General features: G+C 71.1%; 57 protein-coding genes (2 of these 57 cut by a window edge). 28 read left to right on the forward strand and 29 right to left on the reverse strand.

All coding sequences use genetic code 11. The annotated features are described in order from the left end of the window. Positions 1–249, reverse strand: partial view of a hypothetical protein gene (locus tag JIG36_RS23195; RefSeq protein ID WP_203378469.1) — the 5' portion only. It extends 159 nt beyond the left edge of the window; the window shows 249 of its 408 coding nt (coding positions 1–249); its start codon is at positions 247–249; its stop codon lies off the left edge, out of view. A 26-nt stretch (positions 250–275) separates the two neighbouring features. After that, positions 276–1700, reverse strand: a complete 1425-nt coding sequence (locus tag JIG36_RS23200) for an MFS transporter (RefSeq protein ID WP_203378470.1) — start codon at positions 1698–1700, stop codon at positions 276–278. A gap of 92 nt (positions 1701–1792) precedes the next feature. Here JIG36_RS23200 and JIG36_RS53340 point away from each other — a divergent pair, with 92 nt between their 5' ends. After that, positions 1793–2722, forward strand: a complete 930-nt coding sequence (locus JIG36_RS53340; RefSeq protein WP_203378471.1) for a M56 family metallopeptidase — start codon at positions 1793–1795, stop codon at positions 2720–2722. Positions 2723–2735: 13 nt separating this feature from the next. Here JIG36_RS53340 and JIG36_RS23210 read toward each other — a convergent pair whose 3' ends face one another. Then, entirely contained in the window at positions 2736–3851 is a 1116-nt protein-coding gene (locus JIG36_RS23210; protein ID WP_203378472.1) for an endonuclease/exonuclease/phosphatase family protein, read from the reverse strand. A 71-nt stretch (positions 3852–3922) separates the two neighbouring features. After that, complete coding sequence (locus JIG36_RS54155) at positions 3923–5188, reverse strand: SGNH/GDSL hydrolase family protein (RefSeq protein ID WP_203378473.1); 1266 nt, start codon at positions 5186–5188, stop codon at positions 3923–3925. Positions 5189–5363: 175 nt separating this feature from the next. Here JIG36_RS54155 and JIG36_RS52140 point away from each other — a divergent pair, with 175 nt between their 5' ends. Next, positions 5364–5936, forward strand: a complete 573-nt coding sequence (locus tag JIG36_RS52140) for a carboxymuconolactone decarboxylase family protein (RefSeq protein WP_203378474.1) — start codon at positions 5364–5366, stop codon at positions 5934–5936. A 121-nt stretch (positions 5937–6057) separates the two neighbouring features. Here the strand turns inward: JIG36_RS52140 and JIG36_RS23225 are convergent, their stop codons facing one another. The 3 genes from JIG36_RS23225 to JIG36_RS23235 form a co-directional block, all read right to left on the reverse strand. Next, on the reverse strand, positions 6058–7074 hold the full coding sequence (locus tag JIG36_RS23225; protein WP_203378475.1) for a methyltransferase: 1017 nt from the start codon (positions 7072–7074) through the stop codon (positions 6058–6060). A gap of 266 nt (positions 7075–7340) precedes the next feature. After that, positions 7341–9647 (reverse strand): serine/threonine protein kinase, encoded by a 2307-nt coding sequence (locus JIG36_RS23230; RefSeq protein ID WP_203378476.1) that lies wholly within the window; start codon positions 9645–9647, stop codon positions 7341–7343. Between the two features lie 144 nt (positions 9648–9791). Beyond that, positions 9792–10157 (reverse strand): winged helix-turn-helix transcriptional regulator, encoded by a 366-nt coding sequence (locus tag JIG36_RS23235; RefSeq protein ID WP_203378477.1) that lies wholly within the window; start codon positions 10155–10157, stop codon positions 9792–9794. Positions 10158–10231: 74 nt separating this feature from the next. On the opposite strand from JIG36_RS23235, the gene JIG36_RS23240 reads away from it, so the two are divergent. Further along, the gene (locus JIG36_RS23240; protein ID WP_236048098.1) at positions 10232–11227 is read left to right on the forward strand and encodes a zinc-binding alcohol dehydrogenase family protein; all 996 of its coding nucleotides are present in this window, start codon (positions 10232–10234) and stop codon (positions 11225–11227) included. A 337-nt stretch (positions 11228–11564) separates the two neighbouring features. Here the strand turns inward: JIG36_RS23240 and JIG36_RS23245 are convergent, their stop codons facing one another. After that, the gene (locus JIG36_RS23245; protein ID WP_307872874.1) at positions 11565–12527 is read right to left on the reverse strand and encodes a GlxA family transcriptional regulator; all 963 of its coding nucleotides are present in this window, start codon (positions 12525–12527) and stop codon (positions 11565–11567) included. A gap of 78 nt (positions 12528–12605) precedes the next feature. Here JIG36_RS23245 and JIG36_RS23250 point away from each other — a divergent pair, with 78 nt between their 5' ends. The 7 genes from JIG36_RS23250 (at position 12606) to JIG36_RS23280 (ending at position 20462) form a co-directional block, all read left to right on the forward strand. Further along, positions 12606–12956 (forward strand): cupin domain-containing protein, encoded by a 351-nt coding sequence (locus tag JIG36_RS23250; protein ID WP_203378479.1) that lies wholly within the window; start codon positions 12606–12608, stop codon positions 12954–12956. A 211-nt stretch (positions 12957–13167) separates the two neighbouring features. After that, a complete protein-coding gene (locus tag JIG36_RS23255) occupies positions 13168–13557 on the forward strand; it encodes a hypothetical protein (RefSeq protein WP_203378480.1) in 390 nt (129 codons plus the stop codon). After that, the gene (locus JIG36_RS23260) at positions 13551–13778 is read left to right on the forward strand and encodes a helix-turn-helix transcriptional regulator (RefSeq protein WP_203378481.1); all 228 of its coding nucleotides are present in this window, start codon (positions 13551–13553) and stop codon (positions 13776–13778) included. Before JIG36_RS23255 ends, JIG36_RS23260 begins: the two co-directional genes overlap by 7 nt. Further along, positions 13775–14710 (forward strand): NAD(P)-dependent alcohol dehydrogenase, encoded by a 936-nt coding sequence (locus JIG36_RS23265; protein WP_203378482.1) that lies wholly within the window; start codon positions 13775–13777, stop codon positions 14708–14710. The genes JIG36_RS23260 and JIG36_RS23265 overlap by 4 nt, the downstream gene beginning before the upstream one ends. A gap of 189 nt (positions 14711–14899) precedes the next feature. After that, on the forward strand, positions 14900–16087 hold the full coding sequence (locus JIG36_RS23270; RefSeq protein ID WP_203378483.1) for a lanthionine synthetase LanC family protein: 1188 nt from the start codon (positions 14900–14902) through the stop codon (positions 16085–16087). A 111-nt stretch (positions 16088–16198) separates the two neighbouring features. Further along, entirely contained in the window at positions 16199–19177 is a 2979-nt protein-coding gene (locus JIG36_RS53345; protein WP_203378484.1) for a discoidin domain-containing protein, read from the forward strand. 190 nt (positions 19178–19367) lie between these two features. After that, positions 19368–20462 carry an erythromycin esterase family protein gene (locus JIG36_RS23280; RefSeq protein ID WP_203378485.1) on the forward strand — a complete coding sequence of 365 codons (1095 nt, stop codon included), beginning with the start codon at positions 19368–19370 and terminating at the stop codon, positions 20460–20462. A 46-nt stretch (positions 20463–20508) separates the two neighbouring features. Here JIG36_RS23280 and JIG36_RS23285 read toward each other — a convergent pair whose 3' ends face one another. The 9 genes from JIG36_RS23285 to JIG36_RS23325 form a co-directional block, all read right to left on the reverse strand. Then, positions 20509–21606, reverse strand: coding sequence for an alpha/beta fold hydrolase (locus JIG36_RS23285; RefSeq protein WP_307872875.1), 1098 nt, complete (start codon positions 21604–21606; stop codon positions 20509–20511). Between the two features lie 165 nt (positions 21607–21771). After that, the gene (locus tag JIG36_RS23290; RefSeq protein ID WP_203378487.1) at positions 21772–22953 is read right to left on the reverse strand and encodes a serine hydrolase domain-containing protein; all 1182 of its coding nucleotides are present in this window, start codon (positions 22951–22953) and stop codon (positions 21772–21774) included. Beyond that, on the reverse strand, positions 22950–23834 hold the full coding sequence (locus JIG36_RS23295) for a hypothetical protein (RefSeq protein WP_203378488.1): 885 nt from the start codon (positions 23832–23834) through the stop codon (positions 22950–22952). Before JIG36_RS23295 ends, JIG36_RS23290 begins: the two co-directional genes overlap by 4 nt. A 132-nt stretch (positions 23835–23966) precedes the next feature. Then, positions 23967–24839: a class I SAM-dependent methyltransferase gene (locus tag JIG36_RS23300; protein ID WP_203378489.1), complete on the reverse strand. Its 873-nt coding sequence runs from the start codon at positions 24837–24839 to the stop codon at positions 23967–23969. A gap of 70 nt (positions 24840–24909) precedes the next feature. Continuing rightward, a complete protein-coding gene (locus tag JIG36_RS23305) occupies positions 24910–25155 on the reverse strand; it encodes a hypothetical protein (RefSeq protein ID WP_203378490.1) in 246 nt (81 codons plus the stop codon). A gap of 101 nt (positions 25156–25256) precedes the next feature. Next, on the reverse strand, positions 25257–25610 hold the full coding sequence (locus JIG36_RS23310; protein ID WP_203378491.1) for a helix-turn-helix domain-containing protein: 354 nt from the start codon (positions 25608–25610) through the stop codon (positions 25257–25259). A gap of 46 nt (positions 25611–25656) precedes the next feature. Beyond that, complete coding sequence (locus tag JIG36_RS23315) at positions 25657–26175, reverse strand: GNAT family N-acetyltransferase (RefSeq protein WP_203378492.1); 519 nt, start codon at positions 26173–26175, stop codon at positions 25657–25659. 52 nt (positions 26176–26227) lie between these two features. Next, positions 26228–26491 carry a hypothetical protein gene (locus tag JIG36_RS23320; protein WP_203378493.1) on the reverse strand — a complete coding sequence of 88 codons (264 nt, stop codon included), beginning with the start codon at positions 26489–26491 and terminating at the stop codon, positions 26228–26230. Between the two features lie 83 nt (positions 26492–26574). Then, positions 26575–27798 (reverse strand): MFS transporter, encoded by a 1224-nt coding sequence (locus JIG36_RS23325; RefSeq protein WP_236048156.1) that lies wholly within the window; start codon positions 27796–27798, stop codon positions 26575–26577. Positions 27799–28019: 221 nt separating this feature from the next. On the opposite strand from JIG36_RS23325, the gene JIG36_RS23330 reads away from it, so the two are divergent. Further along, on the forward strand, positions 28020–29219 hold the full coding sequence (locus JIG36_RS23330; protein ID WP_203378495.1) for a serine hydrolase domain-containing protein: 1200 nt from the start codon (positions 28020–28022) through the stop codon (positions 29217–29219). On the opposite strand, the gene JIG36_RS23335 is transcribed toward JIG36_RS23330, so the two are convergent. Further along, positions 29182–29778, reverse strand: coding sequence for a TetR/AcrR family transcriptional regulator (locus JIG36_RS23335; RefSeq protein ID WP_307872876.1), 597 nt, complete (start codon positions 29776–29778; stop codon positions 29182–29184). The two genes, JIG36_RS23330 and JIG36_RS23335, sit on opposite strands and share 38 nt — an antisense overlap. Before the next feature lie 134 nt (positions 29779–29912). On the opposite strand from JIG36_RS23335, the gene JIG36_RS23340 reads away from it, so the two are divergent. Both JIG36_RS23340 and JIG36_RS23345 read left to right on the forward strand, forming a co-directional pair. After that, positions 29913–30821 (forward strand): alpha/beta hydrolase family protein, encoded by a 909-nt coding sequence (locus JIG36_RS23340; RefSeq protein ID WP_203378497.1) that lies wholly within the window; start codon positions 29913–29915, stop codon positions 30819–30821. Positions 30822–30880: 59 nt separating this feature from the next. Then, positions 30881–31876, forward strand: a complete 996-nt coding sequence (locus tag JIG36_RS23345) for an SDR family NAD(P)-dependent oxidoreductase (protein ID WP_203378498.1) — start codon at positions 30881–30883, stop codon at positions 31874–31876. Here JIG36_RS23345 and JIG36_RS23350 read toward each other — a convergent pair. Further along, positions 31861–32580 (reverse strand): hypothetical protein, encoded by a 720-nt coding sequence (locus JIG36_RS23350; protein ID WP_203378499.1) that lies wholly within the window; start codon positions 32578–32580, stop codon positions 31861–31863. The genes JIG36_RS23345 and JIG36_RS23350 overlap by 16 nt on opposite strands. Before the next feature lie 55 nt (positions 32581–32635). Between JIG36_RS23350 and JIG36_RS23355 the strand changes: the two genes are divergently transcribed. After that, on the forward strand, positions 32636–32959 hold the full coding sequence (locus tag JIG36_RS23355; RefSeq protein ID WP_203378500.1) for a barstar family protein: 324 nt from the start codon (positions 32636–32638) through the stop codon (positions 32957–32959). Between the two features lie 12 nt (positions 32960–32971). On the opposite strand, the gene JIG36_RS23360 is transcribed toward JIG36_RS23355, so the two are convergent. Then, positions 32972–34075 carry a DNA alkylation repair protein gene (locus tag JIG36_RS23360; protein WP_203378501.1) on the reverse strand — a complete coding sequence of 368 codons (1104 nt, stop codon included), beginning with the start codon at positions 34073–34075 and terminating at the stop codon, positions 32972–32974. Positions 34076–34090: 15 nt separating this feature from the next. Then, entirely contained in the window at positions 34091–34822 is a 732-nt protein-coding gene (locus tag JIG36_RS23365; protein WP_236048099.1) for a 3-keto-5-aminohexanoate cleavage protein, read from the reverse strand. Between JIG36_RS23365 and JIG36_RS23370 the strand changes: the two genes are divergently transcribed. Further along, positions 34823–35323: a GNAT family N-acetyltransferase gene (locus tag JIG36_RS23370; protein ID WP_203378502.1), complete on the forward strand. Its 501-nt coding sequence runs from the start codon at positions 34823–34825 to the stop codon at positions 35321–35323. It abuts the gene before it with no gap. On the opposite strand, the gene JIG36_RS23375 is transcribed toward JIG36_RS23370, so the two are convergent. Together JIG36_RS23375 and JIG36_RS23380 are read right to left on the reverse strand one after the other, a co-directional pair. Further along, complete coding sequence (locus JIG36_RS23375) at positions 35307–35930, reverse strand: maleylpyruvate isomerase N-terminal domain-containing protein (RefSeq protein ID WP_203378503.1); 624 nt, start codon at positions 35928–35930, stop codon at positions 35307–35309. The two genes, JIG36_RS23370 and JIG36_RS23375, sit on opposite strands and share 17 nt — an antisense overlap. Then, positions 35927–36829, reverse strand: a complete 903-nt coding sequence (locus tag JIG36_RS23380) for an isocitrate lyase/phosphoenolpyruvate mutase family protein (protein ID WP_203378504.1) — start codon at positions 36827–36829, stop codon at positions 35927–35929. Before JIG36_RS23380 ends, JIG36_RS23375 begins: the two co-directional genes overlap by 4 nt. 67 nt (positions 36830–36896) lie before the next feature. Between JIG36_RS23380 and JIG36_RS23385 the strand changes: the two genes are divergently transcribed. Next, positions 36897–37673, forward strand: coding sequence for an IclR family transcriptional regulator (locus JIG36_RS23385; RefSeq protein WP_203378505.1), 777 nt, complete (start codon positions 36897–36899; stop codon positions 37671–37673). Positions 37674–37710: 37 nt separating this feature from the next. Here JIG36_RS23385 and JIG36_RS23390 read toward each other — a convergent pair whose 3' ends face one another. Then, entirely contained in the window at positions 37711–38151 is a 441-nt protein-coding gene (locus tag JIG36_RS23390) for a DoxX family protein (RefSeq protein WP_307872877.1), read from the reverse strand. A 175-nt stretch (positions 38152–38326) separates the two neighbouring features. Between JIG36_RS23390 and JIG36_RS23395 the strand changes: the two genes are divergently transcribed. The 6 genes from JIG36_RS23395 to JIG36_RS23420 all read left to right on the forward strand — a co-directional run bounded on the left by JIG36_RS23395 (position 38327) and on the right by JIG36_RS23420 (position 44444). Continuing rightward, complete coding sequence (locus JIG36_RS23395) at positions 38327–40012, forward strand: hypothetical protein (protein ID WP_203378507.1); 1686 nt, start codon at positions 38327–38329, stop codon at positions 40010–40012. Beyond that, positions 40009–40728: a nucleotidyltransferase domain-containing protein gene (locus JIG36_RS23400; protein ID WP_203378508.1), complete on the forward strand. Its 720-nt coding sequence runs from the start codon at positions 40009–40011 to the stop codon at positions 40726–40728. Before JIG36_RS23395 ends, JIG36_RS23400 begins: the two co-directional genes overlap by 4 nt. Positions 40729–40831: 103 nt before the next feature. Continuing rightward, positions 40832–41185: a hypothetical protein gene (locus JIG36_RS23405; protein WP_203378509.1), complete on the forward strand. Its 354-nt coding sequence runs from the start codon at positions 40832–40834 to the stop codon at positions 41183–41185. Between the two features lie 79 nt (positions 41186–41264). Beyond that, complete coding sequence (locus JIG36_RS23410; RefSeq protein WP_203378510.1) at positions 41265–41951, forward strand: hypothetical protein; 687 nt, start codon at positions 41265–41267, stop codon at positions 41949–41951. A gap of 72 nt (positions 41952–42023) precedes the next feature. After that, entirely contained in the window at positions 42024–43508 is a 1485-nt protein-coding gene (locus tag JIG36_RS23415) for a GGDEF domain-containing protein (protein WP_203378511.1), read from the forward strand. Between the two features lie 135 nt (positions 43509–43643). Beyond that, positions 43644–44444, forward strand: coding sequence for a hypothetical protein (locus JIG36_RS23420; protein ID WP_203378512.1), 801 nt, complete (start codon positions 43644–43646; stop codon positions 44442–44444). Here JIG36_RS23420 and JIG36_RS23425 read toward each other — a convergent pair. Then, positions 44441–45874: a nitroreductase family protein gene (locus JIG36_RS23425; RefSeq protein WP_307872878.1), complete on the reverse strand. Its 1434-nt coding sequence runs from the start codon at positions 45872–45874 to the stop codon at positions 44441–44443. The two genes, JIG36_RS23420 and JIG36_RS23425, sit on opposite strands and share 4 nt — an antisense overlap. 46 nt (positions 45875–45920) lie before the next feature. Here JIG36_RS23425 and JIG36_RS23430 point away from each other — a divergent pair, with 46 nt between their 5' ends. Beyond that, positions 45921–46319: an HIT family protein gene (locus JIG36_RS23430; RefSeq protein ID WP_203378513.1), complete on the forward strand. Its 399-nt coding sequence runs from the start codon at positions 45921–45923 to the stop codon at positions 46317–46319. Between the two features lie 7 nt (positions 46320–46326). Here JIG36_RS23430 and JIG36_RS23435 read toward each other — a convergent pair whose 3' ends face one another. After that, positions 46327–47085, reverse strand: coding sequence for a G5 domain-containing protein (locus tag JIG36_RS23435; protein ID WP_307872879.1), 759 nt, complete (start codon positions 47083–47085; stop codon positions 46327–46329). A gap of 275 nt (positions 47086–47360) precedes the next feature. On the opposite strand from JIG36_RS23435, the gene JIG36_RS23440 reads away from it, so the two are divergent. Both JIG36_RS23440 and JIG36_RS23445 read left to right on the forward strand, forming a co-directional pair. Then, positions 47361–49031 (forward strand): serine/threonine-protein kinase, encoded by a 1671-nt coding sequence (locus JIG36_RS23440; RefSeq protein WP_203378514.1) that lies wholly within the window; start codon positions 47361–47363, stop codon positions 49029–49031. Between the two features lie 9 nt (positions 49032–49040). Next, positions 49041–49856 carry a hypothetical protein gene (locus JIG36_RS23445; protein WP_307872880.1) on the forward strand — a complete coding sequence of 272 codons (816 nt, stop codon included), beginning with the start codon at positions 49041–49043 and terminating at the stop codon, positions 49854–49856. On the opposite strand, the gene JIG36_RS23450 is transcribed toward JIG36_RS23445, so the two are convergent. After that, complete coding sequence (locus tag JIG36_RS23450; RefSeq protein WP_203378515.1) at positions 49838–50068, reverse strand: hypothetical protein; 231 nt, start codon at positions 50066–50068, stop codon at positions 49838–49840. The genes JIG36_RS23445 and JIG36_RS23450 overlap by 19 nt on opposite strands. 38 nt (positions 50069–50106) lie before the next feature. Between JIG36_RS23450 and JIG36_RS23455 the strand changes: the two genes are divergently transcribed. Continuing rightward, positions 50107–50631, forward strand: coding sequence for an NADAR family protein (locus JIG36_RS23455; protein ID WP_203378516.1), 525 nt, complete (start codon positions 50107–50109; stop codon positions 50629–50631). 354 nt (positions 50632–50985) lie between these two features. On the opposite strand, the gene JIG36_RS23460 is transcribed toward JIG36_RS23455, so the two are convergent. Beyond that, the gene (locus tag JIG36_RS23460; RefSeq protein WP_307872881.1) at positions 50986–54639 is read right to left on the reverse strand and encodes an AAA family ATPase; all 3654 of its coding nucleotides are present in this window, start codon (positions 54637–54639) and stop codon (positions 50986–50988) included. 78 nt (positions 54640–54717) lie between these two features. On the opposite strand from JIG36_RS23460, the gene JIG36_RS23470 reads away from it, so the two are divergent. Further along, positions 54718–55170: a DUF3592 domain-containing protein gene (locus tag JIG36_RS23470; RefSeq protein WP_236048100.1), complete on the forward strand. Its 453-nt coding sequence runs from the start codon at positions 54718–54720 to the stop codon at positions 55168–55170. A gap of 16 nt (positions 55171–55186) precedes the next feature. Then, positions 55187–55681 carry a DUF3253 domain-containing protein gene (locus tag JIG36_RS23475; protein ID WP_307872882.1) on the forward strand — a complete coding sequence of 165 codons (495 nt, stop codon included), beginning with the start codon at positions 55187–55189 and terminating at the stop codon, positions 55679–55681. Positions 55682–55697: 16 nt separating this feature from the next. Here the strand turns inward: JIG36_RS23475 and JIG36_RS23480 are convergent, their stop codons facing one another. Beyond that, a protein-coding gene (locus JIG36_RS23480) for an AfsR/SARP family transcriptional regulator (RefSeq protein WP_236048101.1) crosses the window boundary here: on the reverse strand, positions 55698–55789 show its 3' end. It continues 607 nt past the right edge of the window; 92 of the gene's 699 nt are visible here — the last part of the coding sequence; the start codon falls outside the window, past its right edge; its stop codon occupies positions 55698–55700.

The raw sequence follows: 55789 nt of genomic DNA on the forward strand, positions 1-55789 counted from the left end.
CGCGCCGGTGAAGTCGCCGGTGGGCGAGACGATCGAGTAGCGCGGCCCGGCCGGCGGCGTGATGTCGAGGCCGCCGTCGGTGCGGATCGTGGTGGTGACGACCAAGTTCTCCTCGGCGTCGCGGATCGGGGCGGGCTGCCCGGCCCGGTACGGCCTGCGGCCGCTGCCCTGCACGTCCTGACCGTTGTAGAACGTGCGGCCCTGCTTGTCGACCCAGAAGTGCGGCACGGTCGCCTTGGCCGCGCCCATCGTGGGGCGTCGACCATCTGAGCTCCCTACGAGGTCGCGGGGGCAGCGGTTTCCGCGGCAGTGTATCGCTTGCTCAGTCGCTTGTAAGGGCGGCTGCGCAGGGCGATCGCGGTGGCGATCAGGCCGATCACGCCGGTGATCATGAACACCAGGGCCAGGCCGCGGGCGGCGCCGGTGCCGAACCACGACCCGATCAGGCGGGCGCCGGCGCCGTCGGTCATGAACGGGATGAACACGAACTGTGCGATCGGCGAGATGAGGAACGCGGTGAGCGGCGACGCGGCCTGCTCGACGGACTGCGCGAAACCGAACACGCGGCCCTGACGTTCGTACGGGACGACTTTCTGCAGGATCGTCTGCTCGGCCGCCTCCGCGTAGGGCACCACGAGCATGTACAGATAGAGGCCGACGGTCAGCCAGACGATCGATTCGCGCAACGGGAACAGCAGCGTGACGGTCCAGCACACGATGTTGACCATCAGCAGGAGCCAGACCGGGTTCTTTCCCAGCCCCGTACGGGAAATGAGCAGTCCCCCGACGATGAAACCGGTGCTCAGGGCGCCCCAGAGCAGACCCCAGCCCTGCACGGACATCATCGAGAGCCCGTACGCGTCCAGGAGCGCCATGAACACTCCGCCCAGCAGATTGTTGAACGCCGAGAAGATGATCAGGGCGGTCAGGCCGGGGACCTGCTTGATGACGCTGATCGTGCCGCGCAGATCGACCTTGCCGACCGGAGCCGTCTCCGGCCCACCCGCCGCCAACTCGCTCGCCGTCGGTCCGTCGCCGGCCGCCGCCTCCACCTTGGCCGGCATGGCGGGCGCGGCCGCCGCTTCCGAGGCGCGCCCGGCGGGCACCCGCACCAGGCCGAGGTGCACGATCGACAGCGCCAGCACGACGACCCCCGCCACCAGCACCCAGAGCATGCCGCCGAGCGCGACCAGCAGACCGCTGATCACCGAGGTGACCAGGAACGACACGCCCGACGCGGTGCCCACCAGGCCGTTGGCGCGGTCGCGTGTGTCCTCCTCGATCAGCACGGTGACCATGGTCTGCAGCGCGATCATCCGGATGTTGCCGGCGATCACCCCGGCCATGAGCAGCACGATCAGGACCCAGAGGCGCACGCTCGCCGGATCACGGAACTCCTCGCGCGGCGTGAGCTGATAGAGCACGAGAGCGATGACGTACGTGGTCAGGGACACGCCCGCCGAGACCTGCATCATCGTCTTCTTGGGGTGATGGTCGACCAGGCTGCCGAACCAGATGCCGGTCAGCGCCGTCATCACCAGGAAGATGCCCGAGATGACGCCGGTCGCGAACACCGACCGCGTCTCCAGGTAGGTGTAGAACGTGATCGCGAACCAGACCGTGAAGTTGGTGACCGACACGAGCAGCGCGTTCGCCAGCAGCTGGTAGAAGACGCGGACGTGTCCTTGGATGGCGACCATGGTCCCCACGGTATGACCTGAAGCACCCTTCAGGTCCAGGACCTGGGCGGTGTAAGACTGTGGTGCCCGGCTGGCAGGCTTGAGGAGGCCACATGTTCGACCACTTCGTGGTCTCCGTCGTGGTTTGTCCGGTGCTGGTTGCCCTGGCGGTGCGCTGGCTGTCCGACCGGCTGCGCCCCGAGCAGGCCGTGACCGTCCTGGTCATCTCGATCGTCACCGCCGCCGCGGCCGGCCTGGTCAGCCTGGGTGCGTTCGCGGTGAAGGCGGTCGCCGAGCTGCACCCGGTCGCCGTCCGGCTCGGGTTCTCCGACGCGGTCGTGCGCGCCGACACCGAACGCGAGCCGTGGGTGTCGGCGCTCTCGGCCGTCCTGCTGGTGGCCGCGCTGGCCGGCATGGCCCGGGTCTGGTGGCAGCACCGACGCGAGCTGGTGGTCGCCGCCGAGTTCCGCGGCCTTCCGGTCGACGCCGACCGGGTCACCATGATCGACGACGTACGGGCGGAGGCGTTCGCGGTCCCCGGCGCGCCCGGCCGCGTGGTGGTGACCACCGGCATGCGCTCGGCCCTGACCGACCAGCAGTACGGCGCGTTGCTGGCCCACGAACGCGCCCACCTCGACTCGCGTCACCACCACCTGGTGCTGTTCGCCCGCTTGGCCGCGGCCGCCAACCCGGTCTTCCGGTGGCTGACCCGCCGCATCGAATACCTGGTGGAACGGGCCGCCGACGAGCGGGCGGCCGAGCAGGTGGGTGACCGCCGGGTGGTGGCCCGCGCGATCGGCGCCGCCGCCCTGCGCGCATCCGACACCCGGCTCGGCCTGTCGATGGCCCCCGCCGGCTGGGACCTGCGCAGCGCCGGCGTGGTGCCGCGCCGCGTGGCGTCGCTGCTGGCCCCGCCCTATGCGGCCCGGTTGCTGGCTCTGATCGTCCTGCCGCTCGCGGTGGCCGCCGGTTCGGTCGTCTGGACCGGCGAGTGCGTCGCCGACCTGGGCGAACTCCTGTACGCCGCGGGCCTGCTGCACTGACAGCGCGCTTCGCTCAGTCGAGGGCGATGTCGGCGTAGATGGCCGCGTGGTCGGACCCGGCGTGCACGGCCGCGGTCATCGTGTCGTAGATCGGCCACAGCCGGCCGCGCCGACCGCCCCACACCCCGCGCCGATGGATGCCGCCCCCGGTCGCGCGTTCGAACAGCCCCGGGGACAGCAGCACGTAGTCGAGCTTGTTGCGAGCAGTGCAGTACCCGTACGTGCCGGGCCGGCCGTTGTCGTCGAACGCCGGATGCTCCGAGATGTCGCGCAGGTCGGTGCCGGACAGCAGCGGCGCCAGGGGAGCGCTGTCGGGCGTGTCGTTCAGGTCGCCCACCACGGCCACCAGGGCGGTTCCGGCCACGACGAGGTCACGGTAGATCGTGGCGACCCGGGCCGCTTGACGCTCCCGGATGGCGTCGGAGGCGACCTTCCCGCCGTACCCCTTGGACTTGAAGTGGTTGACCAGCACCGCGACACGCGCGCCGGCGGGGGAGCGGAAGTGGTATTCGGCGCAGTCCCGGCTGAACACGCGGCCGCGAGCGTCGGTGTCGTCGACGTGGCTGACCTGTCCGACCAGCGGATAGGCGGCCGTGGACAGCACGCCCACGTCGATGCCGCGCTCGTCGTTGCCGTCGACCACCATCACGTGCGGATAGCGCGGGCGGCCGTCCGCACCGACCAGTCCCGCGTCCGAGAACCGCTTGAGCGCGAACCGGTTCTCGGCCTCGACCACCCCGACGATGTCCGCGCGAACATCGTCGAGCACCCGGGCCGTGTTCACGAGCGCCAGCTCCTGCACGCGATCGGTGGTCAGCTCGACCCAGCCGATCCAGTCCGCTCGTCCCTGCGCGACAACGTGCACTTTCCCGTCCCGCGAGCGGCGCAACAACCGTCCGCGGTTCTGACGCAAACGCGCAAAACGCGCAGTGTCACCGTTGCGCAGACCCAGACGGCCAAGTTCGCGCAGGATGTCGTGCTTGATGCTGTCCGTATAGACGGGTTCTTCGAGCAGCGTCGACGCCGCCTGAAACGCTTCGAGCACCGGACGCCCGGCCGACCATGTCCGCTGGTCGAGCGCCCGCGCACGGTTGAAGAGGTTCTCGACGTTGTACGACGCGACCCGCATGTACCGCACCCACCTGCGCGCGTTCGACCCCGCAGGGTCCATGAGCGGCCCGAACACGTTTCGGGCGCGCGTTACTGGAACAGGTCAAGGTCCACAGCGTTCGCGATCGCCTCCATGCCGGCGTCGTTCGGGTGCAGGTTGTCGCCCGTGTTGTAGCGGCTGTTGTACCGCTGCGGGTCGCTCTGGTCGTGGGTCGCGGTGTCGAGGTCGATCACCGCGTCGCAGCCGCTGCCGTCGGCCTTGATGAAGTCGTTGACCGCGTCCCGACCGGCCTCGCCCTGCTCACTCCAGTAATCGGTTCCCTTGTACGGCGTGAGCGTGGCACAGAACACCTTGATGCCCGCGTCGTGGCCGCGCTGGATGAGCTGCTGGAGCCCCTGGACCAGCTGGTCGCCGCTGGGCGGGTTGCTGTCGCCGAGGTCGTTGATCGCCGCGTCCGAGATCACCACCCACTTCACGCCGGTCTGCGCGAGCACGTCGCGGTCGAACCGGTTGACCTGGCTCTGGCCGGCGCCGTCCTTGAGCAGCATGTTGCCGCTGATCCCCGCGTTGAGCACACCGACGTTGCGGTTCGCGGCCAGCAGCCGCCGCGCGAGCTGGTCGGGCCAGCGCCGGTTCTCGGCGAACGTGGAGTCGAACCCGTCGGTGATCGACGCGCCCAGCATGACGACCGCGCCTTCCGAGGCGGGGTTCTGCACGTCGACGCCGGCCAGGAACGCGTAGTTGTCGAACGTCTGCGCGCCGGTGAGCGTGGCCTTGGTGGCCTGGTTGCCCGCGGCGACGTAGTTGTGCCGGTTGGCGAACGCGTGCTGCGTCACCGAGCCGATGCGCTCGGGCACGTACGCGGTGACCGCGACGTCGCCGCCCGCGGGCATGCTGAACTGGACCGGATCGCTCACCATGGTCTGGCCGGCCTCGATGGTCACCGAGTCGTTGCCGCTGAACGTCACGTGCGCGTTGGTCGACGCGTCGACCGTGTTCGCCTGCAGATGGTGGGCGAGGTAGACGGCGCTGACAGTCAGCGGGTCGCTCCCGAACTCGTTCGACAGCTTCACGCGTACGGTCTCGCCGCCGATGCTCGTCCGGATGATCTGCCGGACCGTCTGCTGCTCGAACGCGCGCCCGCCGTTCTGCACGGCCACCGCCCAGCTGCCTGTCCAGGGGTTCTCGGCGGGGCTCGGCTCGGTGCTCGGGGTCGCGCTGTTCGGGTTGGTCGGGCTCGCCTCGCCGCCGTTCTCGTTGCCGGACGAGTCTCTGCGCACGAACACGACCACCGCCACGACAAGGACCACGAGGGCTGCTGCGACCGAAATCGTCGTCTTCCGGGTCCAGTTCACCGCGACCACGGTACTGGGTCCGGGCACCCCATCCGCCTTGGCATGAGCTGGGAGGTTCCTGACAGTGAGCGGTGTAACGCGCCCGTCACATCACAAGATCCAAAACGGCCCGTCACAAGCGTGAGGTGAGCGGTGACTTGATGCCGTACGCAAGCGCATGGACGGAGGAGGAACAGTGAGCAGCAACACCCGGATCCCGAAGACCAAGCCGACCGGCATCCTTGGCGCGACAGTGACGTTGGCCTCACGGCGGATGGTCGGCGACGTGCCGGAACCGCTCGAAGTCGTGTGGCACAACCGGAAAGTCACGATGTTCAGCCTGCGCATGGCACGGTCGCTGCAGAAGTGGGACACCTGTGACGAAAGCCTGAAATCGTACGCGCACATGGCCGTGGCCAGCCTCGTCGGGTGCGGCTTCTGCCTGGACCTGGGCTACTTCAAGGCCCACAACGACGGCCTCGATCTGCACAAGGCGCGCGAGGTGCCCTCATGGCGTACGTCGCAAGCGTTTGATCCTCTGGAACGCGACGTCCTCGAATACGCCGAGGCGATGACGGTCACCCCACCCACCGTCACCGACGAGTTGTCGGCGCGGTTGGTGAAGGCGCTGGGGCCGTCGGCGATGGTCGAGTTGACCATGTTCATCGCCCTGGTCAACACGATGACCCGCTCGAACGCGGCCATGGGCATCGGCTCGCAGGGGTACGCCGACGCGTGCGGCCTGGCCCCCATGCCCGCCCGGGCCTGACCGCACGCGCGCCGGCGCTGTCCCGTGGTGCCGATCGCAACGTGTTAGTGCCGCGCTACCGCCTGGTGCCGATCAGGACGTCTTCGGCGCCCGCGCATCACGATGGTGTCGGCGCCCGGCGCTACGGCTTGGTGCCGATCACCACGCCGTTGGCGCCCGGCGCGTCGAAACGAACAGTGCGGACATCAGTGAAGCCGGCGCCGCTCATCCACTGTTCGTATTCGGCGTCGGAATAGTTCCGGCCGCCCTCGGTCTCGACGAGCATGTTCATGCCCATCAGGGCCGCGGGCGCCGGACCGGTGCGCTCGGCGTTCAGCAGCAGCTCGGAGACGACCACCCGGCCGCCGGGCTCGAGCGCCTCGTACGCCTTGGCCAGCAGGGCGCGGTTCGTCGCCTCGTCCCAGTCGTGCAGGATCATGCTGAACAACACGACGTCATGCCCGCCCGGCAACGTCGTGTCGGTGAGGAAGTTGCCGGCCCGCGTCGTGATCCGATCGCTCAACTGCGCGCGCTCGATGTTCGTTTGCGCGATCGTGCACACGTGCGGCAGATCGAACACGGTCGCGCGCAACGACGGCAGAGCGCGGCACAACTCGATCGGATAGGCGCCTGATCCGCCGCCGACATCGAGCAGTTTCCCGTACGGGCTCAGGTCGATCGCGCCGGCCAGAGCACGCGCGGTGAAGATGGACGTCGAATACATGGCGCCCCAGAAGCTTTCGAGCATCTGCGGGTCGGCCGTGTCGAACATCGACTCCTGTGTGGAGGGATCCCACGTGAGGGGTTTGTCGCTGCGCAACGCCTCGCCGATGCGGTGCCACGGCAGATAGGTGCGCTGATCGCAGTAGGCGACCTGGCCACCGAAGTAGTAGGGCTTGCCCCGCACCAGAAACTCCTCGGCCAAGGCGCTGTTGCGATAGTCGTCGCCGTCCTTCTCCAGCAGGCCCAGTGAGGCGCAGGCCGCGAGCAGCAGGTCGGCCGGCCGTTCGGGCAGGCCCAGTTCGCTCCCGGCCTGCGCGACGGTGAGCGTCCGGCCGTCCCGCAGCCTGGTGAAGAGGTCAAGTTCGACGGCGGCCGCGAACGTCTTGAAACTCCAGAACCCGGTTACCAGCCCCATCAGGGGCGTCGGCGTCAGCATGCATCGATCATCTCAAATCGGTGGGCCGCCCCGCCCGATTCCGTTGCTCTGGCCGACTTCCGGTACACATGGGTCACTTTCCGGAAGCCGTGACACGCCGGTTCGTCGGCACCCCCGAGCAGCAGAAAGCGGGCCTCATGGGCGAGCCGCCGGGCGGGACGACTACGGGATGGCCAAATGCGACGTGATCGATCAGACCTACGCGCGCATCTTTCTCGGCGGCGACCACGTAGCGCGTACGAATTGATCCGCGCCGCCGACCGCTTTCAGGGCGTATAGACGTCGGCCATCGCGGTCACGGTGCCGTTCGAGGTGGTCACCTCGACCAGGCCGCCCTCGCCGAGCCGCTCGGCCAGCTTGGCCGGGGTGATGGTGCAGGTCCCGACGGTGACCGGGTCGCCGGCGCAGCGCTCCGGGTCGTCGAACGTGCTGAACAGCTTCGGCGTGGCCGAGGTCGGCAGGGTCACCCGCATGCGGCTGTCCTCGGTCAGCCAGGCCTGCTCGCACGGAGTGTCCGATGAGGACTTCAGGTGGAACGCCTGGCAGTACTCGTCCCCGGTCATGAAAAGCACCGGCTCCACCACGACCGACCGTGTCTTCGGAAAGTAGCCGTGGACCTTGACGATCGACTTGGTGCTGCCACGGCGGACATCGGTGAAAGAAAGGGCCGAGGCCGCGGCCTCCCCAAAGGGCCTGATCTCGGCCTGGGTGACGACCGCGCCGGCCAGCACATCCTGATCCTTCGCCTGATCGGCCGGGCCGACGCCGAAGGCCACCTTGCCGGCCAGCAGGCTCGGATCGGTCAGCCTGGTCTCCAGCACCGCCTCGCCGTCGACTGTCACCGTCGCCGCCTCGTCGCGCAGGCTCAGCACGACGTCGCGGCGCTGCCCGGGGACGAACGGGGCCTGGTCCGTCTCACCGAGCTTGGCGTTCTGGACGGCACCCTCGTGCCGGATCCGGACCGTCCGCGGGCAGAGGTCGAGCCAGTACGAGGCTTCACCGGCCGTACGGAACTGGATCTCCGCGCAGGACTGGGCGTTGGCCACGGTGACGCCGGCCGAGATCGACTGGTTGCCGGCGAAGGTTTCGGCGGTGCCCGGGCACACCATGGCGAAACTGGGCGTCGTCATGGTCAGGCCGCCGCCCTGGAACGAGCAGCGGCCGCCGTACGCGTCGGTGGTGGCCTTCCACTGGCCGGGCCGGTCGAGGGCGTCGACCACCCACGGGCCGCGCACCGCGCCCGGCACCGGCATCGCGGCCGCCGCGACCGTGGGAGTCGGGTGGGTTTCCTCGTCAGCCGTGCGACTGACCAGGCCGACGGCCGCCATGAGCACCGTCGCGGCGGCGGTGGCGGCGAGAACCGTCCATACACGCCGGCGCCGTCCCTGTGCGCCCGCGACCGGTGCGTGGATGCCCGGCGCGTCGGCGATGGGTGCGTTGACGTTTCGCGCGTCGGCGATGGGTGCCTCGGCCATTGCCGCACCGCTGATTTGTGCGCCGCTGATTCGTGCGCCGTCGATTGGTGCTCCGGCGATTGGTGCGCCGGGGCGTTTGTCGCCGCCGAAGAGGCCGGGCCGCCTTCCGCCGCCGAGCAGCGCCGGTCGCTTTCCGCCGCCGAGCAGCCCGGGCCGCTTTCCGCCGCCCGAGACGTGCCGGCCGGAGAGCTGCGCCGCCTCCGCCGCCTCCCGTAGCCGCGGGTCGAGGGACGACGTACGGCTGAACGCCCGTGGGTCGGTGTTCTGAGCGAGCAACAGGTTGAGTAGTTCGTGCGCGGCCGGCCGGTCCTCCGGGTCCTTGGAGAGCGCCAGCGCCACCAGGTCGGCCAGCGGCCCGGTCAGGCCGGTCAGGTCGGGCGGCTGGGTCAGGATCCGGGCGGCGGTGGCCACCGGCGAGTCGGCCCGGAACGGGGTGCGGCCGGTTCCCGCGTACGCGATGACCGCGCCCCACGCGAACACATCGGCGGCCGGAGTGATGTCCCGGTGGTTGCCGTCGAACCGTTCCGGCGCCATGTACGCGACCGTGCCCACCATCTGATCGGGATGGGTGTGCTGGCTGGTCACCTCGAGCGCGCGGGCGATCCCGAAGTCGATGACTTTCGGCGAGCCCAGCGCGAACAACACGTTCTGCGGCTTGAGATCGCGGTGGATGACGCCCGCGCCGTGGATCGCGGTCAGCGCGGTCGCCACCCCCACCGCCACGCCGTGCAGGCGGCTGTCGGCCAGCGGTCCTTCACGCGCCACGACTTCGTTCAGGCTGGGCCCGTCCACATACTCGACGACCAGGTACGGCGTACGGTGATCGGGGTCGGCATCAAGAACCGCGGCCGTGCAGAACGGCGGCACCTGCCAGGCCCGCTTGACCTCACTGCGGAACCGCCCCCGAAACTCCTCGTCGTGGGCATACTCCGGCTTGATCATCTTGATCGCGACCAGAGGCCCGTCGCCCCTGTCATCGCGCAGGCTTTCGTCGCGCCGGCCGAGGAAGACCGACCCCATGCCCCCTTCGCCGAGCCGAGCCAACAGCCGGTAGCCACCCAGCGACGTCGGGTCGCCGGGGCGCAGCGGGCTCTTCATCGCCTCAACCCATCGAAGTGAACCGACAAGACCGGCACACAGTACGCAGCCCAGTCACGCCCGAAAAGCAGCGACCCCCTCCTCGCCGGGGCCGTCATGCCTCGCGCCCCGCGTCGGCGGTCATGTCCCGTCACGCCTCGGCGGTCACGAGGGCTGCAGGGCGGCGGGGAAGCGCTCGATGTTCGCGACCACCCACTCGCGCAGGGCGGCCAGCGGCTTGCAGGCGTCCCAGCCCAGCGGCGTCAACTCGTACTCGACGTGCAGCGGAACGGCCGGATACACCGTACGGGTGATCAGGCCCTGGTCCTCGAGGCGCCGGAGTGTGGCGGTGAGCACCTTGGGGCTGACCCCGTCGAGGCGGTCACGCAGGGCTCCGAATCGTCGGGGGCCGTCCTCGAGGGCGCCCAGTGCGAGCGCGCTCCACTTGTTGGCCAGCAGATCGAGCACCTGGCGGCACGGGCAGGAGGCGTCGTACACGTCGTGTTCGCGGCCGCAGCTCGTCGTGGTCACGGGGCCACCGTAGTACCCAAGGGGAACTAATGTCCCTTGCCGGTAACCAGGGTCACCGGCATAGCGTCCGGCCCATGAGCGAAACGATGCGCGCTGTGGGTTACCGCGCGAGCCTGCCGATCACCGACCCGTCCTCACTGCTCGACTTGGAGGTGCCCGTACCGGCGCCCGGCGACCACGACCTGCAGGTGCGGGTGCATGCCGTGTCGGTCAACCCGGTCGACGTCAAGGTGCGGGCCGGTAGCGACCCGGGCGGCGAGCCGCGCATCCTCGGTTTCGACGCGGCCGGCGTTGTGGAAAACGTGGGCGCGTCGGTCACGCTGTTCCAGCCCGGCGACGAGGTCTGGTACGCCGGTTCGATCGCCCGCCCCGGCACCAACTCCGAGCTGCACCTGGTCGACGAGCGGATCGTCGGCCGCAAGCCGCAGTCGCTGGACTTCGCCGCCGCGGCCGCGCTGCCCCTGACCGCGCTGACCGCTTGGGAGTCGCTGTTCGACCGCTTGCGCCTGACGTCGTCGAGCCGCGGCCGCTTGCTGGTGCTGGGAGCCGCCGGCGGCGTGGGCGCGATCCTCGTGCAGTTGGCCCGGCAGCTCACCGATCTCGAGGTCATCGGCACGGCATCACGCCCCGAATCAACTCAATACGTGCTGGACCGCGGCGCCCACTCGGTAGTCGACCACCACGGCGACCTGCCCGCCCAACTCCCCGGAGGCGTCGACTACGTCTTCAGCCCCCACTCAGCCGGCATGATCGACACGTTCGCCCAGATCATCCGCCCGTACGGCGCGGTGGTAGCAATCGACGAGCCGCAGGGCTTGGAGCTGACCCCCCTCAAGTCCAAGAGCATCGCGTGGCACTGGGAGCTGATGTTCACGCGGCCGCTCCACGATCCCGGGAGCACAGCCCAGCACGAGATCCTGACGCAGGTAGCAGCCCTGGTAGACAAGGGCACAGTCCAGTCAACATTGACAACACGTATCAACGGAATCAACGCAGTCAACCTGAGGGCAGCCCACGCAGCCCAGGAGGCCGGCACCGCAGTAGGCAAAACAGTCCTGGCCGGCTTCTGACCTGCTCGCCCTCGCGCAGCAGCCCGCCAACCCGAAGACCAGCTCGCCAAACCAGCCACGGGACGACGTGCTCAGCGCCTGAACGCACGTGTCAGCGGAGTCGATGCGGTCAATGTTGATGGCCTCGCGCTGGCCGGGTCTGTGCGGTCAACGTTGATGGCGTCGCGTCGGCCGGGTCAGTGCAGTCAACGTTGACGGTCTTGGGTTGGGAGGATCGGTGCGGTCAACATTGACGGTCTCGTGCCGGTGGCGTCAATGTGCTCAATGTTGACGGTCTCGCGGCGGCGGGGTCGATGTGCTCAATGTTGACGGCCTCGTGTGGGCAGGATCAACGTGGTCAACGTTGATGAATGTTGTCGGGTTGAGTTTGGCTGAAGCGGCGGCGGTAGTTGGCTGGGCTGACGCCTACGTGGCGTTTGAAGAGGGCTCGCATGTTGGCCCCGGTGCCCAGGCCGGAGCGGCGGGCCACGGCTTCCAGGCCGTGAGTGTCCTGCTCGATCAGGCGGCAGGCCAACGTGACGCGTTCGACGGTCAGCCAGGCCAGCGGGGTGGTGCCCAGCTCGGCGCGGAAGCGGCGGTGCAGGCTGCCGGTGCTCATTCCGGCCCGGCGCGCCAGGTCGGCGACCGTGATGGGCTCGTCCAGGCGTTCCTGAGCCCACGCCAGCGCGGGAGCCAAGGACTGGTCGGCCGCGGGCGGCATCGGACGCTCCACGAACTGGCGCTGGCCGCCGTCACGGTAGGCGGCGAACACCAGGCGGCGGCTCACGTGGTTGGCGATCTCGGCGCCGTGGTCGCGGCGGACGATGTGCAGGCCCAGGTCCAGCGCGGCGGCGCTGCCGGCCGATGTCAGCAGGTCGCCGTCGTCGACGAACAGGACGTCGGGTTCCAGCTTGACCGTGGGGAAGCGCTGCCGGAACTCGTCGGCCAGGTTCCAGTGGACCGTCGCCCGGCGGCCGTCGAGCAGGCCGGCCTCGGCCAGGGTGAACGCGCCCGTGCAGAGGCCGACCAGGCGGGCACCCCGCTCGTGAGCGCGGCGCAGGGCGGCGAGAAGCGCGGGGCGGGACGGCGTCTCGACGTACGGGCGGTTCGGCACGATCACGGTGTCGGCGCGGTCGATCTCGTCGAGCCGTGCGGGCGCGCCGACGTTGAACAGGGCGTCGCGCATCGGTGTCGACCTGCGGGGAGCGGCCACACGCAGGTCGTACAGCGGGAAGCCGATCTCGGGCCGGAGCGGGCCGCCGAAGATCTCGCAGGCGCAGCCGACCTCGAAAGGGTTGGACTGTTCGTCGACGACGAGCACGACCCGATGTGAGGATCCTTGCGGCATTGGTCATTCCTACCAGGGTCGCGCGACCGCCGGCGGCCGGACGATCGGTGCATGCTCACCAAGTTCGCAGTGGCCGGCGAAGCGGCCGCCCTCACCGAGTTCTGGTCCCAGCGGGTGCTCACCACGGCCAACGGCAACCTGTTCAAGGTGGCGAAGGGGACACGTTCGACGAATTGGCACGCGCACGACGACCAGGACGAGACGTTCCTGCTGCTGTCCGGCGAGATGACGGTCCAGCTGCGCGACGGCGACGTGCGCCTGCTCCCCGGCGACCTGCTGGTCATCCCGCGTGGCGTCGAGCACTGCCCGCGCGTCGAGGGCGACGAGGCCCACTTCCTGCTGATCGGCCCCGACGTGACCTCGAACGCGGCGGGCGGCAAGCCGGACTGGAGCCACACCTGACGCGTGCCGGGGTGACGCTCAGCCCGCCGTGGGCGGAGGCAGGCTCACCGTCCCGCGAAGGCCGGCCCTGCTTCGCCTCGGCGGTCCGACCTCATTCAGCTGCTGAATTCGCACCGCCACGGCGGCGGCCCGGGGTCGTGAAGCTGAGACACCGCTGAGGAGCGTGTAAAGAAACTTTGACTCGGTGTCCGGGATTCTTTACCTTCGAGGCATGACAAAGCAGGAGCGGCGGGCGTGGAGCCTCGCCGTCGCCAGTCTCATCTCGTACGGGGTCTACCTCGTGCTGCTGCTTGTGGATATCTCCTACGTGCCCGCCCTGCTGTGGACAGTGGGCGGCGCGATCGTCGCCAACATGGCCGTCGACATGTCGTTCGGCCGTGTTGAGAAGCCCGACCAGCGCGACCGCGAGATCGGGCGCTTCGGCGACCACATCGGCCAGTCCCTCGTCGTCGCGGGCGCGGTCGCGGCCATGGTCATGGCGCTGTTCGAGGCGCGCTACTTCTGGATCGCCAACGTCATCTACCTGGCGTTCGTGCTCTCCGCGGTCCTCGGCTCGACCGCCAAGATCTTCGCGTACCGGCGGGGCTTCCACCCGTGGTGAAACCGACCCGCATCGTCAACCAGATCCGCTCGCTGCGCTTCACCCACGGCGAGATGACGCAGGCCGACCTGGCCGACCGCATCGGCGTGACCCGGCAGACGGTCATCGCCATCGAACAGGGCCGCTACTCGCCGTCGCTCGAGGTGGCTTTCCGCATCGCGAGCGTCTTCGGCGTCGGCCTCGACGACGTCTTCCAATACCCGGCGGAGGAGCCCTCATGAAGGCCATCGTCCACAACATCTACGGCGACGCCGACGTGCTGCACGTGGCGGAAGTGCCCACCCCCACCCCCAAACCCACCGAGGTTCTCGTACGCGTGATGGCCGCCGGTGTGGACCGCGGCGCGTGGCACGCGATGACCGGCCTTCCGCTGGTCTCCCGCTTGGGATTCGGCCTGCCGCGGCCCCGCAACGGCACACCCGGACTAGACCTGGCCGGTGTCGTCGAAGCGGTCGGCGAGCAGGTCACCGACTTCAAGCCGGGTGACGAGGTGTTCGGTAGTGGCTCGAGCAGCTGGGCCGAGTTCGCGCGCGCCAAGCCCGCACGACTTGTCCACAAGCCCGCCCACCTGACTTTTCCACAGGCAGCCGTCATCCCCACGTCGGGCGCGACGGCCCTGCACATGTTGACGCCATCAACTGTTGACGACAGCAAGGTTCTGGTCATCGGTGCCGGTGGCGGGGTCGGTTCGTTCACCGTGCTGCTCGCCAAGGCACGCGGCGCGCACGTCACCGCGGTGTGCAGCACGGCCAAGACCGATGCCGTACGGGGTTTCGGCGCCGACAACATCATCGACTACACCCGGGAACCGCTCACCGGCTCGTACGATCTGATCGTCGACATCGCCGGCAACCGCCCACTGTCCACGTTGCGGGCCTTGCTCAAGCCCACCGGCACGCTGTCGATCGCCGGCGGCGAGAACGGCGGCCGCTTCTTCGGCGGGTTGGAGCGCAACCTGCACGCCTTCGCGATCGCCCCGTTCGTCAAGCACAAGCTGCGGGCCCCGATCGTCATAACCAAACGCGATGATTTGAAGGCCTTGACCGGCATCGCCTCACCGTTGGGGTCCACCTATCCGCTGGCCGAGGCCCCCACCGCCATGCACCAATTGGCAACGGGTCAGATAGCGGGCAAGGCAGCCCTGACCATGTAGGCCTGACCGTCTCGCCGTGCGGCATACCCCGGGCGGCCGATGCGGCGCGAACGTAGGAACCTCGACGCGGTCTCGCGCGGGGGAGAGGACGCCGTGTCGCGCTGCGGGAAAACGCCGCGTCGAGCGCGGGGGCACACACCGTCTGGCTCGGGCGATAAACACTGCATGTCACGCGGGGATGGAGGCGCCATGTCGCGCGGGGGAGAAGCGGAGGCGCTGGCTGCGGGCGCCCTCGACTGGATGATGGTGTCGGCCGACTCGGTTGACCGGTCGCTTTACAGCGGCGGAGCGGGAGTGGTGCTCGCTCTTCTGGAGGCGCAGCACCACTTCCGGGACGATCGGTATGGCGATGCGGCTCTGCGCGCCGCGACGGTGTTGACGGATGCGATCGACGACGAGGCGGATGCGTCGCTGTATTTCGGGCTGACCGGGGTTGCTGTTGCCCTGCGGGCGGTTCACCGCAGGCTCGGCGACGAGGGGGCGGGCCGAGCGGCAGACCGGGCCCTCGGACTGGTGCGAGCGCGGTTCGACAAGGACAGCGGGCGTTGGGGCGAGATGTTCGAGCTGCTGTTCGGCAACGCCGGCATCGCTCTGGGCGCATTGCACGCGGGCGATCGGGACCTGACCGTTCTGGCGGCGACGCCCTATCTCGACGCCGCCGACCCGACTCCCGGCGGCGTCAACTGGGCGGTACGGCCCAGCCCGGCCCGCTCGCACCACATCGCCCACGGGACGCTGGGCATCGTGTATGCACTGGCTGCCGTCGGTGGCGACGACTTCCTCGCCGTGGCTCGGGCGGGCGCCGCCGACGTGGTGTCGCGCAACGAGGCCGGGCCGGACGGATTCCTCGTCCCGCATTCCGACCCGCCGCACCGGCCCGAACTGATCGAGCGCTACAGCTACGGCTGGTGCAACGGCCCCACGGGCGACGCGCACGTCTTTCGCCTGCTCCGATCCGTGACCGGCGACCCGTCCTGGGCTGCGCTGGGCGACCGCTGCTGGCACACCGTCACGCGGAGCGGTCTTCCCCAGCGTCTGCGCCCCGGCTTCTGGGACAACAACGGGCGCTGCTGCGGAACCGCCGGCGTGCTCGCTCTGGCCTGCGACCGCCACGTCGAGCAGGCCGAGCCCTTGGATCTCGCCGGTGTGCTGGTCGACGACCTCATCAGCCGCGCCACCGTCGATGCCGACGGCGCGCGCTGGTCCAACTACGAGCACGGCGAGACGCCGAGCGCCCTCGAACCCCAGGCCGGTTGGGCCATGGGCAACGCCGGCATCATCCGCGAGCTGCTGCGCTACGCCCGCATCGAAACCGGCGGCGATCCCACGTACGCGGTGCCGTGGCCCGACCACCCACCCGCGGAACAAGGCCGCTGACCGCCCGCAATAGGACCGCCCGCCCGTCGGGCAAGGCCGCTGACCGCGCCAATATTATTGCCACCGGCGCCCGCATTGACTGGCGCGAATGCGTGCCGAAACATGCCAAGCATGGTCACTCGCCGCGCGCTTCTTGCCCTGGCCGGTGCGACCGGCGGGGCCATGGCCCTGCCCCGGCCCGCCGAAGCCCGCGCCGCCGATCCGGTCGCCGACGAATATCACCGCCTGCTGCTCGTGCACACCCGGTGGGTCGAGCAGCAATGGGATCCGGCCATCGGCGCCTACCGCTCGGCCGACTTCCGGTTCGCCGCCGTGCTCGGCAACGCCGTCCTGCTGACCGCCGACGGGTACGACGCCGAGATGGCCGGCGTCGACGCGGCCACGCTCCGGCAGCGCACGCTCGCCACCATCACGCGGTTCGCGGCCACCAACCGTCTCACCGGCGGCACGGAGTGGGGGCAGCGGCTGTTCTGGGACTCCACCTTCGAGCTCTACTTCGTGCTCGCCGCGCGGCTGCTGTGGCCGGAGCTCGACGCCGCCACCCGGGCCCGCGTCGACACCATCGCGCGCGGTCAGGCCGCGTACGCGTACGGGCTCGGCACCGCCGACGATCCGCTCAGCGGAAGCTGGACGCCCAACGGCAGCGCGGGCGGCTTCCGCGGTGACACCAAGCTGGAGGAGATGGGCGTCTATGCCCAGGCCATCGCTCCGGGCCTGGCCTGGGCCCCGGCCGGTGACGCCGAGGCCGCGCGCTGGCGGGAGAGGTTCGTGTTCTGGGCCGCCAACGCGAGCAGCCTTCCGCCCGCCGACCGGGCCAACCCGGCGCTCGTGGACGGCCGCGCGGTCAGCGCCTGGAACGTCGCCCGCAACCTGCACGACACGTTCGTGGTGGAGAACCACGAGTCGGTCAACCCGCACTACCAGGCCGAGCTCTGGCGCACCGCGGGCCGGGCCGCCGCCTGCTTCTTCACCGCCGGCTCGCCGATGCCGGAGGTGCTGACCCGCCAGCCCAACGGCCGCGAACTGTGGGCGACGCTGCGCCTGCTCGCCAGCGACGCCGGGGAACCCGTCATGCCGATGGTCGCCGACCGCTATCACCTGTACGGGCGGGACGTGCTGCCGTTGGCCTTCCTGGCCCAGGTGCAGGGTGACCGGCACGCCGCCCGCGCCGAGGCCGACCTGGCCGCCCGGCTCATGCCCTACCTGCGCTACGCCCCCGAATACCGGCTGACCAAGTTCAGCGGCGAGGAGAAGTACGAGCCGGAGGCGCGCGCCGAGCTTGCCATCGCCTACCTGTTCCACCGCCGGCGGACGACACCGGTGTCACCGGTCAACAGCAACGAGTTCTTCGCCGCGGCCGCGGGAACCCGCGATTTCGGTACGGCGGTAGGCCTGACCGCCCACCAGAGCGCCGCCGGTTTCGCGGCCGCCGTGACCAAGGCGGGTTACGTACGGTTCCTCTGGCAGCCCGGCCACGACAACTGGCTGATCGACACCCGGTCGCCCGCGTTCCTGCCGCCCCAGACGACCACCCCGGCCCGCCAGTGGACCGCCGCCTGGACCGCCGTACGCGACGGGGTCGACGCCACCGCCACGGTGCTGCAGACCCCCGCCGGCTGGGCCGGATACGCCACCCTGCCCACCGGAACCGTCGTCTACGCCGGCCCCGGACCATCCACATTGACCCTGTTCAACTTGACCATGCCGGGCGTACCCGGTCTCGACGGCCACCGCACGTTCACCGGCGCGGGCGGCGCCGTGACACCGGTTCCCGGGCTCGGCGACGGCGGCACCGACGAGATCACGTTCGCCGCCCGGCCGGCCCGGCACGTGCGCTTCACCGGCCGCTCGGCCGCCAACCAGTACGGCTACTCGCTGTTCGCGTTCGAGGCCTTGGACGCGACCGGCGCCGACCGGGCCCGCGGCCGCACGGTCACGGTGTCGTCGGCCGACCCCGCCTACCCGGCCGCCAACGCCGTCGACGGCAGCACCACCACCCGCTGGGCGGTCGCCCGCGCGGAACGCAGCCGGGCCGACAGCTGGCTCGCCGTCGACCTCGGCGCCACCGTCGAGCTGACCGGCGTACGACTTGTCTGGGAGGCCGCCTACGCCATCGCGTACGTGGTGGAGACCTCGACCGACGGCACCACCTGGACCACCGCCGTCACCGCCCCCGACACCGTGGCGATGGGCGCGTGGGCCGGGATCGACGGCCGGGCCGGGCTCGTCGCGCACGGCGCCGACGGCCCGATCGCGGTGTCGTCGGCGAACGTCACCGTTCCGCCCGCCACCCTGATCGAGGGCTACTCCGGCGCCGCGACCGACCTGGCCGCCGCCGCGAGCCGTCGCCGGCCCACCGGCGGCCCGGCGACGCTGCGGCTCAGCGACGCCGACGGCTTCCTGACCCTGCTCAACCTGTCCGCGACCGCCCTCGACGACGTGGTGGTGAGCCTGCCGCCCGGCAACCGCCTCTACCGCGGATCCTCGGTCGTCCGAGCCGACGGCGGGCTCGACCTGACCACCTCGGTGCCCGCGGGCGGCGGCGCGGTCGAACCGGTGCGGTTCGAGCTGAACGGCCGCGCCCCGGCCGGAACCCGCTTCGCCGTCACCGATTCCCACCACGTCACGGTCACCGCACCCGCCGGCAAAGCGGTCGACGTACGCCTGAGCGCCGGTCCCCGGCCCGTACGCGTGCAGGTGCCCGCCGGCGCCGTACGCACCGTCACCGTGGCGCACGACGCACCGCTCACCCCGACCACCGACCTGGCTCGCGGCCGTACGACGTTCCCCACGTCACCGCTGCCCGCCGGCATGGGCGAGCCGTCCCGGGCCGTCGACGGCAGCCCCGCCACCGCGTGGCGCCCCGGCCCGGACGGCCGGATGGTGGTCGACCTCGGCGCCCCCTGCGCGGTCCAGGCCGTGACGCTGACCTGGACCGGGGGAGCCCACCCGCCGGCGGTCGTCGAAACCTCGGCCGACGGGTTGACGTACACCCCGTTCACCGCACCGGCAACCGCCCGCTACGTCGCGGTGGCCGCCCCGGGCTGGCGAACCGGCAACCCGGAGCTGGTAGAGCTGAGGGTCGGCTAGGGTCTGTCCTGTCGATCACGAGGGGCTGCGGCGTGGCCCAGGCGGCGCCTGACGGCGTCCGCGAAGCGCCCACATCCAACACCGGGATGCGGACACTTCCCGGCCGACGCCAGCCACCACCTGGACCTCGCCTCACTCCCGCGTGATCGACAGGACAGACCCCAGGCGTCACCCGATAGGGTCGGCACCCGTGGAAACCGACGACCTCGCCCGGCTCGAAGACCTCATCGGTGACGCGAGGGTGGTGGCCATCGGCGAGTCCGCCCACTTCGTGCGCGAATACACCGCGCTGCGTCACGACCTGATCCGGCACTTCGGTTTCACGACGGTCGCCATGGAGTCGGGTTTCAGTGAGGGCCTGGCCGTCCGCGACTGGATCCGGGACGGCGTCGGCGATCCGGCGCCGGACGGGCTGACCTACCGGTTCGGGCAGAGCGCCGAGATGCGGGGACTCCTCGAGCATCTCCGCGCCACCCGAAGCGACTTCTGGGGTCTGGACCTGCCGGGAGACCTCGGTAGCCCCGGCCCCGCCTTGGACCACCTCGACCGCCGCGCGCCCGAGCTTCGCGAAACCCTTTCCCACGTACGGCGTCTGACCGCGAAGTTCGCCTCGGCCTACACGATTCCGGCCTTCACGGCGTACCGGGAAATGCCGTTGATCGATCGTGACGCCTTGACGCTGGCGCTGGCCGAGGCGGGCACACGTTTCGACGCGACCCCGCACCGGCGGAGCGACGACACTGCGATCAACCGTCACGAGCTGAGCCTGCTCGTGCTGTGGGATCAGATGCTGCGGGCCCAGGTCGCCGCGGTCGAGGGTTCGGCCCGGCACGCGGGGCTCAACATCCGCGACGGCGCGATGGCCCGTACGGCCGAATGGATCCTCGGACGCACACCGGGGCGCCTCCTCGTCCTGGCCGCGAACTCGCACATCCAGCGCCGGCATCCCGCGTTCGAAGTGCTCGGCAGCCACCTCTCGGCCATGCTCGGCGACGACTACCGCGCCATCGGCGTGACCGCGCTGACCGGCCGGGTCGCCACCCGCCGGCTCGCCCCGGAGGCGCCCGCGATGGCCGAGACCGTGCTGGTCGAGCTGCCGGCCCCCGACGAGGGCAGCATCGAACTCGAGGGCCCCGGCCTGCACGACACGCGCGGGTCCAAGGCCGACAAGATCAGACTGCTTGATTCGTACGCCGTGGGGCCGGTCGCCGAGGCGTTCGACGCGGTGGTGTGCCTGCCGGTCAGCACTCCCACCGAGCAGGCGTTGTGGGCCGGCGGCCGGTGACGGCACCCCACGTGCGGGGTCGGAACACGTGGGGTGCCGTCGGTCTCTACGAGAACCGGGCCGCGATCCAGTTGGCGACCGTGGTCGTGCTCTGGAAGACGGCGCCGTCGTGGGTGGCGCCGTCGATCTCGACGAACTGCACCGGCTGGCTGTAGACGCTCAGCTCGGTGACCAGCGGGCCGGCCGTGATGACGTACGGGACCGCCTCGTCGGCCGTGCCCTGCACCAGCAGGATCGGTGCGGTGGTGGGCTTCTGACCGGGGTTGACCCACTTGGACAGCTTGGTCACGATCGCCGGGGGAAGCGCGCCGCCGACCAGCAGCTGCGAGGCGGTCAGGTCGGCGTAGGCGGCCAGGATCTCGTTGAGGCAGCCGCTCTGCAGCACGCCGGTCCTCTGCCGGGCCGGGGCGGCCAGGATGGTGGCCGGCACGACCGTCGGGTCCACCGCCTGCAGCCCGTAGAGGGCCATCACCAGGTAGCCCTGGGCGGGCGTGCCGGGGATGAGCGGCGCGAACAGGTCGGCGTTGGAGACCGGGGCGATCGCCGCCGTGCCGCGCAGGGTCAGCGCGCCGTCGTAGGCGGGGGCGATCTCGTTGACGAACAGGGCGCCCTGACCGCCCTGGGAGTGGCCGTCGATCACGTACTGGGTGCCGAGGGTGGCGTCGAGGTTCTTGGCCGCCTTGGCGCTGTCGATCATCGAGCGGGCCTCGCTGAGGCCGACCAGGTAGGGGTGCGACAGCGCGGTGCCCAGACCCGGGTAGTCGGGGGCGGCGACCGTCCAGCCGCGCCCGAGCAGCTCGGCGATCGCGGCCCGCGCCTCGGGCCAGAACACGGCCTGGCTCGCGGAGGGGGCGCACTGGTCGGCCAGGCCGGTGGTGCCGTGACCCCACACCACGATCTTGTTGTTCTTGCCGGTCTTCGGGGTCAGGATCAGCCCGGTGGCGGTGATCGGAACCGCGTTGACGTTGGTCGACAGATACGAGACGCGTCTGCCGTTGGCCAGCGGCGCCAATTCGGCCGGAAGGGTTGCGGTGGTGCTGGACAGAACCGTGCCGGCCAACTGGGCGGCACGGGCCGGATCACCCGGGAAAAGTGCTGCGGAAAGGGCGAGCAGAATGGTCGTGGCCGCCGCGATAAATGCCACGACAGGGTGCCTTTTCAGGGCAGGGTTCATCAACGATGCCTTTCGGAAATGGTGTGGGGCGCGGCGAGGACGCGACGGGAAAATAACCGGACCTGGCCATGGGCGGGCCAGGTCCGGGCAAGGGGTGATGCCGGTGGAAAGGGGAGTTCGGGGGAGTGGGGAAACCTAGCGGTGCGCGAGGTGGTCGGCCACGCTGCGCAGGGCGGCGACGGTCTCGGCGTCGCGGCGCTCGTCGTCCTGGGTGGGCCAGGCGCTGCACTTGACGATGACGACCTCGGCGTCCGGGTCGACGAACAGATATTGCCCGTGGACACCCAGGCCGGTGAACGCGTCGCGGCTCTCGCTGCCGAGGGTCCACCACTGGTTCGCGTAGCCGTAGTGGGCGTAACCGCTGGGGCCGAGCGAACCGACCGCGAGCTGGGGCCGGTCGTTGCCACGGCTGCGGCGCACCCACTCGGCCGGCACGATCTGCTCGTCGCCGGCGACACCGCCGTTGGCCATGAGCAGGCCGACCCGGGCCACGTCGCGCGCGGTGGCGTTCAGTGAGCCACCACCGATCGCGGTGCGTGGCCGGCCACGCGTGAGCCAGTAGTACGCGTCGCGGTCGCAGCCCAGCTTCTGCCAGAGCTTCTCCGATGCGTACGTGGCCAGGCTCTGTCCCGTCGCCGCCTCGAGGACCCACCCCAGCATCTGGGTGTCGAAGGTCGAGTAGTTGAACCGTTCACCCGCCGGCGCGGTCCGCGTTGCCGCGCGGACCACGTCGGCGATGTCTCCGCCACCCATGATCGTCTGCTCGAACTGCTTGATGCCGCTGTTGGGCACCTCCCAGGTCTCGAGGTCGCCGACGCCGGTGGTCATGTCGAGCAGTTCGGCGATCGTGTTCTCCTCGTACGCGGTGCCGAGGAAGTCGGGCCGGTAGTCGGTGATCCGGTCCTTCTCGCTGCCGATCAGCCCGTCGCGCAGGGCAATGCCGACCAGGATGGACGTCACCGACTTGGACAGGGAGAACAGCTGCATGCGCGAGCGTGAGCCGGTGAAGGCCCCGGGGTAGGTCTCGTGCACGATCGTGCCGCGGTGCAGAACCACAAAGGCGGTCGAGTGCGTACGGCGGTGCAGGTCGGACAGGGTGAAGTCGCGGTCTTGAAAGCGGTAGCGCACGTTCAGCGGCCGGATGCCGACCGGAAGGGGAAGGTGGGTGGCGCCGCGGGCGACGCGCTCGGTCGGCATCAGCCAGTTCATGTGGGTGAAGGTCCACTCGTTGAACGGCCGGCGCATGATCAGATCGCCTTGCTTGTCCCACCAGGACGGCTCCCGGGAGGCGGCAGGGCGCTCCGTCGTACTTGTCATGGGTGTCCCCCGTTTTTCGCCTGTCGTTCGAACACTTCGCGCAGTGTCAGACCGGACGGATCGTCGATCGGCTCCAGGTAGGCCGCCATCAGCCCCAGGACCCCCTTGCCGACCAGGTTCCCGGTGGGGCCGCTGTCGGCGATGTCCGCGCTCGGGTCGCCGAGGTGCCGCACGGCCAGACCCTCGGTCACGGCGGCCAGGAGGTTCGTGAACTCCCGCATCGTGATGCCCTCGCGGAGCTGGTAACCCCGGGCGGCGATCGTCTCCTCGTAGATCTTCATCCACGGTTCGAGCGCGCCCGCGTAGTTGTTCGCGATGGAGCCCCGGATGCCGTCGTTGCGATGGGCCGTCGCCACCATGATGAGCTGCAATTTGAACAGCGGCATCCGGCAAAGGGCCATCAACTCGTGGTAACTGGACCGGTCCACGGCGTCGACCAGACTGTCGTCGGTGGCCAGCCAGTCGCCCCGCGTCTCCACATCGGCCCCGTACTGCGGGTCGTAGTTGATGGCGTGCAGCATGAACGCGAGCAGGTCGTTGAGGTAGTCGTCGTGGCTGGCCCAGGTGGATCGGTAGGGTCCGGCGCCCTTCTGGCGCAGGAAGGGCAGCTCGAGCTCTTCGACCTCGGCCGACAGCGCGCGCTCGGTCAGGAAGCTCAGGCCCGACCAGTACTGCTTGCGGCCGTCACCGGTCGCGGTGGCGGGCCGCTGGGCACCGAGGTTGCGCTCGATCAGGTTGGCGCCGGCCTTCAGGTAGGACGCCACCTTCAGCGAGTTCACCAGGGCGGCACGCGTCGACTCGCGCACCCCCTTGACCCGGGTGACGATGCCCGAGAAGTCCGCGCAGTAGGGGTAGGGCAGATCCTTCTTGCCGTACGTCATGCAGCTGATTCTGCTGGGAATCGACAGACCTTCAAGTGCGCACGTGCGTAGTACTCGCAGGCTTAGCCTTCGGGCATAACGCACGCACGTACCGTGACTGCTTGGCTGCGCAGAGTGTATTTTCCCTGGTTCTCAGGGGTGCAGAGCGCGGAGATAAGCCGTCGCGAGGGTACGCCGCGTAGGGGTACCTGACTGGGCAAGTTGCGTCATCCGCGTGTCGAGCCGCCGATATTCCTCTTCGGAGAGGGCCGCCGTCATGGCTTCGCCGTAGGTCGGCGCGAGCGGATTGGGGGAGATCGCCTTACGTGCCTCCCAGTCACCGATCGGCTCGGCCGGCACATCCAGTTGCGCTCGGTAGTCGACCTCGACGCCGTCGAACCCGGCCTCGGCCGCCCAGCGCAGCAGGTCCCGCTCGTCGAAGTCGGTCATCGGGTTCTCGCCGCGGCGGGCGCCGTCGCGGTAGACGGCGACCACTTTGGCCAGCAGGTCGGCCACCTCGGGGTCGCGCAGCCCGAACAGGCTGTCGGGCCGGTGCTCCAGCAGAAAGCGGTTGACCGGTTCGAAGATGGACAGCCGGCCGCCCGGCTTGAGCACGCGGAAGAATTCGCGGAAAGCGGCCGATTTGTGGTCGCAGTAAATGAGAACGGAACGGGTGGTGACCACGTCGACCGAGGAGTCGGGAATCATCGACAGATCCTCGGCCGCGGCGTGGACGAAACTGCACCGTTTGTCGTTGCCCGCGCGCTGCCGGCATTCCTCGAGGCCCGCGTCGGACACGTCGCTGAAGATGACGTGCCCGTCGGGGCCGAGACGCTCGAGGGCGCCGAACGCGATGAGTCCCGTTCCGGCGCCCACGTCGAGCACGGTGTCGTCGGGCGCGAGAGCGGCCCGGTCAAGGACCTGGTCGCGGAAGACCTCCAGGCTGAAGGCGTGTTGTGCCCGCAGTTCGGCGTTCCCGCCGTCGCGGCGCTCCAGCAGCCACCGCGTCCACTCGTCCGACCCCATCGGATCACCGTAGGGCACAAGACATCTCGATGGGTGAGACATCAATGCGTGGCAATGGAACCGTGATCTGTCAGGCCTTGACGACGGTCGGCCCGGCCCACGTCGGCCCGGCCCAAGCGGCGTCGACCACGGTCGGTCCCGCCCAGGTCGGGCCCGCCCATCCGTCCCAGTTGGTGCCGGCCACTGTGGTCTCCACGGTGGTCACACCCTTGCCGGCGAGCGCGGCCCCGCCCACACCCGCACCCAGCAACACGGCTCCCGCGACAGCGGCCCCCGTGCCCAGCACGATCAGTCCACGGCGTGCGATTCGGTTCATGATTGATGCCCCCGTTCCTCGGTCGTGGCATCAGCGTGCCGCCGGCCGCACGGTCGTGACCAGCGGCAACGCTTCTCGGGAACATCCCGGGACGGCCCGGGTCAGCGCCTCCCGATCGCCCAGCCGACCGCCCCCGAGGCCGCCATCAGTGCGCAGACCGTGATCAGCGGGGAGACCCGGCGCGCGCGGACCTCGCCGGCCGGCCACCGGGACTGCTTGCGCTCACGCTGAGCGCCCTCCCAGAGCCGCCGCAGCCCCGCGTGGTCACCGCCGCCCAGGTCGGCCAGCGCCGCCACCACCTCCCACGGCGGCAGCGCCTGCCCGGCGAAGTAGCGGGACAGCGACGAGTCGCTGACGTGCACCTTCAAACTGAGTTCCCGCAGCGTGAGCCCGGCCTCGGCGCGCAGGGCCCGAAGCCCGGCCACCAGTCTCGTGTGCGTCGATCCCATGTCCATCGCGGTTCCTTCCCCCATGTCGGTCCAGCGATGGCGTTCATTGTGGTCACCCCGGGACGGTCGCGGGGTCCTCTCCGGACGGTCCCGGATCAGCGAGTTCGAGCACATGGCGCACGGCCGGGCGCCCACCGCGTACGCAGTCGCCGACCGGGACGAAGCCGCTTCTGCCCAGCACAGCCCGCGATGCCGCGTTGGTCACCCCGGCGTCGGCGGTCAGGCGCGAGAGCCCGTACGCGTCCCGGGCGAGCTCACACACAAGGCGTACGCCCTCGGTGGCCACGCCCCGGCCCGCAGCCGCCGCGGCGACGCGGAAGCCCAGCTCGGCCGCGCCGTCCTCGACGTCGACCAGGTTGAAGCGACCCACCACCTCGTCGCCGTCCATCAGCACGTGGAAGTGGCACACGCCGGCCTCCTGCTCGGCCAGCAGCGCGGCGTGGTGCTCGGCGAACCGGTCGAAGTATTCGTCGCCGCGGTCGGTGATGAACCGCGCGAACCACTCGCGGTTCTCTGTCTCGAACCGCAGCAGCGCCGGCGCGTGACCCGGCGCGAGACGTTCGAGCCTCACCGGCCCTCGACTCGTTCAATCATGCGCCTATCTCAGCACGGCCGGTCCCGCGTTACATGCCCGCGGTCACCGCCGCCGACACGGCCAGCATGATGGCCCACTTCGCGGCCATCGTCACCGCGAAGGCCAGCCAGTAGCGGGACTGCCCGGTCGACTGCTCCTTGGCCAGCCGCCCGGCCCGCAGCGCGGCCGCGATGCCGAAGACGCTGAGCACGCTCGTGGCCACGACGACGCCGGCGATGTGCGGCGCGTCCCGGCCGGGCCGGTCCACCATCTGCCGCCGTACGCCCTCGACGTCCCAGCTTGCCGCTGTCATGACAATTCCCCCCGTTGTGTGGTCCGACCTTTTCATCGGCCACGGCCGGGCCGGCTTCAGTTGCGACCCGGGAGTTTTCCGGTTCACGCGGAGGGAGCGCTGGTGTGCACGTTGCGGGACGTGCGTGCCACCCACGCGACCACCGGCCCGACGGTCAGGGCGGCCACGGTGAACAGGGCGGCGATCAGCCACCAGCCCCAGCCGCCGGTGTGCACGGCCAGGAAGGTCAGCGCGGCCGGGCCGATCATCGACGAGATGCCGGTCGTGGTGCGGGCCGCGCCCAGATAGAGGCCGCGCTGCTCGGGCGGGGGCACCTCGGTGACGAAATACCACTCCGCGGCCGACGACCACAGCTCGGCGCCGGTCAGCAGCACCACCCCCAGCGCCAGCACGGCGATCGTCACCCAGCCCTGCGTGCGGCCGCTGACCACGAAGACCAGGCAGGCCGCGGTCGCCGAGAGCGCCGCCCACCGCACCAGGCGGGCCGATCCGGCCATGCTCACCGCCTGCCGGGTCGCCGGGACCTGGAGCAGGACGGCCAGCACGGTGTTCAGCGCGAAGAGGGCGCCCAGCACCGGTTTCGGCGCGTCGGTGCGGGTGATGGCCCACAGCGGCACGATCGTGGTGAACAGGACCTCGCTGAAGTAGAGGATGGCGAAGACGCCGGTCAGGGCCGTGTACGGGTGATCGCGCAGCACACCCCACGGGCGCGGCCGCTCGGCGCTCCTCTCGGTGTGCACGGCCGGCATGCGGGCCACGAAGCAGCCGCTGACGAAGATGCCGGCCGCGTTCAGCAGCACCAGAACCAGCAGACCGGGGCGGGAGTCGAGCGCGATGGCGGCGGCCCCCAGTCCGGCGCCGATGGTGAAACCCAGATTGAGGTACGCCCGTACGAAAGCCATCGTGCGCACCCGGATCTCCTGGGGCACGGCCGCGGCGGTGTAGACCGTGCGCCCGGCATCGGTCAGCCCCTGCGAGAGCGCCTGCAGCCCGAGCACCGCCACGAACGACCAGAACGCGCCGACCAGCGGGTAGAGCAGGAACGCGACCACCCCGACGGCGGAGCCGATGACCCAGGCCCGCCGGCCACCGACCCGGTCCGCGAAGTGGCCCAGCGGCATCGGCAGCACCAGCCCGAGCGCCCCGGCGACCGAGAAGCCGAGCCCGATCTGCACCGGCGTCAGACCCGCGTACGCGGTGAAGAAGACGACGCTGCCGGTCAGATAGACGCCCCACCCGACCGCGACCAGCGCCGACTGGGCCACCAGCTGGCGTGGCAGCCCGCGCGGAGGCAGGACACGTTCCATCACATCGATCACGGTAAACGCGGGTGAGCCGCGTGTGGTACATCTGCGTTCCATGGGCCGCGGCAGCACCCCGGAACCGGACCGCAGGAACTCCAGGCTCGAGCGACGCCCTCCTGAACTGACGACGTTTCGCGGGCATATCGGGAAACGCATACGCCGTGGCAACCGGACGGCGTCCTCAATGGAGGCGACGTGTTGCCTACCGGACGGGGACGTGGATCGTGGAATGGGGTTCGTTGCGCGGGGTGGGACGGCGGCCGCTGCTCGCCCTGAGTGGGCTGGCCGCGGCCGGGGTGCCGCTGGTGAAGGTGGGGGAGCCCGCGGCCCGGCGGCCGGTTGAGGATTACGAGCGGTTCGTGGCGCGGCTGGCCGCCGAGGACAGGTTCTCCGGGGTGGTGATGCTGGCGCACAAGGGGCGGACGGTGTTGTCGCGTGCCTACGGCATGGCCGATCGGGAGCGGGGCATCCGAAACCATGAAGCGACCGCGTTCAATCTGGCCTCGGCGAGCCAGCCGTTTCTGGCGGTGGCCGTCCTGCAGTTGATGCAGCAGGGCCGGCTGGCGCTGTCGGACACCGTGGGCCGGCACCTGAGCGGCCTCCGGCCCGAGATCGCCGAGAAGGTCACCATCCACCACGTGCTGACCGGCACCTCGGGCATGGACGCGCCGATGCCGGACTGGCGGCACGTGTATCGCAGCCGGGAAGAGGTGCGCCGGCACCACGTGCAGTGGGCGCGGCAGGCGACCCTGGCCGGTGTTCCCGGATCGGGGTCGAACGGGCACCTGCCCGGGGCCGGTGTCGGCCTGTCCATGGCGGCGCAGATCGTCGAGGCGTTGTCCGGCCTGACGTTCTGGGACTACGTACACCGGAACGTCTTTGACCGCAGTGGCATGCGCGGCTCGGGGTTCTACACGCGGACGCAGTGGCTCGCCGACGAGCGGATCGCCCACCCGTACATGCTCCAGGCCGACGGCCGCCTGGTCGACGCCGTCCGGAACCTCGATCTGGGCAGCGTGAACCCGAACATCCTGGGCCGCAATCCCGGTCGCGCCTTCATCGGGTACGCCTCGGGCGACGGCTTCGTGACCGCGCCCGACCTCGTACGGTTCGCCGAGGCGCTGCGCACCGGCACCGTTCTCGATCGGGTGCACGCCGGCCTGTTCGCCGGAGCCAAACTTCCCGGCCCGGTGGCGACGTCGTTCGACGGCTACACCATGCCGATCCACATCACCGAGGGCCAATGGGTGTTCGGGCGCGGTGGAGGCGGCCCCGGCGTCGGCGCCAACTGGAACGTCTATCCGGACACCGGCTGGGTCGGCGTCGTGCTCAGCAACAGCGACAACTCGGCGCTGCTGGAGATCCTGGAGAAGGAGGCCGAGGTCGTCACCGGTGCTCCAGCTGCGGCTGCCGCAGTCCGCTGACGAGCAGGGTCACGATCTTCCGTACGTCGTAGTCGGGGTCGACCGGGGTGAAAGCAACCAGGTCGCCGACCGCGCGGATCAGCTGGTAGGCCGTGATCGGGGCGACGACCTCGCCGGACGCCCGGGCTGCCTCGAGCATGTCGGTCAGCACGGGCACGAGGCGCTCCACGAACAGCACGTGGAGGCCGGTGAAGCCGTCGGGGTCGCCTTCCCAGACCCGGGCCAGTCCGTGTTTCGTCCCGAGGAAGTCGACGAACAGGTGTATCCAGCTCAGGATCGCGGCGAAGGGCGAACCGGCCGACTCGAGCAGGGCCGGCCCGGCTTCCGCGCACGCGTCGACCTGGTGGCGGTACACGGCGACGACCAGGTCGGAGCGGGTGGGGAAGTGGCGGTAGAGCGTCGCCACCCCGACCCCGGCGGCCGCTGCCACCTCGCGGACCGGCGCGTCGACCCCGGAGGTGGCGAACACCGACGCCGCCGCGTCGAGCAGGGCGCCCTCGTTGCGTTTGGCGTCGGTGCGACGGCGTCGGGTGGCCGGACGCGGCTCGGAGGTGTCCACCCCTGAATGATCGCACGTGGCCGACGTGTTGTGGAACACGGTTCCGTTAAGGCATTGCATAACGGAACCGTGTTCCATATCTTAGGTGGAACAGCGATCCGTTTTCGCGGATCGTCCGCCCCGGAAGGACCAGAATGTCTACTTCAACCACCGCCTCTCAGGTCATCAGCGTCCGTCCGGTGACGCTCCCGGCCGCCCATCGCGGCGACGACCTGCAGGTGCGGATCACGGCGCCCGTCGCCGGCACGGAACTCCCGGTCATCGTGCTGGCGCACGGCTTCGGCGGGTCGATGAACGCCTACGACCCGCTGGTCGACCACTGGACGGCCAACGGGTTCGTCGTCGTCCAGCCGACCTTCCTCGACTCCGCCACCCTCGGGCTGACGCCCGCCGACCCCCGCTACCCGGCCATCTGGCAGATCCGGGTCGACGATGTCGAGCGGGTCATCGACGAACTCGACACGGTGATCGGCGCGGTGCCCGGCCTGGCCGGGCGGGTCGACACCGGCCGTCTGGCGGTCGCCGGTCACTCCTGGGGTGGCCAGACCGTCGGGATGCTGCTCGGAGCCCGCGTCGTGGGCGCCGACGGCCGGCCCGGCGAGGACCGCACCGACAAGCGGGTCAAGGCCGGAGTGCTGCTGGCCACCACCGGAACCGGCGGCGCCGACCTGACCCCGTTCGCGCAGCAGAACTTCGCGTTCATGAGCCCCGACTTCGACCAGCTCACCACGCCCACGATCGTCGTCGCCGGCGACCGCGACCAGTCGATGCTGTCCACGCGCGGCCCCGACTGGTTCACCGACGTCTACCACCTGAGCCCCGGCGCCCGGCACCTCGTCACCCTGACCGGTGGCGAGCACACCCTCGGCGGCATCCACGCCTACGGCTCGACGGACACCACCGATGAGAGCCCGGAGCGTGTCGACCTCGTACGCCGCTCGACGACGGCCTTCCTCCAGCAGGTCCTCGAGGTCGACCCGGCCGCCTGGAGCACGCTGGTCGCCTCGTCCACCGAGCCGGCCGGCCGCATCGAATCCAAGTGATCCCGGAGCCGGCCGGGGTCGCTCTCCGGCCGGCTCCACCGCGACCAGGGAGCCTCAGCGTGATCAAGCATCAGCATCCCCTCGGCAGCGGCTTCACGGCTGCCTCCACCGCCGACGACGTTCTCGACGGCGTCGACCTGACCGGCGTCAACGCGGTCGTCACCGGTGGTCACTCCGGCATCGGCAAAGCCGTCACCCAGGCCCTGGCGCGCGCGGGCGCGGCCGTCACGGTCCCAGCCCGCAATCCGCGACGCGCCGCCGAAGCCCTGAGCGCGACGGCGAACGTGACTGTCGCCCCGATGGACCTGCTCGACCCGGGCGCGATCGACGCCTTCGCCTCGGAGTGGGTGGCATCCGAGCGTCCGCTGCACATCCTGATCAACAACGCCGCGGTGCCCACGCCCGGAACGGTTCAACGGGACAGCCGAGGCTTCGAGGTGCAGTTCGCCACCAGCCATCTGGGGCACTTCCAGCTCACGCTCGCCCTGCACGAGCCACTTCGCCGCGCCGGCCGGGCCCGGGTCGTCAACGTCTCGTCCGGCGCGCACCGTTTCGGGCGGATCCGCTGGGACGACCCCAACTTCGTTTCCTCGTACGACCCGGGAAGCTCGTACGCCCAGGCAAAGCTCGCCAACGTCCTGTTCGCGGTCGCGCTCGACGAACGGTGGGCGGCCGACGGCATCCGGGGTTTCGCCGTGCACCCCGGCGTGGTTCTGGGAACACAACTCAACAGCGGCGGCAGCCGGGCCGACTACCAGAGGATGGGTCTCGTCGACGCCGCCGGGCAGCCCGTCATCGATCCAGCGGCGGGCAAGAAGACCGCCGAACAGGGCGCCGCGACCGTCGTCTTCGGCGCCGCCAGCCCGCAGTTGCACGGCCTGGGCGGCCTCTATCTCAACAACAGCGACGTCGCCCCGATCGACGACCGCACCCTGCCCCCGACCGCCGACGCGATCCCCGCCGACGCGATCTCGCACGCACTGGACACCGAGACGGCGGCTCGCCTGTGGACCCTGAGCCAGACCCTGCTCCAGGACCGTCAGGCAATGCCGTAGCGGACGTGACTCGACATGTCCCCCAAAATATGGGCGGCGCCCAGGTCGAATGCGATGTCCTGATCGCCGCCGTGGTTGAGTCCACCCAGCCGGTTGACCTCGACATACCAGGGCGACAGGTCGGACCGCGGCCCGTCCGGGCTCATGGCGGTGCCACCCAGGTGCTCCATGGCGAACTTGTCGTAGAGGTTCGGCACTTCCACACACCCGTCGTCGGTCGGGGACAGGCCGGCGTTGGGATCGTCGCGCTCGCGCAGCCAGAGGGGCCCGGCCGAGGCGTACGAGGGAATCTTGCCCTCCGGATCATCTTCCCCCTCAACGGGTGCGGCGGTCGGAGCGGGCCGCGCGGTCGGCGGCCCGGTCAGCTCGGCCTCGGTCAGCCACAACAGCGCGAACACCTGGTCGACCCCGTCATCGGCGAGGTGGAGATGCGGGTGGACGGTGCCTTCCGGCCCGCTCGGGCCGCGCCAGTAGAAGGCGTCGCACCACTGGAACACCGACACCCCAACCAGCTCGTCGCCGCGCCGCCGATAGCCCTCGGGCAGCCACAGCGTGAACCGGTGGTGCATCGGCTGCCCGGTCCGCGGCGTCCGGGGCCACACTGCCGGATCGATGGCCGGCCCGTGCGCCCCGGCCCAGCCAGCAGCCAACGCCCCGCCGACGGCCTGCTCATTGACGCTGATGTCGTACGCCTTCACAGCCACGACACCCACACTAAAGTGCAGGCCGTACGCGCGCTGATGCCCGGGAGGGGGAGAAGTGGCTGAGGATCTGGTTGTCGATCTGCGGGGCCGGCCGATGGAGACACTGGACGACTTCTGGGATGCGGTCGCCGGTCCGTGCGGACTTCCGTCGTGGTTCGGGCGCAACATCGACGCGTGGTGCGACACCATTCAGACCCGGGGAATCTCGGACGTGATCGACAGCCACGGCGCCGTCGTTGTTCACGTCGACAAGCGCGGACTCTTCGCCAGGAACGATCGCGAGACCCGGAATCTGAAACGAAGCTTCGCGGGTCGTCAGTCGAAACTCGTCATCCATCCTTACGAGGCTGCTTTGAATGGCGAGCATCAACGGCCCTGACGGCGACGAGGATCAGGCGGGTCCGGCGGGGGCGATGAGGTCGAACGGCACGCGGTCGGTGGGGACTCCGTTGACCTGGAGGGCTATCGCGTGCGGGCCGGGGTGGTAGCGCCGTGTGGTGATGATGCGGAACGAGTGCTTGCGGCGTACCTCAAGAGTTTCTCCGGGGTTGACGGTGGCCGTTGTCAGTTTGAAGGTCTTGGCGGTCTGCGTGCCGTTGGCCCGCTGATGGTGGACCACGTAGTCGATCGCCAGGCGGGCCGGCTCGTCGCCGGCGTTGTGGACGGTCGCGTGGAACTCGATGGTGTCTCCCACGGCCACGATCGGCGTGTTCAGGGTGGGGCCCTCGATGCGCAGGCTGGTCGCGGCGGTGAAACCCAGCGCGGCCAGCGCTCCGGCGTCGCCTCGTTTGATCAGGGTGCGGAGGGCGTGCCGTACGGTCCGGGCGGTGTTCTGGTCGGGAGAGGCCAGCCAGCGGGTGACCGTGTCGACGACCAGGGCCGGATGGTCGCGGCTCAGGTCGTTGAGGTGGTTGGCGACCGAGCGGCGCACGTAGTCGCTGGGGTCGCGATAGAGGGCGTCGAGGATCGGCACGGTGACGCCGTGCCGGCTCAGGATCTCGGGCACCCGCACCGACCACGGCAGGTAGGGGCGGGCACCCTCCGAAGCCAGCCGCCGCACGTCGGTGTCGTCGGAGCGGGTCCACTCGAGCATCGTCGCGAGGGCGCGGTCGAGGTCGTGGCGCAGCATCGTGCGGATGGCGAACTCGGCCGTCAGCAGGCCGGTCAGTTCGGCCAGCAGCGCCATCGCGTCGTCGAAGTCGCTGGGGACGGGCGAGGCCACCGCACGGGCGGCCACCGCCGAGGTGACCGGCCAGACCATCCAGCCTTCGATCCGGGCGGAACGCGCGATCCGCGCCAGTGCGGAGTAGTCGCCGGGGATGTCGGTCAGCAGGGCGTCCCGCAGCAGGTCCGCGCGCTCCCGCAGGGCCAGGCCGTCGAACCCGCGCGCGGCCGCCTCCAGGGTCGGCAGGGGCAGGTCAGGAGCGGTTTCCCGTACGGCGTGAGTCAGGTTCTCGGCCGTCCGGGCGCTGAGCAGTTCGTCGGCGAAGGGCATGGCACCCATGATCCGTCATGGGCGCAGCGCGGCCGCCGCCCGTACGAGGGAAGCGTTGTCGGGGGCGGTTGTGCCGTCGGGCAGCAGGACGGAGTCTTCGAAACCGACCCGCGTGTCGTGGCCCCGGCGGAACGCGTCGCGTACCAGGGGCCACGTCCAGTCGTTCATGCCGTGGGTCAAGCGGGGGCAGGTTGAGCCGGCCTCGTCGAGCAAGTCGTTGACCTGCTGGGCCACCGTTTCGGGCGGGCCCTGGAGGAAGTAGGGCTCGCCGGGGTCGAGTTCGATGCTGACCCGGCTCACGAGCGGCAACAGGCCCGAACCGAGCAGCGCGGGCATCTCCTGCGGCGACCACAATCCCACGTCGATGCCGATGCCGGCCTCCAGCATGGCCGCCATGACGTCGGCGAAGCCCTCCTCCGAGAGGTTCACCGTGGCGACGTCGACGCCCTCCCACTCCCGGATCATCGCGATGCGGTCGGCGAGGCCGGGCACGATCCAGGCGCCCGTGGTGAGGCCGATTTCGATTTTCCCGTACGCGACCTCGCGCACCCGCCGGCACGTCTCGTTCACGACCGCGGGGTCCAGGGTCTCGGCGCCCGAGGAATCGCGGACGTGCAGATGCACGCCGTCCGCGCCGGCCGCGAAACACCGGGTCAGCTCGGCGGTCAGCTCGTCCAGGGTGACCGGCATGGCCGGATGGACGTCCTTGCCCCACGGACCGTTGGGGGTCACCTGCAGCATGGTCATATGCCCAACCTAAGCGCACGCCTGCGTCTCGAGCCCGTAGCCCCGCGCCACGCCGCCGACCTGCTGGCCCTCTACCGCGATCCGGCGGTCGCCGAGTGGTACGGCCGATGGACCCGCGCCGCGATCGAACGCGAGACCCGCCGGATGGCCCGGGGCTGGCAGATCGACGGCGTGCACAAATGGATGGCGTACGACCGGGTGACCGGCCTGTGCGTGGGCCGCGGCGGCCTGTCCCGGGCCGTGGTGGACGGCCGCGACCGCCTCGAACTGGGCTGGGTGCTGCACCGCCGCTACTGGGGTCGCGGCTTCGCCACCGAGATCGGCCGGGCGGGGCTGGAGTTCGCGTTCGGCCCGCTGGACGCCGACGAAGTCGTCTCGTTCACCGAGCGGCGCAACCGCCGGTCCCGGGCCGTGATGGAACGGCTCGGCTTCCACCACACGAAGAACCTGCTGATCGAGGGCGTGGGATGTGCCCTGTACGAGCTCAGAAGGCCGCGATAGGGCTATGCGCGCGTTCGCGACGCGACAGGGTACGCAGCACCGGAAGAAAGCCGTGCCGCGCCAGGGACAGCCGGGTGAGACAGACGGCGACCGCGTCGGCGGCTTCGGGCGGCACCGCGGGGGTCGGGACGGACAGGCTCACGGCCAGGTCGTCGAGGTGGACGGTCAGCTCGACCAGGCGGGTCAGCAGGCACTGGTCCAGCGGCAGCACGTGGGCGAAGACCCGCACCGGCCGGTCGGGGGCCAGGGTGGGCAGCCGGGTCGCGAGGCGGGCGCGGGCCGCGTCGAAGTCGGCGGCCAGCGCGGCCGGACCCGCCAGGGCTTCCTCCTCGCCGGTCTCGCGGATGCGGCTGGGCACCACGCCGTCCAGGTCGGGGGCGGGAGCCGCGCCGGCCAGGTAATAGGCGACGGTGTCAATCGGGTCGCCCTCGCCCGGGGGTGCCGCCAGCCAGCGCTCGACGTTGAACACGGCCCGGGCCAGATGGCCGGCCAGGCCGCTGATCCGGAACGACGTCAGGGCGCTCGGCTGCTCCCAGCGCGCGACCAGCTCAGGGGAGTGCAGCAACTCGGAGACGACCTCGGCGGTGTCCAGGAACGGGCGGATCATGTGTCGATGTTGTCAGTCACCGGGATGGTCCCGGAAGCGGAGGACGACGATGCTCCGGTTTCGGCGGCGAAACGACCGCGGCGTCCGGCGGAGTGAATGTCGCGAGGTCCGGCGGAGTAGCTGTCGCGGCGTCCGGCGGCTTCGCGCGCGGCGGCGGGTTCAGCCAGGGCTGTGAACGCCGCCCACGGCATGCGATCGACCGCCTCGGCCGTGCCCTCCTCCAGGATCGCCCGGTAGGCCTGCGAGGCCGCCCGCGCCGCGGCCAGCAGGGCGGCGAGCGGATGGAGAACGAGGCGCACCCCGAGCGCGGCCAGCTGGACGTCGGGCAGCAGCGGGGGAGCGGCGGCCGACTCGGAACGCGTCAGCACCAGCGGAACCCCGGGCAGCGTGGCCCGCAGCAGCGACAACTCGCCATGCGTGCCCACACCGGCGGGCAGCACGGCGTCGGCGCCCGCCTTCACGAACGCGCGGCAGTCCTCGACCACGGCGTCCAGCCCACCCACCGCGTACGCGTCGGTGCGGGCCACCACCGCGATGCCGGGCGCCTGCTCGTGCAGCTCGGCGTGCATCTCGTTGACGACCACGCCCGCGATGCCGGCCCGCTCGTAGGACAGCGCGGTCCACACGGCACCCTGCGCGGTCTCGAAACCCGTGCCCGCGTCGGCCAGCAACGGAAGGCCGCCGAGGACCGGGCCGAGGGTGGCGGCGCGGTCGGCGATCTGCGTGGCCGGGATCCAGCCGACGTCGGGCCGGCCCATCATCACCGAGGCCACGGCCGCTTTCGCGAGGTACACCGCGCGGTGGCCGGCCTGCACCGCGAGCGTCGTGCTCAACGGGTCGAAGACACCCGGAACGTGGGTCACGCGGCCGGCCGACAGCAGCTCTCGGAAAGCGTTCATGACCGAGTATTCAACGCGAGTCGGCCCGGGGACTGACAGCCCACCCAATACATTTACGATCATCTCTATGGAAGAGAGCCGGTCCCGGTCCGTTGCCGCCGTCGAGAGGGCCATGGACGTGCTGTTGCTCTTCGGGCGCAGCGACCGCCCCAATCTGGGCGTCACCGAGATCGCGGCCGCCCTCGGGCTGACCAAGGCCGCCGTGCATCGCATCCTGACCGCGCTGCGCAACCGTGAGCTCATCACGCTCGACCCGCAGAGCCGGCGGTACGCGCTGGGCCACGCCGCCGTCGCGCTCGGACGTGCCTATCTGACCCGGGCCGACGTACGGGAAATGGCCGCTGGAGAACTCAAGCACCTCTCCGGCCGCACCGGCGAGACGGCCACGCTCTCGCTGCGCCGGGGCGACACCCGCCTGTACGTGGATCAGGTCGTGCCCGACCAGGAGCTGCGCCTGGAGGTGACCGTCGGCGTCCCGTTCCCGCTGCACGCCGGCGCGTCGTCCAAGATGTTCCTGGCGTTCGACCTGGACGGCTATCTCGACCGTTGCCGCCTCGAGCCGCTGACCGACCGGACGATCGTCGACGCGTCCCTCCTGCTCAAGGAGCTCGACCTGATCCGTGAGCGCGGCTACGCCACCTCGTACGGGGAACGCCAGCCCGCGGCCGCCTCGATCGCGGCCCCCGTCTTCGACCACGACGGCCGGGTCGCCGCCGTGATCAGCGTGGCCGGCCCCGAACAGCGGTTCGACCCCGAGGCCGACCCGCGCACCGCCGAGGACCTGCTCGCCGCCGCCGCCCGCATCTCGGCCCAGCTCGGCTTCACCCCGCGACCCGGCAGCTGACGAGACGAGCTACGCGGGCCGGCAGCGGATGTCGTGGTCACTCACCTTTGTCCTCCCGGTGCGAAGACGGCGCGGCGTGGGTCCCTCCGGCGCGGAGGCGGCGCAGCGTGGGGACGGCGTTCGTCGCGGCGAGGGCCCAGAGCACGAGCAACGGCTGGAACAGCAACCGGATCGCGCGGGCGGCGTCGGTGTCGAGGCCGAAGGCGTCCCGATGCTCGGTGAACTGGGCGATGTTGCCGGGCAGGATCGCCACGAAGAAGGCCGCGGTGACGGCCCCCACGATGCCGCGCGCGGGCTGTCGCCAGGCCACGAGCAGCGCCACCGCCAGGCTCAGCTCGACCACACCGGATGCGACCACCACGAAGTTCTCGTCGATCGGCACCCACGACGGCACCTGCGCCTGGAACTCCGCGCGCGCGAAACTCAGGTGGGCCGTGCCGGTGAACAGAAGCAGCAGACCCAGCAGAACCTGACCCACCCCGCGCACCGGTCAGGGCCGCCTGCCGGTGAAGGCGTTGGCCGGCCGCCCGATGCGGGGCCGGTCGCCGATCGGCCGGGGTGCGTTCCGGTTACTCACCCGGCCACGATAGCCGGACCGGGGAGCGCGCCGGCCCTATGCTCGGCGGCGTGATCTTCGGAGTGGGGCAGCGCCGGTGAGACGTCCGGGCGCGCCGGTGCTGGATGAGCGGCGCATCGGCCGGTGGGGTGCGGCCGCCGTGCCGTGGTGGGTGCCGCGGGTGGTTCTTCTGCTCGGGTGGGTGGCTGCCGTCGGAGCTGCGGTGGCCGGCGACTCGCGGCCCTGCTCGACCGTGGATCCGTTGGTGTGCGGTCCCGACGTGACGTTCGCGGTGGCGCTCGTCGTTCTGTTGGCAACCCCGGTCCTGTTGTGGTGGCTGCCGTTGGCCGGCTGCGCGGCCGGGATCGCCTTTGCCGTCGCCGATCTGGTCTACGACGACGTGCCGGCCGCGAACGTGGCCTTCGCGATCCATGCCCTGCTCTGCCTGGCGGTCGCGGTGTGGCTGGTCGCGGCTCGGCGGCGTCAGGCCGGAATCGTCGCGGAGGTGGCCGGGACGGTACGGCTGGACTCGGCCCTCGCCGAGCGGCTGCGCGACAGCTTTCCCGGCTGGGGCGGCCGCACGCTGATCGCGGCGGTCCTCGTGCTCGCCGGGGCCGGTGGCCTTGCCTGGTACGGCCATCGCGCCGGTCAGGTGGTGGCACACGAGTCGGCGGCCGTACGGGTCGACGCCGTCGTCCGCAGTGCCGACAACGACGAGGGCGAGATCGTCGTCGAGGTTCCGCAGCCCGTACGGGTGGGGGTCCTGGACCCGTACGAGGCCGGGCAGGTCGTCCCCGTGCTGGTGGACGGCTCGTGGGTGCGCCCGGTGGCCGAACCCGAGGATGTGACGGGGTGGCTCAGCGCCGGGCTGGGCGCGCTCGCGTTGGCCGCGTTGCTGCTGGTTCGCGAGCAACGAATGCGCTCGGCCCGACGGCGCCTGTTGTCGGGCGAGCTGCCCGCGGTGGAACTGACCGCCGAGCCGGACGCCGAGAACCGGGCCGTGCTGGCCGGTGACATGGCGCTCGTGCCGGTGGTGGCGTCGCCGCTGACGTTGTCGCGCCCGCACCTGACCGGTGAGGACGTCGACTGGGCGGACGGCTGGGGCGGCCCGGCCGAGCCGCAGACCGTGACGGTGGCCGGCGACCTGCGCGACGGCGGCTGGGTCCTCCTGGTCACCGACGACGCCGTGCTCCTGCCCGAAGCGCCTCTGCGGACGCCCCGGAACCGCCCCGAGATGCCCGAGGACCCACCCGGCGAACCCCTGCCCGACACCGACCCGGGCGACCTGCCCGAGCTGCCCGTCGTCCTGCGGATGCCGCCGCGCGACCGGGTGTTCGGCGCGCTGCTCCTGCTCGGGTTCGCCGCCGCGCCCGCGCTGGTGCTGACCGGGCTGACCGACGGCTGGTGGGACTCCGGCATCGTGCTCTGGGTGGGCGGCCTGATGACGTACGGGGGATGGGATCGTCTGAACGCCCGGGTCAGGCTCACGCGTGGCGGGCTCGTCGTGCACGACCGCTGGCGCGTCCACCACGTGCCCTGGCATCGCCTGCGGGAGGTGCGACGCGACGACAAGGGGCTGTGGCTCGAATGGGAGCCCGATGTCACGTTCCGGATGAGCGGCGTGGACGAGCACTGGGGACCGGTGATGATGCGGCTGCGCGACCTCTCCCTGGCCGCCGGCGACCCGGGCGGGGATGTCACCGGCCGGCTGAGCGGCGGTCTCGTGGTCGGGCTCGCCTACCTCGCCGTCGTCGCGGTGGCGCTGTTCGGGATCGGCGGATGAAGGCCCTCACGGGGTTCGGGCACGAGTTGGAGGCACTGGGCTGGGTCAGCGACCTGCTTGTCGGCGGGTCCTTGGCCACCGGGGACTATCGGCCGGGTGTCAGCGACCTCGACCTGGTGGCCGTGACGGACGGTCCGGTCGGCACCGAGCGCCAGGCCGCGTTGGTGGCCCTGCACCGGCGCCTGGACGACACGACCGCGAAGGGGCTGAAACTGGGCTGCTCGTACGTCGACTCCGACCGGCGTACGGAGGCCGGCGCCGAACATCCGACGTGGACACACGGGCAGATGGTGCAGCGCATCGTTTCCGGGGTCACGCGGGCCGAACTGGTCCGCCACGGGCACGCCGTTTTCGGCCGGGCGCCCCGGGAGCTGTTCCCGCCCGTGACCGACGACGACATCCGCCGGGCCGCCCGCGCCGAACTCGTCGGACCGTGGGCCTGGGCCGCCCGGCGTCCGTGGGTGTGGCTCGACCCGGGCTTCGCCGATCTGGGGCTCACCTCGATGGCCCGGGGGCGGCACGGCCTGCGTACGGGGCAGCTTCTCACCAAGAGCGAGGCCGTCGAGCGGGCGGCCGCGCCGGTCTGGCTGGTCGAGCAGTTACGTCTGCGGCGCCGGGGCGAAGCCGTTTCCTCACCGCGCCTGCGAACGGCCTGGTTCGCGTGGCGGGATGCCTGGCGGACCACCCGCCGGGCACGCCATTACGGGCCGTTCTGAAATGTCGCCGACAATGTCCAAGATACGTCAGCAAAGCCGGTGGCCGGTGGGTGCGGCGGCGTAGTTAGCTGAGTCCTCGGCATGCTGACCTGAGGAGACGGAGATGTCGGACACGGACCAGCTCACCCAGACCATGGACATGAAATCGGCGGACTTTGTGGCGGAGGCGGTGGTGGGGCTGCCGGCCGAGAAGACCAAGGAAACCGCCGGGAAAATCCTCGAGGGGATGCCCGCCAAGGACGCCCAAGAGGTCGCCCGCAGCGTTCTGCCCGAGGCACCATCGGGAATCTGGTACATGCTTATCGGCGGCCTCTTCGCGGTCGCCATTCTCTTCGGTTTCCTCACCTATCTGCTCATCAACAACGGCAAGAGCGCCGAAGCCGTTCTCGGCCTGGCCACCGCCGCCCTCGGAGGCGTGGTCGGCCTGATCGCGCCCAGCCCCCTGGCCAGGTCCTGACTCCCCGCCCGTCCACGGGTCCGCAGCGGGGAACCGGCGCTGCTGGGGCGACGTCCAAGGCGGCATGCTCACACGCCGGATGATCATTGTTGGCCTGGCCGTGGCGGTTGTCGCCTCGGCGGTGACCGTCGCCTCCGTCGTGGCCGGGCGGCCGGAGCCCGCCTGCGCGTGCAGCATCGAGCCCAACCTCCGGGGTCCCGCGCGCGATGCGGCCGTACGGTTCGAGGCTGTGGTTCGGCAAGGTGATGTCGCCGGCGCCTGGCCGTTGCTGACCGACGCGGCGCGCACCCGATACGACGACATCGCCGGCTTTCGGCCGGTGTTCGACCGTCTGCACGAGGCCCTGAACGGGACCGGCGGCCCGGAGAAGGCGGCGGACGGCTGGCACGCGGTCGACGACCGGATGCTCAGCAACCGGCCCAGTGAGGTCGTGGTGGTGCGCCACGAGACCGGGCCCACGCGTATGGTCTGGTCGCTGCTGGTCCTCGCGCCCCTCGGCCACGTCGGCGACGAGCGCGTCGATCCCGAGCCGCCGGTGCTGCGCCTGACGGCCGTCCGTGACGGGGACCGGGTGCGGGTCGAGCGGCCCGGCGGCGACCTGAGCCGTGCCTCGTTCGTGGCGATCGACAGTGCGGGTCAGGAGTCACGACCCGGTCGCGAGGGCGGAAACACGCTGTTCTGGAGCCGGCCACCGGAGGGCCCGGTCGTCATCGTCGCGGTCGAGCGCGGCGCCGCCGGCCCGCGGATCGGCGCCGCCGTCGCGTAGCCGTTCCTCAACTCGGGGGCGCCGCGTCCGATCTTCTGCGGACCGGACCATCGGCGCACCCGTGAGGGGACCATGCAGACACCGCGGCGACGCACGTCAGCGGCACATCTGTGCCTGGCGTTGCTCTACGCCGCTGTGCTCGTCGCGGCCGGGGTCGGGCTGAGCGCCGGCGGGCAGGCGTACGACATGGTCGTCGAGATTTCCCGTACGAGCTTCGGCGTCGCCGGGCTCATCGCGGCCGTGCTCGCCGCCCGTGGCCCGGGATTGTTGCCGCGGGCGCGTCAGGCGTGGCGGGCGGTCGCCGTGAGCTTCGCCGTGCTGATGGTGACGCCGGTGCTGGCGTTGCTGACCGACGCCTCCGACACGCTCGACGACGTCAGCCACGTCGCCTTCGTGGGTGCGCTGCTGATCGCCCTGCAACTGTTCCCGCTGGCCGGCACCAGCCGTCGCGACCGCTGGAAGACCCGGCTGGACGCGGCCGTGGTGCTCGTCGGCGGCTTCATGCTGCTGTGGTTCTTCGCTTTCGGCCCGTACGTCGACCAGCACGGCTGGACCGGCACGGTCATCGTGACCGCGGCCGTGCTGCCGATCGTCGACCTGGCCCTGCTGTTCAGCGTCGCCCGGGCCCTGCTGCGCGGCGCCGAAGGCTCGGCCCAGCAGGCGTTGCGGCCCCTCGCGGCGGGCGCGATGGTCCTGTTCGCGGGCGACGCCGTGCACGGCTACCTCAACGGCCACGGGCTGGCGTCACTGCACTCGCCGTGGCAGTTCCTGGCCTGGCTCACGGCCGACGCGCTGCTGGTCGCGGCCGCCGTCGAGCAGTGGCGTCCCACCGTACGGCGTGCTCGTCGCCTCTCCCTCTCGGCTCGGAACCTGCCCTACGCCGCGGTTGCCGCCGCCCACGCCCTGATGCTGCTGGCCGCAGTCGAGGAGGGCAGCCTGTTCCCGTGGGGCGGCCTCGCGCTCGGCGGCGCCACCATCAGCGCGATCGTGCTGATGCGCCAGGCCCTCGTGCAACGCGAGAGCGACGAGCGCGCGGTCACCGACGGGCTCACCGGGCTGGCCAACCGGGCCCGCTTCCGCGAGACCTCCAACCGTTCGCTGGCCCGCGGCGAGCGTACCGGCCGTTCCAGCGCGGTGCTGGTCATCGACCTCAACGGCTTCAAGGAGGTCAACGACACCCTCGGGCACAAGTCGGGCGACCTCGTGCTGGTCGAGTTCGCCAAGGCGCTGCGCTCGGCCGTGCCGTCGTGGGGGCTGCCGTGCCGGCTGGGCGGCGACGAGTTCGCGGTCGTGCTGCCCGACCTCCAGTTCCCCGAGCAGGCGTACGACGTCGCCGGCGCGCTCGCCTCGGCCCTGGCCCCCGTGGTCGTCGACGGCCGGCTCATGCCGCTGGCCGCGAGCATCGGCATCGCCGTCTCGGGCCCCGGCGAACTCACCCACGACGTCATCGTGCACCGCGCCGACCTCGCCATGTATCGCGCCAAGCGGCTGGGCCCGCAGACCCGCTGGGCGGTATGGCAGGAATCCTTCGAACAGGACATCCGAGCGGCGGCCTGATACCGCCCGGCGGATACAACGCATCGCGCAACCTTGCCCGTCGGCTTTTCGAAGAACAAGCGCGCATCTGCGAAGTATTCGGCCGGCCAAAATTTGATCAATAGCCGCATTGACACGCGGTGCATCATGGCTTCCGTGACAGTTGATACGCATGATCACGTCCTTTCGGAACCGGAGCGTGGCCGCGCTTTCCCGGGCGACTTCGAAAAGTCGCCGGCCGGTTACTCCCAGGATTTCGAATGCGAGAAGAGCCTTCCCGGTATTGATCGTCCCGAGCTCGGCGGCGCACTTCAGGCCCTGAGCGGAGACATTCTGACCAAGCGCTCGCTGGAGGTCTCCGCCACCAGCTTCATTACGATCATGAGCATCATTCTCGGCGTGGCGCTGGCGCTTCTGGCCGAGAAGACCTTCCCGACGCCGTCCCTGCTGGTCGGCTCGCAGGCCGTGTGCATGCTGATGATCTTCATCTTCTCGTTCTACTATCACCTCTCCATCAGCATCACGCTCCGGTGGGCGCCGTCGATCGTCGACTGCGCCCTGCCGTTCGTCCTGTTCAGTCTTGAGATCCCGCCGTCCTACTTTCTCGGCGACGTCTCCCGGTGGAATTCCTGGATCGCGGTCCTGTTCTTCTCTACCGCGGCCGGCGCCGGGAGCACGATAATCTGGTCGCCGATCTCGCATTTCGGCGGTGATCGGTACGGCCAGAAGATGCTGCACCGCCTTTTTGTGGAACTGTCCGTGATCCTGGTTTTCGGAGCGTCCCTGCTGGTTGGCGTGGCGGTGGTCGCGCATTTAACCCGAGCCGGTGACCTGGGCTGGGGTCTGCTCAGTTGCGCCATCATCATCGCCATGCTCGTGACCATGGTGCTGCGCATGGAATTCCGGCTGGCTCGGTTCTACGCCTATTTCGGCGTGAACCGGCCGCCGTTCAACTAGTCGACGAAGCGGGGCATCACGCGGCGTACGGCGACGGGATCGCCCGGGCCGCCGCCCGCCTTCGACTGGTATTCGGGGACGCCGACACAGGTGAACAGCAGGGTGACCAGACTGCTGGGCTCGTGCAGCAGCGGCGGCACCTCGGTGTCGAGGAACGTCATGCCCGTCGCGCTCACCCCCACCGCGTACGCGGCCAGGTGCAGGCGACCCTCCACGATTCCGGCCGCCAGCTGCGCGGTGCGGTAGGCGCGGTCGTCCAGGCCTTCGCCGGGCACGGCCGCGATGACCACGTACGCCGCCTCGGCCGAAAGGGACTGGCCCAGCGAGACCCGTTCCAGTTCGGCCCGCAGGTCGCCGGTCTCGACCGGGTTCTCGAGGTCGGGCCAGCGGTAGATGCCGGGCTCGACCCCGTCCACGCCGTGCACCACCACCCAGTGCGGCACCTCGATGCCCCGCAGCGCGGCCTCCATCGGCCACGTCAGCGACTCACGCGGCACGGTCTTCGTCCGGTCCATGCGTCGCTGCGAACCCCGCCGCCGGATCACCGCGTCGAGGGTCTCGCCGTCCGTCGCGGGCTCGCCGATCTCGGCGCCGACCGGCCACGGGTTGCCCTCGGCGGTGCCGTCACCGGCCCGCTGCGCGCCGGTGACCAGGGGGAACTCGACCGGCGGCAGCTCGCCGGGAGTGGCCGGGCCGGTGGCGGCGACGGCCGGCTCGCCCGGGCCCAGCGTCAGCAGCGCGAGCGGGAACTCGTGGACGCCGTCGGCGCCGACCAGCCCGGTGATCTGCTCGTCGGGGAAGACGGTGCGCAGGCGCGGCCCGTACGCGGCGGCGGCCGCCTCGAGCTGGGCCAGCAGCGTGCCCGCGTCCCAGTAGAGGTGGCGGAACCCGCGTTCGGCGTAACGCCAGCCCGTGCGCCACGGCACGCCGGTGACGACCAGGGTGGTCGTGTCACCGACGGCCGGCGGGCCGACCTGGACCAGGGCGTGGGCGATCGGGTCGTACCAGTGCACGCCGTCCTCGACGCCGGCCACGTCACGCGTGACCGCGTACACCTCGAGCGGGAATCTCGCCCCGGCCGAACCGGCCGCCCGGAACAGCAGCCGGCGCCCGTTGCGGGTCATCGTGCGCACGACCCCGGCCCCGAGAAACAGGACGCGACCCAGATGCGCGGCGTCCAGCGGCTGCGGGGGAGAGGCCTTTCCCGACAGTACGGCGGTGGCGGGCACCCCCGAATCGGGCAGCTCCCGCGGCAGCGGCGTGACCGGCAGCCCGTCCGGATAGCCCTTGAGCGGCGGTGGGGCCGTTTCGAGGTCGTTCGGCTTCAGGTCGTGACGCACGCGCGGGTCGTCGACGGGCACGTCCCACTCGCGGTCGGTGGAATAGGAGGTGAGGCGGTGCAGCAGTCCGGCGCCGGTTTCGTAGTCCACAGCGATACTCTGCCATTCGGACACCCACGACACACGAGGACGAACCATGCCGACGCTCTTCACGAAGATCATCAACGGCGATCTGCCCGGCCGGATCGTCTGGTCCGACGAGCGGGTGGCCGCGTTCCTGACCATCGCGCCGCTCACCGCAGGGCACACGCTGGTCGTGCCCCGCGAGGAGATCGACGAGTGGACCGACCTGCCGGCCGACCTGCTCGGCCACGTGATGACGGTCAGCCACACCATCGGCGCCGCGCTCAAGAAGGCGTACAGCGCCCCTCGGGTCGGTCTGGTGGTGGCCGGTTTTGAGGTGCCGCACGCCCACGTGCACGTGTTCCCGGCCTGGGAGATGGCCGACTTCGACTTCGCCCGGGTCGACCCGGACGTGCCGGCCGAGCGCCTCGACGACGACCTGAAGAAGATTGAGGCCGCCCTCGGGCGCTGATCCGGCATTACGAGTCGCAGGCGATGCCGTCTCCGTCGCGGTCCAGGTCGTAGATGTCGTCGCCGATCACGGTGACCGGTCCGTCCACGTAGGCCGGGCCGTTCCCGCTGCCGCCCGCGCAGTCCACGTCGCTGGCGATCGGCACGCATCCGCTGTAGTTCGGGTCGCAGTTGCCCCCGCCGGCCTCCTTGGTGCCCACGGCGACGACCTTGGTGACGGGCTTGCGCGTGACCTCGGTCTTGACGATGCGCCGGGCCGTCGGCTTCCCGTCCGTGTACGTGGTTTCCCAGGTCACCGTCTTGACGCCGGCGACACCTTTGGTCCGTACGCGGGTCTTGCCCTTGGCCAGGCTGTCGTCCTCGACCTTGCGGGTCTGATACGGGATCCGCTCCTTGACGACCATCCGCTTCGTGGTGACGACCGCGGTCGTGGCCGGGGCTGTGGTCGCCTCCGGTTCCGGCTGTGTGGTCGCCACCGGCGCCCCGGTCGCCGCGCTGGTCACGACGGGAGCCTCGGGCGCCCCGGCCGCCGTGGTCGTCGCGATCGGCTGCACCTCCGCGAGCCGGTCCCCGCTGACGTTCTCGGTCTTCGGTTTGTCCCCGGCCAGCGCGCCGATCACGGTGACCCCGCCGCAGCAGGGCAGAATCAGCGCGACCGCAACGACTCCGGCCCGCTGCCAGGGCGAGAGGCGTTGCCAGAACCCCTTCTTGCGGGGCGGTTGACCGGGCCACATCGGTCCGGGCTGGTTCGGTGTCGGGTAGGTCACCGCGCCATTGTGTTCGTCCTCTGTGTCCACCGCGTCCGCGCTTCGACCGACCACCCCTCCGTCGAAAGAACCAAAGTGCGAACGCCTCTTTGCAACCGCGCTCGTCCGGCCGGGGGAGCCGTTCCGCGTCCCCGCTCCGGGGCCGATCACATTCAGGGTCGCCCATATGGGCAGCGAAAACGGCCGTTGCGGGGATTGCCCGGCGTCACCGGGTGACGAGAATGGTCGGCGCGGCGGGGGCAGGCATCCGCCCTCTGGATGGTGGGGTCTGGGGCATGAACGGCTGGCAGCTGTCCGGCTACACGCCTGTTCGTCCGCTCGGCGCCGGGGCGTCGGGCAGCGTCGTGCTCGCCACCCACATCGAGACGGGCACCCCGGTCGCGATCAAATATCTGACGCCGGGCCTCGGCGACGACGCTCAGTTCCGGGCCGCCTTCCGCCGCGAGGCGCAGCTGCTCGGCGAGATCGACGACCCCAACATCTCCCGGCTGTACGAATACGTCGAGTCCACCGGCGGCGCGGCGATCGTGATGGAGCTGGTCAACGGGGTGTCGCTGCGGCACATGCTGCGCGAGCACGGCCCGACCACCCCGGAATCGGCGCTCTGCGTGCTGAAGGGTTCGCTGGCCGGGCTCGCGGCGGCCCATGCCCACGGCGTGGTGCACCGCGACTACAAACCCGAGAACGTGCTGGTCACGGCCGAGGGGCGGAGCAAGCTGGCCGACTTCGGCATCGCCACTCCGGTGGGCGAGGGCGCCGACACGGTCGTCTCCGGCACACCCCGTTACATGGCGCCGGAGCAGTGGACGGGTGTTCCGGCGACGCCGGCCTGCGACATCTACGCCGCCACGGCCACCTTCTTCGAATGCCTCACGGGCAGTCCGCCGTACGACGGGCCGAGCCTTTTTGTCCTGTACGAGCAACACGCGAACGCGCCCATCCCGACCGATCCGGCCCCGGCGCCCGTGCACGATCTGCTGCGGCTCGGTCTGGCGAAACAGCCCGGCGACCGGCCCCAGCATGCCCTCGCCTTCCTCGACATCCTGGAGCGGGTGGCCGGAGCGGCGTACGGACCGGAGTGGGAGGACCGTGGTCTGGGGGAACTGGCGCGCCGGGCGGCCCTGCTGGCCGCGCTGTGGCCGTTTCCCGACGGCAATGCGGGAGCCACCAGTTTCGCGTCGACGACGGTCGGCAGCACGACTTCCGGCCGTACGGGGAAATTGCTCCGCAGCCGCAAAGGGGTCACGCTGGCCGGCAGCGCGCTCGTCGCGGCCGTGCTGATCGGTGGGATGGGCTACCGCCACGCCGCCGCCGGATCCCCGGCCGACGCGGACTGGGAAGCGGGACCGGTGGCGGCTCAACCGGCCGTCGCCGGAACGACACCACCCCCGGCCGGTCCCTCGACGGCGCCGTCAGCATCCGCCGGCGGCACGGCGACACCGACCACGACGACCACCCCGACGCTGCCGGCCACCACCGCGCCCACGCCCGCCACCGCCGCGCCCGGAACACCCAGCACCAGCACGAGCACCAGCGCAACTCCTTCGACGCCTTCGCCTCCTTTGCCGAGTCCGTCGACCAGCACCTCCCCGACGCCCCGGCCCGACACCACCGCTCCGACGGTCGGGGCGGTGCGGTCGAGCCGGGCGTCGCTGGAGGGGGAGAAGTGCCAGTACGGCGTCCGGACGAGCACCATCACGGCCGCCGTCAGCGACGAATCCAAGGTGGAGGTCAGCTTCCGCTACACCCTGGGCGGCACCACCTCGACGGTGGCGATGAGCTCGAACGGCAAGGGGCTGTACCAGGGGATGCTCGGGCCGCTGCCGATGCCGAGGGCGGTCACCCGCATGACGATCGCCGTGGTCGCGGTGGACGCGGCCGGCAACACGGGCCGGTCGGCCTCGCCGGCGTCGGTGACCCTCGAGAACACCTGCACCCCCGGTTAGGAGCGCGCCGTGTCCGCACCCGAGGAGCCCGTCGGCGGCCGGGATATGCCGCCGCCGGCCGACCCGTGGGCCACCATCAACCGTCCCGCCCCCACGGTGTTCCAGGGCGGGCCGGACGGCGCCTTTTTCGCCGACCCGGACCGGACTGCCGTCATGGGTTCTCCAGGTGCGGCTCCGGCCGTGGGCTCGCCGCCCGGTGCGGGCCGTGTCGCGGGCTCGTCGCCGGGCGCAGGCCCTGTCGCGGGTGATCCGGGTCGGACCGCTTTCATGGGCGATCCCGGGAAGACGGCTCGCCTTACTCCGGCGGGTCCGTCGTCGGCTCCCGCCGCCCAGGAGGTGCGCTTCGGGCCCGGTGTGCCGCCGACGCCCGTACCCGCTCCGGCCTGGCCGGCCGTGGTGGCGCCGGCCCGTCGCCGCCCGTTGTGGCGCCGCCTGGTCTCGGTGCTCTCCGCCCTGGTCACGCTCGCGCTGGTCGTGGTGGTCGGGCTCTATCTGTGGCAGCGGCTCAGCCCGATCGAGGTGGAGAGCGCCACGGTCGCCGTCGCCCGTCCGGCCGGAAGCCGCTGCGGCGTCACCACCGACGTGGTCGCCACCGTGCGCACCAACGGAAAGAGCGGCGTGATCCGCTACCAGTGGCTGCGCTCCGACGCCGGGCCGGGCGCCATGCTCAGCGAGCAGGTCGGCCGCGGGCAGCGCACCGCCACCCTGACCCTCAAGTGGACGTTCAGCGGCGTCGGCACCACCACCGAGACCGCCACCGTCAACATCCTCGAACCGTCGCCGCTCCAGGCCACGACGCAGGTCGCCTACAACTGCCGCGGCTGATTTTCCCGTACGGCATTCAGCAGCGCGGACGCCTGGACCCGCAGCCGCTCACGGTCGACCGGCTCCCACACCAGCTCGTCGCAGATGTGCACCGAACTGCCCGGCAGGGAGGGTAGATATCCGGCCGGCCAGAGATGCGGGTATTCCGGTTCGCCCGCCCGTTCGCGGCCGGCGTAGTCCTGCGGCCAGGACAGCTCGAAGACCGTACGCATCGGGGAATTGTGTCGTACCCGGGCCGTAGGGTTTCGCCGTGACCGAGGACCGCTTGTATTTCTTCTCCGGTTCGGCCGACCGCCCGCCCGGTCAGGGCGCCCACGAGCGGGTTGCCGACCCGGCGCGTTATGCGACGCTGGCCCGCGTCAAGCACTGGCGGCGCATGCTGTCGAACTTCTGGCCGGCCGAGTTCACGCTGGGCGAGCGCACCTTCCGCACGGTCGAACACGCCTTCCAGGCCGCGAAGATCGCCCTCGTCGACCCCGCCTCGGCCGAGCGGTTCGCGCTGCAGAGCGGCAATGAGCTGGCCCGGGGCGACGGCCTCGCGGCCCGCAAGCAACGCAAGCTGGTGCTGCTCGACGCCGCGCAGCTCCGGCAGTGGGACCAGCAGAAACACGCCGTGATGCGGGACGCGATGCGGGCGAAGTTCGGCGCGCATGAGCCTCTGCGCGCGGTGCTGCTGGCCACCGCGCCGGCGCACCTCTGGCACGGCACCGGCCGCGGCCAGCCACCGACCCGCATTCACGACTTGGAGGTGATACGAGACGCGTTCGGAGCCTGACTGACCCGCTCGCACGGCCCCGAGTACCCGGCGGCCCGATCGGGAGTGATCCGCGGGCACGTCTTGTCGCGCGCGAGCATCCGGTCGGCATGGCCTTGTTGCCGTGCGGGTTGGCGTGCCGAGCCGTGCCGAGGTGCGAGCCGTGTCTGGGTTGGCGTGGCCGAGCCGCTGAGCGGGCTGTGTCTGGTCTGGCGGGTCGTGCCGTCGAGGGGCGGTGTGTGGTTGGGGTGATTGTGTCGCTGGGCGGGCGGCGTGCGGGTTGGTGGGGCCGCGCTGCCATGGGGGCTGCGTCCGGGTTGGCCTGGCCGAAGGGGCTGTCGGGCGGGCGGTGTCGAGGCGGCACTGTCCGGCGGATCAGAGGGATTCGAGGAAGCGGGTGGCGCGGTCGGCGAACAGGTGGGCGCCGCGTGCGGTGGAGAGGCTGCGGGCGCGTTCGGCGGCCGCGCGGACCAGCGGTTTCGGCTCGCCGGCGGCGGCCAGGGTTCGGGCGCGTAGCAGCAGGAGCAGGCCCTCGGCGTACCGCTGGCCGTGGCTCTGCAGGAAGGCGTCGGCGCGGTCCAGGGTGGCCGCCGCCGATGCCGGGTCGCCGGCAGCCAGGAACATCTCGGCGATCAGACCGCAATAGAACGCCAGGCCCCAGCGTGGCGGGTCCAGCAGCGTCGTGGTCAGCAGCTCCTCGGCCTCGGCGGCCGCTCGGGCCGGGTCGTCGCCGGTCAGGGCGCGCGTCCAGCACCACGTCTGCCGCAGGTAGGGGTCGACGTGGACGAAGAAGCGTTCGGGGTCGGCCGCCTGCCAGCCCTCCACGGCTCGGCGTCCCAGCTGCGGGTCACCGGCCATCGACGCGACGATGCCGGTGTAGTAGGCCCAGACCGAGGTCATGTACGGGTCGTCACGCGCGCCGGCCTCGACCGCGTCGAGCTGGGCCCGGGCCGCGGCGACGTCGCCGTGCAAGGCGGTGACCATGGCGCGCAGGCAGGGCCACGGCAGCTGAACGTCATGGCGGTGCGCATCCTCACCGTCGCGGTGGTGCCCGTCCTCGCTGTCCTGGTGGCGCGCGTCTTCGTGGTCGCGGTGGTGTGCGTTCTCGCTGTCGTGGCCGTGTGCGTCTTCGCGGTCGTGGTGGTGTGTGTCTTCACCGTCGCTGTGGCGCGCTTCCTCGCGGCCGCGGTGGTGTGCGTCTTCGTCGTCGTGGCGGTGTGCGTTCTTTCCGTCGCGGGTGGTGTTGTCGAACAGGGCCCGGTTGTCGCGGCCCATGTGCCGGAACGACTCGGTAATGTCGCCCTGCTCCCACTGGTGCAGGCCCCAGGCCTGGTGCCCGTAGGCCCGTACGAGGGGATCTCGGGACGCCTGACCCTGGTCGCGTAGCCGGTGCACGAGCTGGTCGCGATGTTCCTGGGCGGCGTGGGCGGAGGCGATCCAGCGGATGTAGAGGAAGTCGGCGGCCTGCGCGTCACGGCCGAGCCGGCGGGCCAGATCCTCGGCCCGCTCCAGCACCGCGAACGCCGGGCCGCCGTAGCGGGCCATCCGCCGGATCACGATGGCCAGCAACGACAGCGCCGACAGCTCCAGCGCCTCCAGCCCGGCCGACCGTGCGAGCCGGACGGCCGACTGGAGCTGCCGGTCGGCCGCCTCGAACGCGGCCATGGTGGCCGCCCGGCGGGCCGCGTGCACCAGCGCCCGCGTGGTGCGGGCCGGATCGGCGAGCGGACCGGCCGCCCACAGATGGTGGGCCAGGCTTTCGACGTCACCCTCCACCATGTCCGCCCGGCTTCTCGGGTCGTCCTGCGGCGGGGGCGCCGGGTTCGCGGCGTCGTTCTCCAGCGCGGTCGCCGGGTTCGTGGGCTTGCTCTTCAGCGCGGTCGCCGGGTTTGCGGGCTTGCTCCTCAGCGCGGTCGCTGGGTTCGGGGACTCGCTCTCCAATGCGTCTGCCACGCTCAGGTGCAGGCGGGCGGCGACCGAGCGAGGTGTCGACTCGGCGACCGACTCGCGGACGAGGTCGTGGGTGAAGCGGATGGCGTAGGGGTCTCCGGGGCGGTTCCCGACGAGGCCCAGCGCCGTCAGGGGTTCGAGCAGGTCCAGGACGGCCTGAGCGTTGAGCCCGGCGGCTCGGGCCAGCAGCGCCAGGCTGACGTCGCGGCCGATGATTGCGGCGACCTGCAGCAGGTCGCGGGCCGGTGGGTCGAGGCCGGCGATCCGGTCGCGGACCACGTCGCGCACCGCCGACGGCACGCCCGGCTGCCGTGCCGCATCTTCGGTGAGCGTGCCGTCGCCGGTCAGCAGGCGGGACAGCTCCCGCACGAAGAACGGGTTGCCGGCGGTGCGGGTGTGGATGCGGCGGGCGGCGCCGGCCCCGGGCGCCGCGCCGGTCTCGCGCTGCACGAGGGCGGCTACCTCGTCGAGGCTGAGCGGGCCGAGCTGGACACGGCGGTGACCGGGCACGCGGCCCGCGACGGCCAGCATCCGTGACAGCTCCGAGCCGGGTGCGGGGGCCCGGTCGCGCAGCGCGCCGACCACCGCCGTGCCGCCGGGCAGGCGGACCGCCAGGTGGGCGACCAGATGCAGCGACGCCTCGTCGGCCCACTGCAGGTCGTCGAGGAGGAGGACCACCGGGCGCCGCCCGGACAGGTGAGCGAGCAGACCGGCCACCCGCTCGAACATCCGGAACTGCACACCCCGGTCGGGCAGCGCGGCCTGCGCGGGCGGCTCGAACAGGCGGCTCAGCTCCCCGGCCCGCCAACCGGCGCGCGACTCGGCGGGGACGGCCTCCAGCAGCGCGCCGACCGCCTCGACCCACGGCCACATCGACGGGGCGCCGTCGCCCTCGAGGCAGCGGCCCCACACCACCAGGGCACCGCGTCGTCCGGCCTCGGCGGCGACCTCCTCCAGCAGCCGGGTCTTGCCGACGCCGGGCTCACCCTCGACCAGGGCCAGGCCGGTGCCGCCACTGAGCGCCGATCCCACCGTCCGCCGCAGCGCACCGAGTTCACCGACCCGTCCGACGATTCCCGGCACCGGCGGACGGCCGGCCGGCGCGACGATTCCGGGCACCGGCAGACGGTCGGCCGGCACGGGGACTCCCGGCATCCACAGGCGCTCAGGCGGCGCGGGGATTCCCGGTACGGGCCCGTGGTCGGATGGCGCGGGGATTCCCGGAAGCGGCGGGCGGTCGGACGGCGCGGGCGTTCCCGGAAGCGGCGGGCGGTCGGACGGCGCGGGCGTTCCCGGAAGCGGCGGGCGGTCGGACGGCGCGCGGGTTCCCGGGACCGGTGGGCGGGCGGCCGATGCGGGCGAGCCGGCGGGACCGAGCACCCGCCGGTGCGCGGCCTCCAGAGCCGCGCCCGGATCGACACCGAGTTCGTCGGCCAGCCGGGCACGGACCGTACGGAAAACTGAAAGCGCCTCCGCCTGATGACCGGCCGCACCGAGCAACGCGACCAGGCCGGCCTGAACCGGCTCGTGCAGGGGCGCCAGCCGGGCCGCCTGGCGCAGGTGGACCAGCACCGGCTCGGGACGGGCCAGCGTCAGGGCGAGCGGCGCCGCGGCCACGCACGCGTCGAGGTATTCGTCGAGCAGGGCGGTGAACAGCGGCGTGGCGGCGGTTCCGGGCGTGAACTCGGTGCCGGGCACGCCCTGCCAGAGAGCCAGCGCCTCGATCGGCCGGCCGGCCCGGGCCAGCTCGCGGAACGCGATCAGGTCGAGCGTTCCGGCGTCGGCCTGGAACACGTAGCCGCTGCCGCGCCGCAACAGATATGAGCCGGGCGCCCGGGCGGGCAGGCCGGGTTCCAGCAGCCGGCGCAGCGCTCCCACGTACTTCTGGATCACGTTGAGCGCGCTCGGCGGGGCGTCCTCGCCCCAGATCAGGTCGATCAGCTCGCCCGCCCCGACCGGACGGCCGGGCTGGGCCAGCAAGAGCGCGAGCAGGTAGGACTGCTGCCGCGGGCCCGGGTCCAGTTCCACGCCGTCGCGCCAGAGCCGCAGCGGCCCGAGAATCTGGATGGTCAGAGGCACGCCGCAGCCTAGCGCCTGTTCCGTGGCTGTGGCGGGGCCGGCTGTAGCCGGTGGACGGTCTCCTCTACCGTGCTGCTCATGGGGGACGAATCGATGGGCTTCGAGTACTTCGTGATCGCGTTCGTGGTGGGTGTTCCGGCGGTGTTCGGGCTGGCGGCGATCGTGCTCGGCATCCGGCGGTGGCAGCGGGTTCAGCGGCTGCACCGGGACGGGCATCGGATCACCGCGGTCGTCGACGGGAACCAGCGGGAGGCGCGGAGCGAGCGGAGCGACGTGTTCCTGCCGGTGGTGCGGTTCCACACCCGCGAGGGCCGTGACGTCCGTACGGCGCTCGACAGCTCGCCCAGCCATCGCGAGCACCTCACCGACGTCCCGATCGAGATCGTCTACGACCCGGCCGACCCGCAGCGCGCCGTGCCCGCCGACAGCCGCGGCGGCGGCCTGTTCGGAGCGGTCGCCGTCGGGCTGTTCTTTCTCGCCTCATCGGCCGGGATCTGGTTCCTCGTGACAACCACGGGTTTCCTGGACTGACCTGGATAATCGTCGTGTGAGTGAGGGCGAGCGGACGGCCGACGGGCGCTACCTGATCGTGAACGGGCGGCGCTGGCGGGCCACCGATCCGGCCATCCCCGACAAGCTGCGTCAGGAACTGGTGAACGAGCTGATGGCCGCCCGCCGGCTCGTCCGCAGTGATCCGGAAACGGCCCGTCCTCGCGTGCAGGACGCCAAAGTAGCCCTGGGTGAGCGAGGCGACCCGTGGTGGGAGCCGACGCCCGACGGCCAACGGGTGCGCCTGGCCGCGGCGATCCGGGCGCTGCTGCGGCACCGCCGCCCCGAGTCCACCATCTGCCCGAGCGACGTGGCCCGGGTGGCCGGCGGCGAGTCGTGGCGCGACCTCATGGACACGGCCCGTGAGGTGGCCGCCGAGCTGGCGCAGGAGGGGACGATCGTCGTCCGTCAGCACGGCGCCGACGTCGACATCAGCACCGCGACCGGTCCCGTCCGCCTCGCCCGCGGCCCTGGCTGGCCGTCGCCGGACTGACCCCGGTCGGGCGCGGTCAGGTCAGGGCGAGGCGGCGCAGCTCGGGGGAGGGGGCCAGCCCGAGGTCGTCGTGCAGGAGGCGGCGGCAACTCTCGTACTGGCGGGCGG

The sequence above is a fragment of the Paractinoplanes ovalisporus genome (assembly GCF_016834655.1).
Lineage (GTDB): Bacteria > Actinomycetota > Actinomycetes > Mycobacteriales > Micromonosporaceae > Actinoplanes > Actinoplanes ovalisporus.

Bases quoted from the DNA above. Each gene is read 5' to 3' on its own strand.
- JIG36_RS23200 (WP_203378470.1), bottom strand. From the start codon at position 1,700: ATGGTCGCCATCCAAGGACACGTCCGCGTCTTCTACCAGCTGCTGGCG.
- JIG36_RS53340 (WP_203378471.1), top strand. From the start codon at position 1,793: ATGTTCGACCACTTCGTGGTCTCCGTCGTGGTTTGTCCGGTGCTGGTT.
- JIG36_RS23210 (WP_203378472.1), bottom strand. From the start codon at position 3,851: ATGCGGGTCGCGTCGTACAACGTCGAGAACCTCTTCAACCGTGCGCGG.
- JIG36_RS23225 (WP_203378475.1), bottom strand. From the start codon at position 7,074: ATGCTGACGCCGACGCCCCTGATGGGGCTGGTAACCGGGTTCTGGAGT.
- JIG36_RS23230 (WP_203378476.1), bottom strand. From the start codon at position 9,647: ATGAAGAGCCCGCTGCGCCCCGGCGACCCGACGTCGCTGGGTGGCTAC.
- JIG36_RS23240 (WP_236048098.1), top strand. From the start codon at position 10,232: ATGAGCGAAACGATGCGCGCTGTGGGTTACCGCGCGAGCCTGCCGATC.
- JIG36_RS23250 (WP_203378479.1), top strand. From the start codon at position 12,606: ATGCTCACCAAGTTCGCAGTGGCCGGCGAAGCGGCCGCCCTCACCGAG.
- JIG36_RS23255 (WP_203378480.1), top strand. From the start codon at position 13,168: ATGACAAAGCAGGAGCGGCGGGCGTGGAGCCTCGCCGTCGCCAGTCTC.
- JIG36_RS23265 (WP_203378482.1), top strand. From the start codon at position 13,775: ATGAAGGCCATCGTCCACAACATCTACGGCGACGCCGACGTGCTGCAC.
- JIG36_RS23270 (WP_203378483.1), top strand. From the start codon at position 14,900: ATGTCGCGCGGGGGAGAAGCGGAGGCGCTGGCTGCGGGCGCCCTCGAC.
- JIG36_RS53345 (WP_203378484.1), top strand. From the start codon at position 16,199: ATGGTCACTCGCCGCGCGCTTCTTGCCCTGGCCGGTGCGACCGGCGGG.
- JIG36_RS23290 (WP_203378487.1), bottom strand. From the start codon at position 22,953: ATGACAAGTACGACGGAGCGCCCTGCCGCCTCCCGGGAGCCGTCCTGG.
- JIG36_RS23295 (WP_203378488.1), bottom strand. From the start codon at position 23,834: ATGACGTACGGCAAGAAGGATCTGCCCTACCCCTACTGCGCGGACTTC.
- JIG36_RS23300 (WP_203378489.1), bottom strand. From the start codon at position 24,839: ATGGGGTCGGACGAGTGGACGCGGTGGCTGCTGGAGCGCCGCGACGGC.
- JIG36_RS23305 (WP_203378490.1), bottom strand. From the start codon at position 25,155: ATGAACCGAATCGCACGCCGTGGACTGATCGTGCTGGGCACGGGGGCC.
- JIG36_RS23310 (WP_203378491.1), bottom strand. From the start codon at position 25,610: ATGGACATGGGATCGACGCACACGAGACTGGTGGCCGGGCTTCGGGCC.
- JIG36_RS23320 (WP_203378493.1), bottom strand. From the start codon at position 26,491: ATGACAGCGGCAAGCTGGGACGTCGAGGGCGTACGGCGGCAGATGGTG.
- JIG36_RS23325 (WP_236048156.1), bottom strand. From the start codon at position 27,798: ATGGAACGTGTCCTGCCTCCGCGCGGGCTGCCACGCCAGCTGGTGGCC.
- JIG36_RS23340 (WP_203378497.1), top strand. From the start codon at position 29,913: ATGTCTACTTCAACCACCGCCTCTCAGGTCATCAGCGTCCGTCCGGTG.
- JIG36_RS23360 (WP_203378501.1), bottom strand. From the start codon at position 34,075: ATGCCCTTCGCCGACGAACTGCTCAGCGCCCGGACGGCCGAGAACCTG.
- JIG36_RS23365 (WP_236048099.1), bottom strand. From the start codon at position 34,822: ATGACCATGCTGCAGGTGACCCCCAACGGTCCGTGGGGCAAGGACGTC.
- JIG36_RS23370 (WP_203378502.1), top strand. From the start codon at position 34,823: ATGCCCAACCTAAGCGCACGCCTGCGTCTCGAGCCCGTAGCCCCGCGC.
- JIG36_RS23375 (WP_203378503.1), bottom strand. From the start codon at position 35,930: ATGATCCGCCCGTTCCTGGACACCGCCGAGGTCGTCTCCGAGTTGCTG.
- JIG36_RS23380 (WP_203378504.1), bottom strand. From the start codon at position 36,829: ATGAACGCTTTCCGAGAGCTGCTGTCGGCCGGCCGCGTGACCCACGTT.
- JIG36_RS23385 (WP_203378505.1), top strand. From the start codon at position 36,897: ATGGAAGAGAGCCGGTCCCGGTCCGTTGCCGCCGTCGAGAGGGCCATG.
- JIG36_RS23400 (WP_203378508.1), top strand. From the start codon at position 40,009: ATGAAGGCCCTCACGGGGTTCGGGCACGAGTTGGAGGCACTGGGCTGG.
- JIG36_RS23405 (WP_203378509.1), top strand. From the start codon at position 40,832: ATGTCGGACACGGACCAGCTCACCCAGACCATGGACATGAAATCGGCG.
- JIG36_RS23410 (WP_203378510.1), top strand. From the start codon at position 41,265: ATGATCATTGTTGGCCTGGCCGTGGCGGTTGTCGCCTCGGCGGTGACC.
- JIG36_RS23415 (WP_203378511.1), top strand. From the start codon at position 42,024: ATGCAGACACCGCGGCGACGCACGTCAGCGGCACATCTGTGCCTGGCG.
- JIG36_RS23430 (WP_203378513.1), top strand. From the start codon at position 45,921: ATGCCGACGCTCTTCACGAAGATCATCAACGGCGATCTGCCCGGCCGG.
- JIG36_RS23440 (WP_203378514.1), top strand. From the start codon at position 47,361: ATGAACGGCTGGCAGCTGTCCGGCTACACGCCTGTTCGTCCGCTCGGC.
- JIG36_RS23450 (WP_203378515.1), bottom strand. From the start codon at position 50,068: ATGCGTACGGTCTTCGAGCTGTCCTGGCCGCAGGACTACGCCGGCCGC.
- JIG36_RS23470 (WP_236048100.1), top strand. From the start codon at position 54,718: ATGGGGGACGAATCGATGGGCTTCGAGTACTTCGTGATCGCGTTCGTG.